This window comes from Desulfitobacterium chlororespirans DSM 11544 (assembly GCF_900143285.1).
Classification (GTDB): domain Bacteria; phylum Bacillota; class Desulfitobacteriia; order Desulfitobacteriales; family Desulfitobacteriaceae; genus Desulfitobacterium; species Desulfitobacterium chlororespirans.
The window spans coordinates 33,362-91,032 of the sequence record NZ_FRDN01000005.1 but is presented as its reverse complement, the minus strand read 5'-3'; the positions used below and the strand labels follow the sequence as shown (position 1 = coordinate 91,032).

Annotated in this window: 50 protein-coding genes, 1 pseudogene, 1 riboswitch and 1 other annotated feature (1 of these 53 cut by a window edge); of the genes and pseudogenes, 8 read left to right on the top strand and 43 right to left on the bottom strand. The window is 48.0% G+C overall.

Annotated elements, in window-relative coordinates; genetic code table 11:
• From BUA14_RS06290 to BUA14_RS06230, 13 genes and pseudogenes are all read right to left on the bottom strand, one after another.
• Positions 1–675: the 5' portion of a homocitrate synthase/isopropylmalate synthase family protein gene (locus BUA14_RS06290; protein ID WP_072771823.1), read on the bottom strand. Its footprint begins 459 nt before the window's first position; 675 of the gene's 1,134 nt are visible here — the first part of the coding sequence; the start codon lies at positions 673–675; the stop codon falls past the left edge of the window.
• Positions 672–1,064 carry a NifB/NifX family molybdenum-iron cluster-binding protein gene (locus BUA14_RS06285; RefSeq protein ID WP_084078474.1) on the bottom strand — a complete coding sequence of 131 codons (393 nt, stop codon included), beginning with the start codon at positions 1,062–1,064 and terminating at the stop codon, positions 672–674. Before BUA14_RS06285 ends, BUA14_RS06290 begins: the two co-directional genes overlap by 4 nt.
• A 31-nt stretch (positions 1,065–1,095) precedes the next feature.
• Positions 1,096–1,542, bottom strand: a complete 447-nt coding sequence (locus tag BUA14_RS06280) for a GNAT family N-acetyltransferase (RefSeq protein WP_072771822.1) — start codon at positions 1,540–1,542, stop codon at positions 1,096–1,098.
• Positions 1,542–2,384, bottom strand: coding sequence for a radical SAM protein (locus BUA14_RS06275; RefSeq protein WP_072772150.1), 843 nt, complete (start codon positions 2,382–2,384; stop codon positions 1,542–1,544). The genes BUA14_RS06280 and BUA14_RS06275 overlap by 1 nt, the downstream gene beginning before the upstream one ends.
• Before the next feature lie 55 nt (positions 2,385–2,439).
• Positions 2,440–2,700, bottom strand: a complete 261-nt coding sequence (locus BUA14_RS28445; RefSeq protein ID WP_072771821.1) for a 4Fe-4S dicluster domain-containing protein — start codon at positions 2,698–2,700, stop codon at positions 2,440–2,442.
• A 53-nt stretch (positions 2,701–2,753) separates the two neighbouring features.
• Entirely contained in the window at positions 2,754–3,125 is a 372-nt protein-coding gene (locus tag BUA14_RS06265; RefSeq protein ID WP_072771820.1) for a NifB/NifX family molybdenum-iron cluster-binding protein, read from the bottom strand.
• 11 nt (positions 3,126–3,136) lie between these two features.
• Positions 3,137–4,498 (bottom strand): nitrogenase iron-molybdenum cofactor biosynthesis protein NifN, encoded by a 1,362-nt coding sequence (nifN, locus tag BUA14_RS06260; RefSeq protein ID WP_072771819.1) that lies wholly within the window; start codon positions 4,496–4,498, stop codon positions 3,137–3,139.
• A 1-nt stretch (position 4,499) separates the two neighbouring features.
• Entirely contained in the window at positions 4,500–5,858 is a 1,359-nt protein-coding gene (gene nifE / locus BUA14_RS06255) for a nitrogenase iron-molybdenum cofactor biosynthesis protein NifE (RefSeq protein ID WP_072771818.1), read from the bottom strand.
• 29 nt (positions 5,859–5,887) lie between these two features.
• Positions 5,888–7,336 (bottom strand): annotated as a pseudogene (gene nifK, locus BUA14_RS06250) (nitrogenase molybdenum-iron protein subunit beta); the annotation flags it as partial.
• A complete protein-coding gene (gene nifD / locus BUA14_RS06245) occupies positions 7,332–8,765 on the bottom strand; it encodes a nitrogenase molybdenum-iron protein alpha chain (protein ID WP_072771816.1) in 1,434 nt (477 codons plus the stop codon). The gene nifD and the pseudogene nifK, both read right to left, overlap by 5 nt.
• Positions 8,766–8,812: 47 nt before the next feature.
• The gene (gene nifH / locus BUA14_RS06240) at positions 8,813–9,640 is read right to left on the bottom strand and encodes a nitrogenase iron protein (RefSeq protein ID WP_005813529.1); all 828 of its coding nucleotides are present in this window, start codon (positions 9,638–9,640) and stop codon (positions 8,813–8,815) included.
• 39 nt (positions 9,641–9,679) lie between these two features.
• Complete coding sequence (locus BUA14_RS06235; protein ID WP_072771815.1) at positions 9,680–10,063, bottom strand: P-II family nitrogen regulator; 384 nt, start codon at positions 10,061–10,063, stop codon at positions 9,680–9,682.
• Positions 10,064–10,102: 39 nt separating this feature from the next.
• Complete coding sequence (locus BUA14_RS06230) at positions 10,103–10,420, bottom strand: P-II family nitrogen regulator (RefSeq protein ID WP_072771814.1); 318 nt, start codon at positions 10,418–10,420, stop codon at positions 10,103–10,105.
• Positions 10,421–11,128: 708 nt separating this feature from the next.
• Between BUA14_RS06230 and BUA14_RS06225 the strand changes: the two genes are divergently transcribed.
• The gene (locus BUA14_RS06225) at positions 11,129–13,723 is read left to right on the top strand and encodes a PEP/pyruvate-binding domain-containing protein (protein ID WP_072771813.1); all 2,595 of its coding nucleotides are present in this window, start codon (positions 11,129–11,131) and stop codon (positions 13,721–13,723) included.
• A gap of 72 nt (positions 13,724–13,795) precedes the next feature.
• Here the strand turns inward: BUA14_RS06225 and BUA14_RS06220 are convergent, their stop codons facing one another.
• From BUA14_RS06220 to BUA14_RS06185, 8 genes are all read right to left on the bottom strand, one after another.
• Positions 13,796–14,443, bottom strand: a complete 648-nt coding sequence (locus BUA14_RS06220) for an amino acid ABC transporter permease (protein WP_072771812.1) — start codon at positions 14,441–14,443, stop codon at positions 13,796–13,798.
• Complete coding sequence (locus BUA14_RS06215; protein WP_072771811.1) at positions 14,443–15,114, bottom strand: amino acid ABC transporter permease; 672 nt, start codon at positions 15,112–15,114, stop codon at positions 14,443–14,445. The genes BUA14_RS06220 and BUA14_RS06215 overlap by 1 nt, the downstream gene beginning before the upstream one ends.
• A gap of 2 nt (positions 15,115–15,116) precedes the next feature.
• Entirely contained in the window at positions 15,117–15,941 is an 825-nt protein-coding gene (locus BUA14_RS06210) for a transporter substrate-binding domain-containing protein (protein ID WP_072771810.1), read from the bottom strand.
• A 38-nt stretch (positions 15,942–15,979) separates the two neighbouring features.
• Positions 15,980–16,705: an amino acid ABC transporter ATP-binding protein gene (locus BUA14_RS06205; protein WP_072771809.1), complete on the bottom strand. Its 726-nt coding sequence runs from the start codon at positions 16,703–16,705 to the stop codon at positions 15,980–15,982.
• 351 nt (positions 16,706–17,056) lie between these two features.
• Positions 17,057–17,269, bottom strand: a complete 213-nt coding sequence (locus BUA14_RS06200) for a hypothetical protein (protein ID WP_015943165.1) — start codon at positions 17,267–17,269, stop codon at positions 17,057–17,059.
• The gene (locus BUA14_RS06195; protein WP_005813510.1) at positions 17,245–17,520 is read right to left on the bottom strand and encodes a phage holin family protein; all 276 of its coding nucleotides are present in this window, start codon (positions 17,518–17,520) and stop codon (positions 17,245–17,247) included. Before BUA14_RS06195 ends, BUA14_RS06200 begins: the two co-directional genes overlap by 25 nt.
• Positions 17,521–17,523: 3 nt before the next feature.
• The gene (locus BUA14_RS06190; protein WP_072771808.1) at positions 17,524–17,802 is read right to left on the bottom strand and encodes a hypothetical protein; all 279 of its coding nucleotides are present in this window, start codon (positions 17,800–17,802) and stop codon (positions 17,524–17,526) included.
• A gap of 282 nt (positions 17,803–18,084) precedes the next feature.
• Positions 18,085–19,233: an aminotransferase class V-fold PLP-dependent enzyme gene (locus BUA14_RS06185; RefSeq protein ID WP_072771807.1), complete on the bottom strand. Its 1,149-nt coding sequence runs from the start codon at positions 19,231–19,233 to the stop codon at positions 18,085–18,087.
• A 294-nt stretch (positions 19,234–19,527) separates the two neighbouring features.
• Between BUA14_RS06185 and BUA14_RS06180 the strand changes: the two genes are divergently transcribed.
• Positions 19,528–20,697 (top strand): DegT/DnrJ/EryC1/StrS family aminotransferase, encoded by a 1,170-nt coding sequence (locus tag BUA14_RS06180; protein WP_072771806.1) that lies wholly within the window; start codon positions 19,528–19,530, stop codon positions 20,695–20,697.
• Positions 20,698–20,788: 91 nt separating this feature from the next.
• Here BUA14_RS06180 and sfsA read toward each other — a convergent pair whose 3' ends face one another.
• The gene (gene sfsA / locus BUA14_RS06175; protein ID WP_072771805.1) at positions 20,789–21,475 is read right to left on the bottom strand and encodes a DNA/RNA nuclease SfsA; all 687 of its coding nucleotides are present in this window, start codon (positions 21,473–21,475) and stop codon (positions 20,789–20,791) included.
• Positions 21,476–21,624: 149 nt separating this feature from the next.
• Between sfsA and BUA14_RS06170 the strand changes: the two genes are divergently transcribed.
• Entirely contained in the window at positions 21,625–22,164 is a 540-nt protein-coding gene (locus tag BUA14_RS06170; RefSeq protein ID WP_072771804.1) for a helix-turn-helix domain-containing protein, read from the top strand.
• A 14-nt stretch (positions 22,165–22,178) separates the two neighbouring features.
• Positions 22,179–22,724, top strand: coding sequence for a helix-turn-helix domain-containing protein (locus tag BUA14_RS06165; protein WP_072771803.1), 546 nt, complete (start codon positions 22,179–22,181; stop codon positions 22,722–22,724).
• A 78-nt stretch (positions 22,725–22,802) separates the two neighbouring features.
• Here BUA14_RS06165 and fdhD read toward each other — a convergent pair whose 3' ends face one another.
• Positions 22,803–23,606, bottom strand: a complete 804-nt coding sequence (fdhD, locus tag BUA14_RS06160) for a formate dehydrogenase accessory sulfurtransferase FdhD (RefSeq protein ID WP_072771802.1) — start codon at positions 23,604–23,606, stop codon at positions 22,803–22,805.
• Positions 23,607–23,868: 262 nt separating this feature from the next.
• Here fdhD and BUA14_RS06155 point away from each other — a divergent pair, with 262 nt between their 5' ends.
• Entirely contained in the window at positions 23,869–24,318 is a 450-nt protein-coding gene (locus tag BUA14_RS06155) for a CBS domain-containing protein (protein WP_072771801.1), read from the top strand.
• 92 nt (positions 24,319–24,410) lie between these two features.
• On the opposite strand, the gene BUA14_RS06150 is transcribed toward BUA14_RS06155, so the two are convergent.
• Positions 24,411–25,382 carry an MBL fold metallo-hydrolase gene (locus BUA14_RS06150; protein ID WP_072771800.1) on the bottom strand — a complete coding sequence of 324 codons (972 nt, stop codon included), beginning with the start codon at positions 25,380–25,382 and terminating at the stop codon, positions 24,411–24,413.
• Between the two features lie 214 nt (positions 25,383–25,596).
• A riboswitch (cyclic di-GMP riboswitch) is annotated at positions 25,597–25,684 on the top strand.
• A gap of 105 nt (positions 25,685–25,789) precedes the next feature.
• Between BUA14_RS06150 and BUA14_RS06145 the strand changes: the two genes are divergently transcribed.
• The gene (locus BUA14_RS06145) at positions 25,790–26,851 is read left to right on the top strand and encodes an HD-GYP domain-containing protein (protein WP_072771799.1); all 1,062 of its coding nucleotides are present in this window, start codon (positions 25,790–25,792) and stop codon (positions 26,849–26,851) included.
• 162 nt (positions 26,852–27,013) lie between these two features.
• On the opposite strand, the gene BUA14_RS06140 is transcribed toward BUA14_RS06145, so the two are convergent.
• The 14 genes from BUA14_RS06140 to BUA14_RS06075 all read right to left on the bottom strand — a co-directional run bounded on the left by BUA14_RS06140 (position 27,014) and on the right by BUA14_RS06075 (position 45,359).
• The gene (locus tag BUA14_RS06140; RefSeq protein WP_072771798.1) at positions 27,014–29,062 is read right to left on the bottom strand and encodes a catalase; all 2,049 of its coding nucleotides are present in this window, start codon (positions 29,060–29,062) and stop codon (positions 27,014–27,016) included.
• A gap of 356 nt (positions 29,063–29,418) precedes the next feature.
• Complete coding sequence (locus tag BUA14_RS06135; RefSeq protein ID WP_005813477.1) at positions 29,419–29,706, bottom strand: ferredoxin family protein; 288 nt, start codon at positions 29,704–29,706, stop codon at positions 29,419–29,421.
• Complete coding sequence (locus BUA14_RS06130; protein WP_072771797.1) at positions 29,703–30,995, bottom strand: FAD-dependent oxidoreductase; 1,293 nt, start codon at positions 30,993–30,995, stop codon at positions 29,703–29,705. Before BUA14_RS06130 ends, BUA14_RS06135 begins: the two co-directional genes overlap by 4 nt.
• A gap of 110 nt (positions 30,996–31,105) precedes the next feature.
• Positions 31,106–32,344, bottom strand: a complete 1,239-nt coding sequence (gene caiB, locus BUA14_RS06125) for an L-carnitine CoA-transferase (RefSeq protein ID WP_178371641.1) — start codon at positions 32,342–32,344, stop codon at positions 31,106–31,108.
• A 74-nt stretch (positions 32,345–32,418) separates the two neighbouring features.
• Positions 32,419–34,005, bottom strand: a complete 1,587-nt coding sequence (locus BUA14_RS06120) for a class I adenylate-forming enzyme family protein (protein ID WP_072771795.1) — start codon at positions 34,003–34,005, stop codon at positions 32,419–32,421.
• A 58-nt stretch (positions 34,006–34,063) separates the two neighbouring features.
• Positions 34,064–34,843, bottom strand: a complete 780-nt coding sequence (locus tag BUA14_RS06115) for a TIGR03084 family metal-binding protein (RefSeq protein ID WP_072771794.1) — start codon at positions 34,841–34,843, stop codon at positions 34,064–34,066.
• 31 nt (positions 34,844–34,874) lie between these two features.
• Entirely contained in the window at positions 34,875–36,932 is a 2,058-nt protein-coding gene (locus tag BUA14_RS06110) for an oxidoreductase (RefSeq protein WP_072771793.1), read from the bottom strand.
• A 163-nt stretch (positions 36,933–37,095) separates the two neighbouring features.
• Positions 37,096–38,334: an MFS transporter gene (locus BUA14_RS06105; RefSeq protein ID WP_072771792.1), complete on the bottom strand. Its 1,239-nt coding sequence runs from the start codon at positions 38,332–38,334 to the stop codon at positions 37,096–37,098.
• Positions 38,335–38,496: 162 nt separating this feature from the next.
• Positions 38,497–39,648, bottom strand: a complete 1,152-nt coding sequence (locus tag BUA14_RS06100; protein WP_072771791.1) for an acyl-CoA dehydrogenase — start codon at positions 39,646–39,648, stop codon at positions 38,497–38,499.
• Between the two features lie 51 nt (positions 39,649–39,699).
• On the bottom strand, positions 39,700–40,647 hold the full coding sequence (locus BUA14_RS06095) for an electron transfer flavoprotein subunit alpha/FixB family protein (RefSeq protein WP_072771790.1): 948 nt from the start codon (positions 40,645–40,647) through the stop codon (positions 39,700–39,702).
• Positions 40,648–40,661: 14 nt separating this feature from the next.
• Positions 40,662–41,432, bottom strand: a complete 771-nt coding sequence (locus tag BUA14_RS06090; RefSeq protein WP_072771789.1) for an electron transfer flavoprotein — start codon at positions 41,430–41,432, stop codon at positions 40,662–40,664.
• 50 nt (positions 41,433–41,482) lie between these two features.
• Positions 41,483–42,697, bottom strand: a complete 1,215-nt coding sequence (locus tag BUA14_RS06085; protein WP_072771788.1) for a CoA transferase — start codon at positions 42,695–42,697, stop codon at positions 41,483–41,485.
• Between the two features lie 285 nt (positions 42,698–42,982).
• Positions 42,983–44,560: an MFS transporter gene (locus BUA14_RS06080; protein ID WP_072771787.1), complete on the bottom strand. Its 1,578-nt coding sequence runs from the start codon at positions 44,558–44,560 to the stop codon at positions 42,983–42,985.
• A 31-nt stretch (positions 44,561–44,591) separates the two neighbouring features.
• Positions 44,592–45,359 (bottom strand): enoyl-CoA hydratase/isomerase family protein, encoded by a 768-nt coding sequence (locus BUA14_RS06075; RefSeq protein WP_072771786.1) that lies wholly within the window; start codon positions 45,357–45,359, stop codon positions 44,592–44,594.
• Between the two features lie 462 nt (positions 45,360–45,821).
• Between BUA14_RS06075 and BUA14_RS06070 the strand changes: the two genes are divergently transcribed.
• Complete coding sequence (locus BUA14_RS06070; protein WP_072771785.1) at positions 45,822–47,759, top strand: sigma-54 interaction domain-containing protein; 1,938 nt, start codon at positions 45,822–45,824, stop codon at positions 47,757–47,759.
• Positions 47,760–47,823: 64 nt separating this feature from the next.
• Here BUA14_RS06070 and BUA14_RS06065 read toward each other — a convergent pair whose 3' ends face one another.
• Positions 47,824–48,792, bottom strand: a complete 969-nt coding sequence (locus BUA14_RS06065; protein WP_072771784.1) for an MBL fold metallo-hydrolase — start codon at positions 48,790–48,792, stop codon at positions 47,824–47,826.
• A 119-nt stretch (positions 48,793–48,911) separates the two neighbouring features.
• Positions 48,912–50,585, bottom strand: coding sequence for a 2-isopropylmalate synthase (locus BUA14_RS06060; RefSeq protein WP_072771783.1), 1,674 nt, complete (start codon positions 50,583–50,585; stop codon positions 48,912–48,914).
• 48 nt (positions 50,586–50,633) lie between these two features.
• Positions 50,634–50,904, bottom strand: a binding site (T-box leader).
• Between the two features lie 212 nt (positions 50,905–51,116).
• Here BUA14_RS06060 and polC point away from each other — a divergent pair.
• Entirely contained in the window at positions 51,117–55,460 is a 4,344-nt protein-coding gene (gene polC / locus BUA14_RS06055; protein ID WP_072771782.1) for a DNA polymerase III subunit alpha, read from the top strand.
• An 83-nt stretch (positions 55,461–55,543) separates the two neighbouring features.
• Here the strand turns inward: polC and BUA14_RS06050 are convergent, their stop codons facing one another.
• From BUA14_RS06050 to BUA14_RS28720, 3 genes are all read right to left on the bottom strand, one after another.
• Positions 55,544–55,795 (bottom strand): hypothetical protein, encoded by a 252-nt coding sequence (locus BUA14_RS06050; protein WP_072771781.1) that lies wholly within the window; start codon positions 55,793–55,795, stop codon positions 55,544–55,546.
• 124 nt (positions 55,796–55,919) lie between these two features.
• Positions 55,920–56,324, bottom strand: coding sequence for a hemerythrin domain-containing protein (locus BUA14_RS06045; protein WP_072771780.1), 405 nt, complete (start codon positions 56,322–56,324; stop codon positions 55,920–55,922).
• Positions 56,325–56,453: 129 nt separating this feature from the next.
• The coding region (locus BUA14_RS28720) for a DUF4573 domain-containing protein (protein ID WP_143153440.1) at positions 56,454–57,671 on the bottom strand (1,218 nt) is incomplete at its 5' end.

The following is a 57,671-nucleotide window of genomic DNA, read 5'->3' as shown; positions in this document are numbered from 1 at the left end:
CCCCAATCCTCCCACGGTGACACTGACAGCTTTGAAGCCAATGCGTATGGCTGTCAAAGCATTGGCCGTAGCCATCCCTAAATCATTGTGCGCATGAAACTCTAAAGGCAGCGCTGTTTTTTGAGGCAGAGGGGCAAAACGCCGCGCCAGCTCAAGGGGATCCAGGATACCCAAAGTATCGGCTAAACGTATCCGGTCCACCCTAAGCCCTTCCGCTACTTTAGCCATCTTAATCATGAAATCCACATCGGCACGGCTGGCATCTTCAAAACCTACACAAACATATTTCCCTTCCTTCTTAGCCAATTCAATGGCTTCTCCCATGCTATCCATGGCCCAGGTCCGGCTTTTCCTGAGCTTGCGCTCTATATGCTGATCGGAAACCGGAATGCAAATAGAAACCGCGCCGACACCCGTTCGGAAGCTGGCTTCCAAATCCTCCTTACTGGTACGATTCCAGGTGGCCAGACGCACCGGCAGCCTTAAATCCACCAAACCCTTGATGATTTCCATCTCATCGGCTCCCACACTGGGAACACCGATCTCAATCTCATCAATTCCGGCTTCGGCCAGGCAAGCGGCAATTCGGGCTTTTTCCTTGAATCGGAAAGCAACGCCCGGCGTTTGTTCCCCATCCCGCAGAGTCGTATCGCAAAGCCATACGGAATCTTTCATGACTGGGCTCCCCCTTTCTTGAATTTATTTTCCAGCCAATGAGGCGGATTCTTATGAAACATCTGCTGCAGTCGGCAGGCCGCCTCCTCGATCAGTAGGTTCTCCTTGGTCTGCATAGGGAAAATATTGTGGTTGATGAGCCTTGCCGCCGCTGGGCTCCCGATCTGACGGCAATACAAAATATCGCAATCCTGAATCGCTTCGATCCGTTCTGCAAGGCGTCTTTCATTCATCGTTTCGGATTCTTGACCGGTTTGGGATTCAAAGCTTTTCGTTTTAACCCAGTGGAATGAAGCAGGCAGGAATCCATAAATGACAATATTGGAACTTAGAGCAAAATGAGCATCGACGTGTTGCATATCCTCACTGCAAAAAGCCACTTTAATCACCCTATCTACCTCCCAACCATAAAATTCAGATTTAAACATAGGTCCGTAAACAGATCAGTTCCGTAAACTGCCAGGACATCTTTTCATAGAACTCCAAGGCTCTTGTATTGCTGCGGTCCGCTAAAAGTTGCAAGCGCTTAACTCCTCGTGCTGATGCCCAGGCTTGGAGGGATAACAGCAATGCCCTTCCTGTTCCTTGCCCCTGATAAGGTTCCTCAACGACAAGATCCTCGACCCAAGCGGATAGTCCCCCTTCCGCCGTAGATACCAGCAGCTGCGCTGTGACCATACCGATCACCCGCCCATTTTGCTCCGCAACCATAATGCACCGGGCACCATCCTCCAGAATCATCCCCAGCCCCCGGCGCTGTTTTATTTCATCATAGGAGAAGTCCGCCTCCAGAGAAAATAAGATCTTCAGCAACCTAACCATGTCAGCGATGTCTGCCGGCACTGCCTCTCTGATTACAGGCTCCATCAGAACACTCCGATGGCATCGGCACGGCATTGTTGACAATGGGTCATCTGGGGCAGGAGGGAGCTTAAACTGCTGCGACTGAGGGTAAGCTCCTCCCGGGAGGGCGGTATGATGTGGGCTAATTTCCCTTGGGGAATGACCGGCATAATATTGTGAAGATGAGCTCCCCTTTTCTTGATTTCCACAGCTAAGTCATTTAAGCCATGATCATTGATGCCGGGCATCAGCACCGTATTTATTTTCACCGTCATCCCCGCCTTCACGGCCATTTCCAACCCCGTCAGCTGATTATGGAGCAAGATTCTGGCTGCTTCGGCACCGATCAGGGTTTTCCCCTTCCAGCGTACATAACTGTAGATTTGGGCACCAACCTGCTCCTCCAGAGTATTGATAGTAATGGTAACGTGAGACACCCCGATATCCGTCAATTCCGCCATTTTTTCCGGCAAGAGCAAACCATTGCTGCTCAGGCACAGAATCATATTCGGGAAGTCCCGTTTTACTCCTCTCAGAGTTGTAAAGGTCGCCTCATTGGCTAAGGGCTCCCCGGGACCGGCAATGCCGACCACCACAAATTGATCGCCCTTGCCGGAGGTTTTGACTTTCCGCACCGTTGCCAGGGCTTCTTCAGGGGTTTGCACCTTACTGGCCACACCTGGACGGGATTCATTTGCACAATCGAATTTGCGTACACAATAATTGCACGAGATATTGCAGCCGGGAGCTACGGCTAAATGGATGCGTCCGGTATTGCCATGTCCCTTGGTGGAAAAACAGGGATGTCCGAGATTCAGGCGGGGAGTATTCATATTTCCTTGTGTACATGTACATGCTTTATGCATATCAATCCCTCCAATCATTCTAATTTCTTTTTGAGCCGGAACCACGGATTGCATCTTAACTTTTGCTCTTAAAGGTGTAACAGCGCCGCACGCAGATGCTTCCACAGGATTGGCAGCCAATACAATGATCCTTATTGTCGATCTTGGCAATTTGGCGCTCAGTTCCTTCATCATCCTCATAGGTTTCGACTCCCAGAACTTTCTGCACACAGAGCTTAATACAGCGGCCACAGCCAAGACATTTGTTCTTATCAAAGGTATCCACATACATGGGCGTCCAAGGGAAACCGCCAAAGGTTTCAAAAACTACGCTCATTTCCATCCTCCCTCAGTTTTTTTATAGGTTGCTTAGTTCATTATTTCCGGCCTTTAATTCCCCTCTTGATTCAGCTTCTTTTTCAGCCACGGCGGCAGCTTTTGGGAAAACAGCAGCTGATCCAAGCGTCTCACTTCATCGGCGATCGGGGTTCCTTCCGGTACTTTGATTGGGTGAATACCGCTCTGAACGAGGCGGGCCGCCGCCGGGCCGCCAATCTGAGTGCAATAGACAATGGCGCACTCTTTGAGAATCTGAATTCGGGCATCCACCTTATCTTCGGATTCTGCCGGACCTTTAGCCTCCTGGGAATCCTGGTAAACTCCTTGGCTGTCCATGGTAAATACATACATCTCGAAGCCCGGGGCTGAGGCAAAATGGGAATCGATAGTCAATCCATCACTGCTGGCAAAGCCTACAAGCATACTGTTCACTCCTAACTTACTGCATTGAGCGTGGCAAAGAGGAATCGTTGTGTCCCTTCATAGCCGATCCAGCAGGTCTGGGGATAGCCTGCCCGGTCAAAAACCGGTAGCCCTGCCCTCAAGTGGGGCAGCTTAAGCTGTCCCGCTGCCTGGCGGCCATTGGAGTTGGCGATGATGAGCTTGCTTTGGCCAGCCCGCTCCTCAAGGGTTTCCAAGTCCCCCACCTCCATGGGGACAGGCAGGGACAAGCGGTCCGTACCTGCCTGGGATGCTGCCAAAGCCACTGTCAGCTCCGCTCCCACCTCCACCAGACTGGACCCTAGGCTATAAAGTAGATCCGTTTCCAAGGCAATGGCTACCCTAAGCTTGCCCAGCTGATCATGATAATCGGCCAGGGTATCCAGCAAGCGGTTCCTTTGCCGGATTTGCTTTTCCGGTATGGTTTTACCGGACAGCTTAGCCAGGGTCAATATCAAGCCATCGGTAGCCGTAAGTCCGCTTAAAGAAGGAAAATTATAGTGAGGAATGTGATAGGCCTGCCTAAGGGTTTCCCCTGCTCTCTCCATGCTCAAGCCAAAAGATAAGCAAGCCCTGGACCTGGGCAGAAGCTGAAAATCCTCCAGAAAGGTGCCTCCCTGGACCACGGGGGCGGCCTCCAGCTCCGCATGGCCATCCAGAGAAACTGAGAGATCCGGCAGGGTAATGGGCCTGAAGCCGAAATCGCTGACAATCTCTTTCAGTTCATCCACATCAGCAGGAGTCAGATGACAGCCAGGCAATAAAGCCAGATAAGGGGCTTCCTGAACATCTGTCTTTAAAGCTGAAGCTGGATTTGCATGATGATTTAGACTTAGTTCTGCATCAGCAGAGGAGACGGGATTCAGTGATTCTCCTTTTATGCAATTATGAACGACAAGGGCATCCACCAAGGCCTCTACAGTCCGTTGATACCCGTCCTGCATGGACCCTATATAGTCCGGGGTACTGGCCAACACCACCGGCAGATCCTCCAGGTCCGGCCTTTCCAAGTGCAGGCTGGCCAAAGCGCTGGCCATATTATCCCCATAGGTTTCCGTAAGACCTGAGCTCATGACGCCGATAATTTGAGGGTTATATTTATCCGCTGCTACGGCAATTCCTTTCTTCAAATGTTCCCATCCGCCAAAAATGACTGAGTCCTCCAGCAAAGCTGTAGAATTAAGAGGGATGGACTCTTTAAAATGCCGGTTCAGCTGCAGGCGGATAAAAGAGGAGCAGCCCTGGGAGCCGTGCAGCAGGGCCAGCAGTCCGTTGATTCCCAGATAAGCCAGGGTGGCGCCCAGGGCCGGGCTGTTTTTTTGCGGGTTTCCTTCATAATGCCGATGTTTCATCATCTCAGCCCTCCTCTTGCGGGGGAAATTCCTGTTTTAAAAGTCCCCAAACCGGACTGTTCACCGTACGCGCCAGGCTCCCGGCAAAGGTGACCATCCCCTCATAACCTGCATAAGGCAGCTTCCGGCCGTGATTAATATCTAAAAAAGGGGTTCTTGTTTTGTGAGCCAGGTACTTTGTTTTCCCCCCGGCGACGATAAGATCGGGCTTTTTCTCAGCAATAATTTTAAGAAATCCCGCCGGACTGGTATCTTCAATGATCTGAGCCGTAGGATCCATCAGGGCTTTCATCCGTTGAAAATCATCGGGAGTGGAGTTTTGCGTCCCTCCCGCCAGAATGTTGATCCCTAGTTCAGCCAGTGTGGAGACCATGGACCAGGTTTTTACTCCCCCTGTAAACAAGATGGCCTGTTTATTCTCCAGGCATTTTTTATAGCCGGCAATAATCTCCCGTGTTTCCTCTTCCTTCTTTTGTACATAAGTTTTTGTTCTCTTGAGTAAATCGAGGTCCCCCAAGGCTTTGGCAATGTTGATTAAGGTCTCTGAAGTGTCGTGGATTCCATAAAAGGAACCCTCCATAAAGGGGATGCCGTATTTTCCTTCCATCTTGCGGGCCAGATTGGTCAGGCTTTTGGAACAAATCAGCACATTGAGACAGGCCCGGTGAGCAGAAGCGATGTCCCCGAATTTGGCATCCCCCGTAATAGCCGCCTGCACCGTGATTCCCAAGTTCTTAAAATCCGGCAGGATACCCCAGAGATCACCGGCAATGTTATACTCTCCGATAAGATTTACGGAAAGGGGCACCTTTTCATCCGGTCCTTCCCCGGTGCCGATGACCCGGTCGAAGAGAACTTCCCCGGCAATCCGGTTGCCGATGTTTTTATCGCCCAAAAAACCTGGACAATTGACGGCAATGACGGGAATGGTCAATTCCTGCTCCGCTTGTTCACAAATTGCGTTTACATCATCCCCAATCAAGGCGGATACACAGGTGGCATAGACAAAAATGGCTTGGGGGCGATGATGGGCGGCGATTTCCAGAATCGCCTCCTTGAGTTTCCGTTCACCGCCATAAACTACATCATTCTCCATCAGATCCGTGGTCAGCCCCCGACGGAAAAGCTGGGAACCGGAGGAGCGGGCTCCCCGGTTATCCCAAGAGTTCCCTGCACAGGCAATCGGTCCGTGCACGAGGTGGGCCACATCGGTAATCGGCATCAGCACAACCCGCGCTCCGTCATAGGCGCAGCTGCGTTCTGCCCCTTCACCGGGCAGGGCCTTCATGCACAATTGGGGAGAACCGGCTTCCGCTGGGCACTCTTGATCTTTGAGATCCAGCTTGGTGAGATTGGTAAACATGGAGTTCCCTCCCTTCTTTAGCAAAGTAATTAACGCAGTAACTCGAAATAGGCATCGGTGGAAGCCCTGTCTTTCTCCTCCAAAAAGGTATTGACGATCATAGTAATCAGGTTGATTACTCCTGAATAACCGACAATCGGGTAGCGGTGGAGATTCACACGATCATAAAAGGGGAACCCTACTCTGACCAGGGGAATACCGGCGTCACGGGCTGCCCACTTGCCATGGGAGTCACCAATGAGCATATCCACCGGTTCGGTGACTAAAAGCGACCGCAGATGCCAAAGGTCTTTGTTGGGGTATAAGGTAGCGCCCTGGCCATAAGGGCTGGAGGCAAGAAGCTTTTCCATGGCCTTTTTAAACAAAGGGGTGGAATTGGAGCAGACGATATGCACAGGTTCCCCTCCCATTTCCAGCAGGAAGGAGACTAAACCCAGCAGGAGATCCGGATCCCCGAAGAGGGCGAATTTCCGGCCATGCATATATTGATGGGCATCGGTCATGGCATCCACCGCCAGTCCCCGTTCATAGGTGATTTCTTCGGAGACCTCTTTCCCTGTTAATTTCGCCGCGGCTTCGATGAACCGGTCCGTGCCCGTCATGCCGATGGGCATAGGGATCCCTTCCACCGGAATCGATTCACCTGTCAAATACTTTTTGGTATTTGAAGTTGAATAGGTCTGACATAACAAGTAGCCCAACCCATTTAAAGCTTCCTTCATTTCCACAAGGGGGGTTCCACCGGGATATAATTCGTACTTGCCCAAATTCGGAGCATCCACCACATTGCTGTAATCCGGCAGGAGGGTATAGGGTACATCCATCATGTTCAGAAGCCGCTTATACTCGCGAAGATTGGCCGGGTAGGTGTCAAAACCGGGGACAACATAAAGCCGATCGTTGATCTGATCCTCCTGTCTCGGGGCGGCCAAGCATTCAATAAGCCCCTTGAGCATGATGTCATACCCGGCAATATGGGACATTTTAAAGCTGGGCGTATTGGCCAGGGCAACGGGAAAATCCATGGGGACCGCCCCCTGGTCCTTGGCATTGCCTAAAAAGGAGCTGATATCATCGCCGATGACTTCCGCCATACAGCTTGTGTAAACGGCAATCACCTTGGGGTTATATACGGTATAGGCATTTTTCAGCCCTTCGATAAAATTTGCCTGACCGCCAAATACGGCCGAATCCTCTGTCATGGAATCGGAGACCGAGGCTACCGGCTCCCGGAAATGCCGGGATAAGGTGCTGCGGAAATAAGCGGTGCACCCCTGGGAACCATGGGTAAAGGGCAGACATCCTTCAATTCCTAAGGCACAAAGCAAGGCACCCAGAGGTTGGCATGCTTTAGCGGGATTGATGACCAGCTTTTCACGGGCAAAATTCTTTTCACGGTATTCAACACTATTCAGCCATTCTTTGGTGGCTTTCGTACAACTCTCCATGTGCGTCATCCTTTCTGCCTGATTTTTATTTCACCCAAGGAGCTTTAATGGACTTCCAGGTGGGACTGTTCACCGCCATATCCATATCCCGGGCAAAAATGGGGAATCCATCATAACCGTGATAGGGTCCGGAATAATCCCAGGAGTGCATCTGGCGGAAAGGAAGGCCCATCTTTTCAAAGACATACTTTTCTTTAATTCCCGAGCCCACCAGATCCGGCTTAAGATCCTTAACAAACTCTTCCAGCTCCAAAGCGGATACATCATCGTAAATAAGGGTTCCTTCCTTCAATTGAGGGTAAGTTCGTTCGTAATCTTCCTTATGGGCAAACTCATAGCCCGTACCGATAATCTCCATGCCCAAATCTTCATAAGCGCCCACCACATGCCGGGGGCGAAGGCCGCCTACATAGAGCATGACCTTTTTTCCTGCCAAACGGGGCCGGTAGATATCGATGACTTTTTGCATCTGGGCTTCATATTTGGCAATGACTCTTTGGGTATTCTCCCTAATGGAGTCGTCAAAGTGGGCGGCAATGTTAAGCAGGGATTCCTTAATCTTGGTCGGTCCAAAGAAATTGAATTCCAGCCAGGGGGTTCCGTAGGTTTCCTCCATATAGTTGGCCATATAGTTCATACTCCGGTAGCAATGGATCAAGTTCAGCTTGACCAGATGCCCGTTCTGAAGCATTTCCAGAGTAGAATCACCGGTCCAGATATTCACAACATTCAAGCCGATTTCTTCCAGGATTTTTTTGCTGGCCCAGGCATCGCCGCCGATATTGTAATCGCCGATAATTCCAATATCGTAGGGTCCGATTTCCCGCTCCGGCCCCTTGCCGATGATATGATCGCGAATCGCATCATTGGCAATATGATGACCGAGAGACTGACTGATTCCCCTGAACCCTTCGCAGCGCACCGGCACCACGGGGCGCTGGGTTTTCTCCGTCATCCGGCGGGCGACGCTTTCGATATCGTCTCCGATCAGCCCCACGGGGCATTCGGAAAGTACGGAAACTCCTTTAGCATTAGGGAAGAGTTCGACAACCTCTTCGATAATTTTCTCCAGCTTTTTGTCCCCGCCGTAGATGATATCGCTCTCCTGGAAGTCCGAGGTGAATTGAAAGGGTACGAAATTGTCTATGCCGACTTCACCTTCCGCCAGATTCCGGCGATTCGCCCAGGAATAAAACCCGCACCCCACCGGCCCGTGGGAAATATGCACGATATCCTTAACCGGACCCCACACAACCCCTTTGGCTCCGGCGTATGCGCAGCCCCGGGCGGTCATGATGCCCGGTACGGTTTTCCCATTGGACTTAACAGCGCAACTTGAGCAATCTTCTTCTTTAACGGCAAGGTGCTGCCTGCGGTTTTTCTTAGCCTTTTCCGGATAGACTTCCAACACTTGATTGACCAGCTCTTTTCTGGCCTGGATCATCTCACTGATGCTCATGACGCTGTCCTCCTTCTTTCCTGCCTTAACGAAATTTGCTGCATTGGTTACATCTCCATAATCCCATATTCCATCAGCAGCTCTTCCAGCTGTTCCATTTCCATTGGTGTGGGGATGGTCATCATGGTGTTGGCTTCAATCTTACGGGCCAGCGCCCTGTACTCATCCGCTTGAGAATGAGTGGGGTTATATTGAATCACGGTTTGTTTGCGCAGTTCCGCCCGCTGTACTTCATTATCCCGGGGCATAAAGTGAATCATTTGCGTGTTGAGGGCTTTGGCCAGAGCCGATATCAATTCGTATTCTTTATCCGTTTGACGGCTGTTGCAGATGAGCCCGCCCAGACGGACCGTCCCCGTGTTGGCATACTTTAAAATCCCTTTGGAGATGTTGTTGGCCGCATACATAGCCATCATTTCACCGGAAGTGACAATATAGATTTCCTTGGCCTTGTTCTCACGGATCGGCATGGCAAATCCCCCGCAAACTACGTCACCCAGGACATCATAGAAGACATAATCCGTATCCTCGGTGTAAGCACCGTTTTCCTCGAGAAAGTTAATTGCGGTGATAACCCCCCGGCCGGCACAGCCCACACCTGGTTCCGGACCGCCGGACTCCGCACATCGCACCCCCAGATGCCCTTCCACCAACACATCTTCCAGTTCCAGATCCTCTACCGTTCCCCGTTCACGAGCCAGATCCATAACCGTGGTTTGGGCTTTACTATTCAGAATCAGGCGGGTAGAGTCTGCCTTGGGATCGCAGCCCACAATGGTCACTTTTCTTCCCATCTCAGCCAGAGCAACCACTGTATTCTGAGTTGTCGTGGATTTGCCGATTCCGCCTTTACCATATATCGCGATTTGTCTCATTTCTTACATCCCCCTATCCAGTCTCGATCTTTTCTGCCGCTATAGGACAGCTTCTTTTCCCACTTCACCTGTCCGTACCCGGACTACTTCATGCAAAGGACATACAAAGATTTTTCCATCTCCGCAATGTCCCGTTTTATTGATTTCCGTGATGGTCTTGACCGCTGATTCAACCTCCTGGTCCTGCACGATCAAGGTCAGCATCCGTTTGGGAATCCAGTTGATCCGTGACTCTGTGACCTGCTGAGGTCTGAGTACCTTATTCAGTTCCGGGTCAACCTCTGCTTCCCAGCCTCCAATGCCATATTGTTTCCCCCGCCCTTCGATGCTCTGAATCGTCAGGGCCGGGAAACCCGCTTCTTCAAGGGCTTTTTTGGTGGCGGGAACCTGATGCCTGCGGATACAGGCGATAATTTCTTTCATGCCGACAACCCCTTTCTTATGAGCCTTTGTCCGACCCTCTTATAAGCCTTTGGTTCCTGCACTTATGGTATAAGCCTCTTCCACTTCGGTAATAAAGATTTTCCCATCTCCCATGGTCCCTGTCTTGGACTTTTCCAGGATGATCTGGATGGCTTTTTCTAAGTTCTCATCTGCCACAACCATCAGAAGCAAGGTTTTCGGAAATTCATCATAAACCACATCACCGATGCGAATGCCTTTGGTACGGCCCCGCCCAAAAACATGCATTTTGGTTAAAGATGTCAGGCCTGCGTCTGCCAAAGCTTCGGCGACAACTTCAGCCTTTTCCGGTCGGATAATCGAGCGTATCATTTTCATTTCACAATTCCTCCTTAAATTTTCTGAAAGTGCTGTTCCTCAATGACCCATCCAGGCTTAGCGAAAGACTTCGCTGCTGACCTGCTTCGGTGCCTTATTTATGGGGATGCATCACCACCTTTCCCAAAAGAAATGTAAAATAAAAAGAGAGCCCACAGCCTGACCGTTCATTCGATCAATGGGGGCTCTCTTATCCTCTTAAACACTCCAGGTTGAGATCAACCCGGTGCCCATTTTATTTAATTGGTGGATTATGACGGAATCTAAGTTTTAAATAGTCTTGCACACTAATTGCCATGAAGGATGGACTTAGATTCATTCCTAGAATATAGGTTAAATCTTAAAATAAAAGAGAGAGCTCTGTTTTTTCTTAGGCTCTCTCTATCACTCCACCGCTTAAGTCCATCGGACCTGTGCCTTTTATATGTCACGAAAATCGTGAGTTTGTCTATGAATATCTGTTTAAATCAACTACCCTCTGATCCACTACCACTAACTAAATCACTGTTGTTTAAATGAACTTTATTTGCTCATATTATAGGGTACTTCGCTCCAATCGTCCAGTGATTTAGGTCAAGAACACTGTATACATAGAAACCTTGATCGACAAAGCAATGATTACCCTGGGATAGAAAACCCGGTACGAATTTAATTCTCTTCTTTTTGCTGTATAATAGCACTATACAGCGATGGCTTGGAGGGAGAATAATGGAACAACCTCAAACAATCAGTACCGGCTTTCCTTCTTTAGATGATGTGGTCCAGTTTCTGTGGATGGGCGATAACGTAGTTTTCCAAGTTAAAGATATTGAAGTCTATCAGCGTTTCGTCCAGGGGTTTATCCATAAAAACGCCGGACCCCACCGTAAAATGATTTATATTCGTTTTGCACAGCATCCTCCTCTGATCACCCATCACGAGCATATAGAACTATTTCCTGTGAATGCCGAGAGGGGCTTTGAAGAGTTCTGCACCCAGATTCATGAGAAGATCACTCTGGAGGGCCGGGATGTCTTCTATATCTTTGACTGCCTATCGGAACTTTTGGACCGCTGGGCAACCGATACCATGATCGGGAATTTCTTCAAGGTGACCTGCCCTTATCTTTTTGAATTGAACACCATTGCCTATTTTGCCACCTACAAAAACCGCAACTCCTTCCACACCACTGCTGTCATCCGAGATACAACTCAAGTTCTGATCGACATTTTTGAAGCGGAGGGCCATACTTATATCCACCCTATAAAAATGTGGAAACGTTATACGCCCACCCTCTTCTTTCCCCATATTCAAGAGGGGGATGAGTTCCTCCCCGTCACCAGCAGCGCCGAAGTGGCTTTTCTCAATGCCCAATTGGGGGAATATGATGATAATCCGGAACGGGATTTGGATTATTGGGATCGTCTTTTTTTGAAGGCCGGGCAGCTCCTGGCCGCTAAGACCTTAACTCATAGCGAAGAAAAGAACCATATCCGGCATTTGGCGCGGATTTTCTTAAGCCGGGATGAAGGGATCCTCCAGCTTATCGATGAACATTTTTCCCTGCAGGATATCCTCTCCATAAAATCCCGCTTAATCGGTTCCGGCTTTATCGGCGGGAAATCCGTGGGGATGCTGCTGGCACGCAAAATTTTGGTTCAGGATTCCGATGACTGGTCCAAGCTCCTTGAACCTCACGACTCTTTCTACATCGGTTCCGACGTCTTTTACTCCTATCTGATCGATAATAACCTTTGGAAGCTGAAAATGGAGCAAAGGAGAGCCACGGAAGATGCCTTGGCCAAAGCGGCTCGGTTGCAGGAAAAAATCCTCAAAGGACAATTCAATGACTTCATCCGCAATAAATTTTTAAGAATGCTGGAATATTTCGGACAATCCCCCATCATCGTCCGCTCCAGCAGCTTGCTTGAAGATGGTTTCGGCAATGCTTTTCCCGGGAAATATGAAAGCGTTTTCTGCATCAATCAAGGAACTTTGGAAGAGCGCTACCATATGTTTACTCAGGCCATTCGCGAAATCTATGCCAGCACTCTCAGTGAAGAAGCTCTCGCTTATCGGGAAAAGCATAATCTCAGCGATACGGAGGAGCAGATGGCCCTCCTGGTCCAGAGAGTGTCCGGGTCCAATAAAGGAGAATATTTTTTCCCGGATCTGGCCGGTGTAGGCTTCTCCTATAACACCTATGTCTGGGATAACCGGATCGACCCTCAGGCAGGGATGATCCGTCTGGTTCTGGGATTGGGAACCCGTGCCGTGAATCGGCTGGAAGGAGACTATGCCCGCATCGCTGCCCTGGACCGTCCCCTTTCGGTTCCCTATGACGGTTTGGAGAGTTTTAAGGCCTTTACCCAGTCCAAAATCGATGTGCTCAATATTCAGGCCAATATTCAAGAGACAGTTTCTATTCAGGATTTGATTCAAAAGTCCCTTGAGCTTTATCAGACGCAATTTGCCGAGCGGGATTGGACAACTGAGCAAAGGCTGCGGGACCTGGGCAGAGCTTCCCAGGAGCTTTGGGTCTTTACCTTTAATCCCTTATTCGCCAATACCCACATCGCCCAGACCTTTTCCCAACTTATGAAAACCCTGGAGAAAGCCTATCGCCATCCGGTGGATATCGAGTTCACCCTCAACCTCCGGCGCAATGGCGATTATTTCATCAATCTCCTCCAATGCCGGCCCCTGCAGATTCGGGGTTCAAAGAATCAAGTCCATGTTCCGGAAGAAATCCCCCTGTCTCATACAATTTTCAAGGGGGTGGGGAATTTTATGGGGGGCAGCTTCTCCGCAAGAGTTCATAAGATCATTTTCGTGGAGCCTTTAGCCTACAGCAATCTCACCCAGAATCAAAAATATGAAATCGCCCGAACTATCGGCAAGCTCAACCGGCAGATTGATAAGGAATCCACCACCACCCTTTTGTTAGGTCCGGGACGCTGGGGGTCCCGGCTGCCCGCCCTGGGGGTCCCCGTATCTTTTGCTGAAATCAACCGCATCTCGATCCTCGGCGAGATCGGTTATCAGCAAACAGATTTTCTTCCTGATGTTTCTTTTGGAACTCATTTCTTTCAAGACCTGGTCGAAAGTGGGATCTTCTACCTGGCCCTCTTCCCGGAAAAGAAAGAAACTGTTTACCAACTGGAATCTTTAGAAAGCTATGCTGAACCGCTGCCTGAAGAATGTCTCGATAAACCTTATCTTCAAAAAGCTCTCCAGGTCTATGCCTTCCCGACTGAGATTAATATGCAATTCGTTTCAGATGTAGCCAGTCAGAGGTTCCTCCTCTTTTTACCGGTCCACTAAGCTTTTCTCAGCAGGAGGGCATACAATAAAAGGCTCCAGAAAAAGCTCTTTGCTTCTCTGGAGCCAAACCATTTAATAGCTCTGCATTGCCGACTTAGCCTGCTGATTGCGGGCTATTACAGATAGTGCATAGTTCAGGACAAAATAGGTCAGGGCAATCATTCCGAAAAGAGTAAAGACTTGGGGCGTCGAGCCAAACTGACCCATGATGATCAAACCTTTTCCAGTCAGTTCCTCAATTCCCACTGCCCAGACATAAGAGGTGTCTTTGACGACCGTGATGAACTGAGAAACCAGCGGCGGAATCATCTTCCGCAAAGCTTGGGGAAGAATAATATAGCGGAGAATCTGCACATAGGAAAGCCCCTGAGATTTTGCGGCCTCCCACTGACCTTTATCAATGGAGTTCAGACCGCCCCGCACCACCTCGGCAATAATCGCTGAGGTGAACACTGTCATAGCCAGAATACCCGCGTTGACAGGTTCCAACTTCGTCATAAACCGGAACATCAGAATGAACAGGAGCAAAGGAATATTACGGACAACTTCAATGTAGGTTGCGGCTGCAGGTGCCAAGATGGGATTCTTCGAATAACGGGCGATTCCCAGAATCGTTCCGATGGCGAAGCTAAGCACAATCGTCATGCCTGCAATATACAGCGTTGTCATTAACCCCTCAGCCAGGAAACGAAAGACATAAGGTTGAAAAATTTCTGCCATTATGCCGACACCTCCATCTTACGCTCCAGGTACTGAGCCAGCTGGGCTAAGGGGAAGCACAACAGCAGGTAAAGCAATCCGGCGGTGACATAGGCGGGACCATAATAAATATTTCCTGCCGACCAGGAATCGGCACGATACATCAGATCACCACCGGCAATCATAGCCAATACGGAGGTGTTTTTGATTAGGCTCACCGCTTGATTGGTGAGAGGGGGCAATACGACCCGAGCGGCTTGGGGTAAAATGACATGCCGCATAGCGCCCCAATATGAGAACCCTTGGGATAGTGCCGCCTCCATCTGCCCTCGATGAATCGCCTGAATACCGGCCCGCACAACCTCAGCGATATAAGCCCCATGATATACCCCAACACCCAATACTCCTACACTAAAGACAGGAAGCATGAGCCCAATATGAGGTAGCCCATTATAGACAAAGAAGACCTGGATTACCAAAGGAGTATTTTGAATGAACTCAACGTATACACGATTTATAGCTCGAAAAAGCTTCAGATGGGTACTCCCCAGAACCCCAAAAACTACTCCCAGGGCTAAAGCCAGGCATAATCCCAGCACAGAAACCAAGACTGTAGTCAGGAATCCCTCGGCAAATATTGTCCAGTCGCTGAATAGTGCTTGCCACTTAAACCAGGCAAATGGTCCCGTCACTGTTACAGACCCCACTTCTCAATTAGTTTCTGAAGTTCCCCATTACCCTGCATTTCATCGATCTTATCATTAACCAGTTTGGCTAAGCCGTCGTTTCCTAACTTGCTGGCCACTCCATACTCTTGAGGGCTGAATTTATCATCCAAGAGCATCGTTGAGTCATCGATATAACCCAGAAGAATCGAACGGTCGACGGAGAAAGCATCTACCCGGCCGGAATCGAGAGCTGCCTTAATTTCCGGATAGGTAGCGAACTCCTGGAACTTCACTTTGATGCCCAACTTGTCTGCTTCAGCTTGAAGGGCTGTTTTGCTGGTTGCACTTTGAGCAACACCAATGTTCTTGCCATCCAGGTCTTTTAAGCCCTTATATCCGGGAGCTTTCTTGACTAACAGACCCACGCTGTCTATATAATAGGGGTCGGAGAAATTATAGCTTTTTTTCCGATCTTCAGTGATGGTAAAGGTCGCAACAACCATATCCACATCCCCGCTATCCAAAAGAGGTCCGCGGGTTTTAGCCGTCACGGCTTGCAGCTTAATTTTGTTGGGATCACCAAAAATTTCTTCAGCCAAGGCCTTGACCAGATCAATCTCGAACCCATCAATAACATTGGTCTTGGGATCTTTGTACCCGAATCCGGGCACATCTATCTTGACCCCTGCACTTAAGACGCCACGATCTTTAATGGCCTGAATATCGGCCGGCACATTGGATTCACTTCCTCCGCCGGACTGAGCCGGAGGTTGTGCCGGGCTGGAGCCGCAGCCCGCGAGTAAGCTTCCGATCAGGAATAAACTCGCTAAAAAAATACCTAATTTTTTCACAAAATTCCCTCCTACTTTTTATTTATTTTTGGGGACAATTAACGCAGAATACGACTGAGGAAAAGCTTCGTCCTTTCGTGAGTCGGGTCTGTGAAGAAGTGTTCAGGGGTACCGGTCTCCAACACCTCCCCTTCATCCATGAATAAGACCCGATCCGCCACCTGACGGGCAAAGCCCATCTCGTGGGTTACGACGACCATGGTAATCCCTTCATGTGCTAAGTCCACCATCACATCAAGAACTTCTTGAATCATTTCCGGGTCCAAAGCCGACGTGGGTTCATCAAACAACATGATCTTCGGTTTCATATTCAGGGCCCTGGCGATAGCGACCCGTTGTTGCTGCCCTCCTGACAATTGAGAGGGATAAGAGTTAGCCTTGACTTTTAGCCCTACACGTTCAAGAATAACCATCCCCGACGCTTCCGCCTCTTCTTTAGAGACTCCTTTAATCAAGATTGGAGCAAGGGTTAAATTCTCCAGAACCGTCTTATGGGGATATAAATTAAACTGTTGGAAAACCATGGCCACAGATTGCCGAACCTTGGCAACAGGCGCTTTATGGGCGGTAATCTCAACCCCATCCACAACGACTTTACCGGCGGAAGGCTTCTCAAGAAGATTCATACAGCGAATCAAGGTACTCTTACCTGATCCGCTGGGACCAATAACAACCAGCTTCTCTCCGGTTTTAACCTGCAGATCAATCCCCTTTAGAACATGCAAATGCCCAAAGTGCTTATGTAGTCCTTCCAGTAGAATCACTTTATGTCCCCCTATATTTTTAATGACTTCAAAAGAAGCAACACTATTTATCTTGAAGATGTCTATACCATTAGTTATAATATTTATAATAGTATCATCCGGTTGAGAATAATGGCAATAGTCGGAATATAATGTATTCTGTATACATATATTTCGAAAAACGGATGAAATCCCTTTTCTGCCACTATTTATTACTTAGATCTTAACTATCTGCTCATCCCCGCTCTCCCCCAATTGGCATTCTTCTATTCAAGAATAGGAAAAGAGGACCACCAGGAGCCTTTAGGCTGCTGTGGTCCTCTTATGTTACTCACTATCTTCAGCATATCTTTAAATATGATTAAGAGACTATTACAAAGCTTTTTTTACTACCGCGACAGCAAGGCTAACCAAACTCTCTCGCGATTTCCTGGAGTCGGCAGAAACCATTCCTGCCACGAAGCTGATCAGTGTACATTGCCAAAGATTATCGGTTATGATCCGTTTAGGTTGAAACTTTGCCACGGACTGTTTAAATTGTTGCTTTGCTTCAGCAACAGTTAAGCCATTGTTTTCTTTGCGCAAAGAACCAACCCCCCTCCCAGGATAATCGCCACCAGGGCCACTGCAAAGGCAGCGAGGTAAGACGGCATAAGCACACTTAAACCGAGGAAAACACCGTACACAAACATGATGAAAGCGGTGATCGCCAATACTAAAGCGACGACGATTAGCCCAACCGCAATCAGTATCTTAAACAATTTTCCCCGGAAATCTGCAAACTGTGCTTCAAGCAAGTCCAGGAATTTTACGACAATATCTGCTAGTGCTTCCATAGACTATTTCCTCTTCAGCAATTTTACGACGAGGAACCCCAATCCAAAGGCAATCAGAAGGGTTGCTAACGGATGTTCCTTTGCTGCTCCTATCCCTTTTTCGACAACTTTTTTACCTTCTTCACAGGCTTTTTTAGCAACATCCTCACCGGTTTCGATGGGCTTTTGGGCTACTTCCTTAATGACTTCGTATCCGAGGTCAACCGCCATCAGAAGCGCTGCTTTAACATCGGATAAATCAATGGGGTTTGCTTGAGTAGTCGTCGTTTCATTGGATTGCATCTTTTTCTACCTCCTCTATTTTGCTTACCTGGAGCACTTTTTTGAGTCAATCAGGATGGCTGTCCAAGTTTTGAGAAGGACTTAATACCTCTCAAGCCAACTAACTGTCAGACCGCTTGTCCATCTGATTCATTCAAAAACTTTCCCCCTTAGCGAATTCGGATTTCAAAAATCTATGATCTTCCGCCTCTCCGATAGCTTCGCATGACATTATTTTAGCAAAAATTCATATTATTTTCTACACTATCTATAAATTCTATTTAGAATATATTGACAAAACTTTTATTTCTTGTTCAAGGACCTGAGTCCGGCAACCGCGTCCAGACACTCCTCCACCTCCTGGCTGGTATTAAAGTACCCTAAGCTTAAACGAACTGTTCCTTGTTTGAAGGTATCAAGGGTTTTGTGGGCATCGGGGGCACAATGCAAGCCCGGTCTTGACGCGATTCCATAAAGCTTATCCAAGAGATAGGAAACTTCCGACGGCTCTCTTCCCTTGATGTTAATAGACACGACAGGCGCCCTTTCTATAGAAGGATTAGGACCATAGAGAATGACACCGGGTATTGCGCTTAAACCCAGCATCAATTGGCGGGTGAGGTTTCGTTCCTTTTCCCGTATCTTCTCTATTCCTTCCTGTTTGATGAATTCTATACCTGCCCCCAGACCGGCAATTCCCGGTGTATTGAGGGTTCCGCTCTCATAGCGCTCCGGGCTCTCTTCCGGCTGGAAGGGTTCCTCTGAATTCGCTCCTGTTCCCCCTTCTTTCAGGGTATCGAGACGCAAATCTTCGCGAAGATATAAGCCGCCTGTTCCTTGAGGCCCCAATAACCCTTTATGCCCGGCAAATACCAAAAGGTCGATGCCCATAGCCTGAACATCGATGGGCATGGAACCTGCAGTCTGGGCAGAATCCACCATAAAAAGGACACCCTTTTCCCCGGCAATTCTGCCGATCTCACCAATAGGCTGAATTAACCCCATCACATTGGAAGCATGGCTGAGGACGATGAGCTTGGTATTGTTCTGAATAGCTGCTGCCACCTGCTCAGGATACAATCCCTCCTGCACAGAGGTCGGCAGCTTGGTTACCTCTACACCCTGGCTGCGCAGCTTTTCCAGGGGGCGGGTTACAGCATTATGTTCAAGAGAGCTGGTAAGCACATGGTCTCCCGGTTTTAATAGCCCTTTCAGGCCTATATTAAGAGCTTCGGTGGCATTGGGAGTAAACACCACTTGCAAGGGGTCAGAGATATTAAAAAACTCGGCGATTTGCACTCGGGCATTGAGGACAATCTGCCCGGCAAGCAAGGCCATAAAATGACCGGAGCGGCTGGGATTCGCTCCTTTGTTGCGCAAGCATTGATCCACTGCCTCATAAACGCATTCCGGTTTGGGCCAAGTTGTTGCCGCATTATCAAAGTAAATCATACGCTCTTCTACCACCTTTTCGGGTTCATTGCTTAGTACTCTGTAACACCTAATTCTTCACATTTCCGGCGGTTAAATTTCCGTATGACTGCGTTGTCGTCAATCGCCATACGACCCGCCGGGCAATGCGAGTTTTAAGCGTTACAGAGTACTAGCCTTTAAAAGTATAAACTTTATCTATATAATAATACTTTTTCTCTTAGAATAGCACTGTTGCTCTCTAAATAAAAAATATCAAGGGTGCTTGCCGCAGGAAAATTGTGTGGTATAGTAAGTCTTGGAGGTTGATACACAATGAATAATCGAGTGATTCCTTTTTCACCACCTGATATAACCGACCTGGAAATCAACGCTGTCGTGGAGGTCCTCAAATCCGGCTGGATCACCAGCGGCCCGAAGGTTCATTTACTGGAAGAGAAGCTCCAGGAGTATTGCCAGGCAGATCATGCTGTTGCCCTTGCCAGCAATTCTCAGGGGCTGGATCTTATACTTAAAGTACTCAATATTTCGGGCGAGGCCGAAATTTTAACAACTCCCTATACTTATGTCGCTACGGCCAATGCCGCCCTCCATCGCGGCATTAAACCTACCTTTATCGATCTGAAAAAAGACAGCTTCTTTATGGATGAGGAAAAGCTGTACGATGCCATCTCCGACAAGACCAAGGTCATCCTCACCGTGGATATCGGCGGTGTTCCCATGGATTATGACGTGGTCAAAAATATCCTAAGGGAAAAGAATCGGGAGGATATCCTGCTGATATCCGATTCCGCCCACTCCATTGGCGCTGCCTACAAGGGAGCTCCCGTAGGAACGCAATTTGATTTCCATGTCTTCTCCTTCCATGCTGTTAAAAACTTGACCACCGCCGAAGGGGGAGCCATTACCTTTAACGGTGATCGGGAAAATTTAGCCCAGGTCTTCAAGTACAGTTCTCTGAATGGACAAACCAAGGATGCCCTATCCAAGATGAAAGCGGGAGCATGGCGTTACGATATCTTAACTGACGGATTGAAGTGCAATATGACCGATATCGGGGCTGCCATTGGCCTGGTTCAACTGGAACGCTATGATAAAATTCTCGGCCAGCGGAAGAAGCTCTCCCATATCTATCATTCCATACTCTCGGCAAAAGAGTGGGCACTCTTGCCCTTATTGGCCAATGATCTCATGGAAAGCTCTTATCATCTCTATCCTATGCGAATCCAAGGGTTCACCGAGGAGCAACGGGACCGGGTGATTCAAGATCTGGCCGAAATGGGCATAGCCACTAATGTTCACTATATTCCCATCCCTATGTTTACTTATTACAAAGAGTTGGGCTATGATATTCAGGATTACCCCAATACCTATGCCCAATATGCCAATGAAATCACCCTTCCTCTTTATTCCATCCTGACCTCCGGCGATTGTGAATACGTGGCGGAGAACGTAATTAAAGCTGTTGAAAAGCATATGAAATAAAAGAACACAGCCAGCAAATCTTTAACCGATCTGCTGGCTGTACTATTTTTGACTATCTATTAAGCCCCCGCATTAAGTATTGACTTTTCGCTTAACCTTCAACTAATTTGACTTTCACAAAATTCCCAGCCACTATAGAATCCTCTGTGACCTCGCAGTCCAGAGCGAGAATTTTTACTCCCTGCTTTTCAGCCTGAATCAATGCATCCCCAAAGGCCTGGTGGGTTTTGATGTTGGGAGTGAAATAGTGAATATCTTTCATTTGAATGATGAACACCACATAGGCCTCATACCCTGCAGCCACAGCCTGACTCAATTCGCGCAGGTGCTTAACCCCCCGTTCTGTGGGGGCATCGGGAAAGAGCGCTACTCCCTTTTCCTCTAAGGTTACCCCTTTCACTTCAACAAAGATTTTTCTCTGTCCTGCTTCCAAGTAAAAATCAAAGCGCGACTTCTGAAAGGTCTGCTCCTGCTTAATATACTGAAGCTCCTGAAAATACCCTTTCTCTAACCATTCACGAAACACTTTGTTCGGCACCTGACTGTCCATGTTAATCAGCCTATTCCCTTTGCGAACTCCGATCAGGTCATATTTTGTTTTCCGATGTTCAAAATCCGCTTCTTGAAGAAAAACCGTCACTCCTGGTATTAACAACTCCCTGCAACGGCCTGTATTTTTAACATGACAGATTTCCTCTTTACCGTTGATTTCTACCCTAGCAATGAACCGATTGGGACGGGAAAGAAATTGACCTTCTCTAATAGCTGTATACTTCATACTCCTCCTCAACCAATACCCTTGGTATTTTTGAACTTTTTGTGAATATTCTTTATCTTCCTTCAATTATATTACTTGTCTACTACAATATTTTCTCGAAATCAGTTATAATGTCCCTAACAAATTTATATATTGGGGGAGGAATCTTTTTGGCTGATTTAGGTTCGGCAATCCGTTTTATGCGCAAAAACCAAAAACTAAGTCTAAAAGATGTTGCTGAGAAGACAGAGCTAACGATAAGTCATTTAAGTCAAATTGAAAGGAACCTGGCTAGCCCTTCCCTGATCACCTTAGAAAAAATAGCCTCTGCTTTAGGATACCCCATCTCTTCCTTTTTCGTAAACCCCCAATTCACTTCAACTCATATTCCTGCTGAAGCTCAGAGAACCATTCAAATCAATCCGGGAACGACTCTTCGTTTTTTGATCAATAATGTCGGTCAAAGAAATCAGCTCGGTGCCTATATCGCTGAAGTAACGGATCTCTCAGAAGAGATTATTATTCACCACGGAGCTAAATTAATCTATGTTTTAGAAGGGGAAATGCACTTCAACGTAGCTCAAAAGGAATTTTATCTTACTGAAGGAGATTCTCTTTTCTTTAATGGCAATGTTCCTCACTGGATAAGCCGCAAATCCAAGTCAAAACTTAAACTTTTCGTGGCCACAACTCCACCTGAAATTTTCTAAGGAGGCGGTAATTCTTGATTGAGGTCGGTGAATTCATTCGTGCCATACGCAAAAGGCGCAACCTTACAACCACCCAATTGGCGGATCAATTGGATTTGAGCAATGGCTACATCAGTTTGATTGAAAGGAACATCGTCAGCCCTTCCCTGGCTACTCTCAAAAGAATCGCCCAAGCGCTCAGTGTCCCTCTCGAGTCCTTCTTTTTGGATCCGGATACTGAAATTATTTATAGTTATCTTAAGAGAGATGAGCAGCAATACATTCCTGCTGAAGACAGGAATTGGCGCTTACTGATTGATCATTCTAAAACCAATCTTATGGGTGCCTTTGTTGTGGATTCAACGGATGTGGATAAAAACGTTTATTCCCACCAAGGTGTGGAATTAACCTATGTTCTGGAAGGCGAAACTTCGCTCAACATAAGTAAAGAGGACTATCAGCTAAAGGCTGGAGATTCTTTATATTTTGATGCCTCAATTATGCACTGGGATAATAAAAAACCCGATATGCCACTGAAGCTTATCGTCATAGCCATCCCGCCGGAAGAATTTCATTTTTAGTTCTCAGTATTTTATAGAAATATTAAGGCTCTAAAAGCATTACGACGCTTTTAGAGCCTTCTAAACATCTACCAAAAGTTATGAACAGCCTATAATCCGCTCAGAGTGAGTGTAAACATTCATGCGGTTTTCCCGGACAAATCCGAGCACAGTGACTCCCAGTTCCTCCGCAAGCTTAAGAGCCAGATCGGTAGGGGCTGATACCCCTATGAGGATAGGGCAGCCCATCTTGGCTGCCTTGATCAAGATCTCCGAAGAAATCCGGCCACTAAAGACAATTACTTTTTGGGAAATATCCGTTCCATTGAGAAAAGCATGTCCATACAATTTATCCAAGACATTGTGTCTGCCGATATCCACAGCACAATAATCCAACGAACCTTGGGAAGCTAAAGCCCCTCCATGAACTCCTCCGGTAAGATGAAACAGTTCTGAATTGTCTTCCAACAAATTGATATAGTGGCTGACTTCCTGGGCGGTAATGGTGTGCCGGCTCTCTACTTTCTGAGCCAATCGGGCGTCATTAGCAAAATAAAAGGCACTTTTCCCTTTACCGCAGCAAGAAGTGAGATAACGTTTCAGAAAAAGGTCTTCACTAAGGGTTTGCTCCACTGTCGTTTCCACCCACACGAGCCCTTCCCTTTTATCCAAGGTAATCTTCTTTATCTGATCAGGATCTTCGATGATCCCTTCCGAACAGAGAAAGCCTATGACCAATTCTCTCTCCTGAGTAGGCGTACAAACCATGGTCGCAAATTCTTTGCCATTAATAAAGACTGTGAGGGCCTTTTCGATGGCAACCAGCTCGTTGACCACTTCTTTATCGGTTCCTATAATTTTGATGACCTGAGTTTCTGTAGTGCTAGCTAAATGGCTACTCATGTCATTCTCCCTCCTGCAAAAATCTTTCCATCCTCGTTTAGGTCATCTTCTATTCTATTATACGACCTAACAGACAACTTTACCTTTTTGCACTTTTATTCTTTTGCGGTAATCTTTCAACTTCTCTGAAAAATACTGAACATCAAGGAAGGTCATTTCCTTTTTTTCCAAATTGCCTCATTTCTTCTTGTCAAAATCATGGTATACTAGGATTAAATTCAGACAAAATATGTTCCAAGGTAATCACAAGGGGGTATTGGCAATGAAGGTCCAGGATATTATGCAAACCAATGTTATTACAATTTCGCCGAATACGGAAATTAAGGAAATCGCTAAGCTGCTATGTGACCATCATATTTCCGGAGTCCCGGTCATCGACCTTTTCGGCAATTTAATCGGTATTGTCAGCGAAGGCGATCTGCTGCATAAGGAGACCCATCCTCGGGTTCCTGACGCGGTAGGATTCCTGGGTGCTCTGATCTATTACCGAGGTGTCAAACAATATGAATCTGATCTAAAGAAATTGGTTGCCCTCAAAGCCTCGGAAATAATGACTCATGAGGTTATAACTCTCGAAAAAGACGCTGCTATTGAGGAAGCTGCCTCTCTCATGATTAATCACAATGTGAAACGGTTACCCATCATGGAAAACGGCAAAATGGTCGGAATCATCACCAGAAAAGATGTCATTAAGGTTCTGATTGAAGAGTAGCCGTTCTTTGCCCAATTACATAGCCCAGGCACAACAAGCAGCCCGCCGCTTCCTTTGGGGACCCGGCGGGCTGACTTTATCACTGCCAGAAGTCATGGATTAACCAATTCATAATAATGCTTTCCCTCGGAATTCACTCGCTGGGCCTCTCCTTTGTACACCAGATGCTCCAGATGAGCCATGGCCTCACCTGAGGCAAACCACTTCTGAGTAAGGGGAAAATCATTCCAGCTCTTATAGCTCAAATCCCAATGCATTCTTGCTGCTGTCTCTATGACTGATTTTTGGCCATCACGCAGAATTCCGGTGATTTCCTCAAGTCGTTCCTGGTGATGAACGATCAATTCATCAATCCGTTGCCGATGGTCTTGAATAAGGCTGCGATGAGACGGAAACACCCAGTCAATGTCAAACCGGCGAATTTTGTTCAGGCTCTCCATGAAATTCCCCAGGCTATCGATTTTGTAATGCCAGAAAGTAATATTCGGGGTAATTTCATTAAGGATATGATCCCCGCCCAAAAACAGCTTATGCTTTCTTTCGTATAAACCGATATGTCCGGGGCTATGGCCTGGAATATCGATCACTTCAAACTGATAGGGACCCACTTCTAAACAGTCTCCTTCTTGCAATGGGGTGTATGCAAAGGGTTCCTTGGGGGCTATGTCGAAGGCCTCAATCTCTTTCATGCCGATTCCCTGGTTCAAATTAAGACCCTCACTCAGATGCCCCAGCACCTGTTCAGGAGAGGTTCTGAAATTATTCAGCAGGATACCGTCTTTCTTTCCGATATAGACCTTACACCCTTGTTTCCACAGATAGTCAGCCAACCCGGAATGGTCCACATGCATATGGGTCAGCACCAAATCTGTCCGTTTCAGGTTAATGTCTGACGCTGTAATTCCTTCCATCAGGGCATTCCTGCACTCTTCCCTGTTAAACCCTGTATCCACAATCAAGGAACGGCCTTCAGAGGGGATGATATAGCTATTTAATGCCTTCAGTGGGTTTTTCGGCAAGGGTATTTCATTCAAGTAAATCTGGGGATAGACTTCCCGAATCATTCTTTTCACCTCAATATCTAAAAAATAAACTATTCTGATTATTCTAACACAAATATCCTGTGATTCATAGGCAACGCTCTACTCTACCCTCTCAAAAATTCTCCAACTGTTGGGGGAGAAGATGTTGTGAAGCTAAAACTTAGCCCTTATAATAGAATGGATGATAAATCCTTATGCCTTGGATACCTAAAATTGCATAGCCTATAATTTAGTGATTCGACAATAGCAAACCTGGCGAAAGCCAGGGACGCAAAGCTATGGGTCTTCCTGGATATACTCCTGATGATCGCCAAGCTACCGAAGCCTTAAGCTTTAAACACCTTTGTCGCCAGTTCACATGGCGACTTTAATTTTATACTGCTTTTATATATTTTTTTATAAGATAAGTTTGAAAGGAAGAGCGTTCAATGCGTCAGTTAAGCATAAACAGGCTTAAGGAAGGGGATATTCTGGGGCGAACGATCTATGCCAATGATGGCCGTGTACTCCTGGGGAAAGGGATGGCTCTGACCAAATCCTATATAGACCGTTTAAAAACCCTTGGCATCAACATTCTCTATATTGACGATGAGGTAAGCAAGGATATCATCGTAGAGGATATTATCTCTGAGGAGCACCGGCGGGAGGCCATGGCCTCCCTGGATAATGCTGTGCAGGCTGTGAAAGTAGGAAAAGATTTTGACGGTTTTAATGTAAAGAAGAACATTGACAATATTATTCAGGATATCCTTTTCCAAAAGGATATCTTCATCGGCTTAACGGATATGAGAACTTACGATAATCAGATTTTTGCCCATTCCGTCAATGTTTGCGTTCTCTCCATCGTACTGGGTAAGGCCCTGGGCCTGGATCGGGAAAATCTTGAAGGGCTGGCCATCGGTGCCTTGTTCCATGATATTGGCACTGTGAAATTGCCCAAGAAGCTCTTAAGCAAGCGAGAACCCTTTACTCCCAAGGAAGCAGCTCTTTACCAAACTCACACCAATCACGGTTTCGATATCCTCCGAACAAAACGGGAGCTGAATTTGTTGAGTGCCCATATTGCTTTCCAGCACCATGAGCGTCTCAATGGCAACGGCTATCCTCGTAAGCTCGAGGGAGACGCCATTCACCAGTGGGCTCAGATTGTCGGCATTGCTAATTTCTATGATAATTTAGTGAATGACGGTCCAGGACATACCCACATCCCGCCTTATGAGGCCTGCGAAATTCTTATGGGCAGTGCTGAAAAGTTTTTCCCTAAGAATCTCGTGATTACTTTTCTTAAGCATATTGCCGCGTATCCTACAGGCTGTACCGTTAAACTGAGTACCGGAGAAACAGGTATTGTCGTTGATCAAAATAAGAGTCTGCCGATGCGTCCCATCATCAGGGTTTTGGTAGCCGATCAAACCCTCTCCCGTGTTCAAGCAAAAGAATACAATCTCGTCGAGGAACGGACCCTTTTTATCGAATCCATTCTGGAGTAATACTTCTCCGGCGTTTTAGCCTTACCATTATCATATTGCCCTGTACTCTATAGGATAAGAAACCGAGGCGGCGGCCTCGGTCCTTTTATTGTCCTTTATCGGCATCTGTCCGAAAGAAACGACCGTTCCCCGGTGGAATACCGAGAAACGGTCTCATCTGAATTAAACCATAGCAGGATAAAGAAAGCTTGGACGGTTCCAGAATCTCTGCTTGGCCATTGCCTTGATAAATCTGCTGGCAAACTCCGAATCTGAATCCGTGACGATCCCCTCATCAGCCGATAAACCCAGCGGTTCCAGTACAGCATCACCCTTTTGAATGATGCCGATAGGTTTGAAATGGTTGTATATATCCGTTGTGAATTTCTGTGCTGTATATGTAAAATATGGGGTGATATTGCCGCTTCCCACGATAAGTATCCCGTCATAGACAAGTGGGGAACCCGTTAAAAAGCTGTCATGGACTTCATAGGCTATCCCCTCGGTTCCACTGACGGTCCCCAAGGTATCGTGGACAATGACCACTCTTAATTTGGCAGCAGCCAAAGTTTCCAACACTTTGCTTACGCCGGGACCATCGAAGCCTTGAGCGAGGAACACCGCGACGCGCAATGTATCCGGCACAAAAATCGTATTCTGCAGGCTAAGCGCCGGAGAGGACTTCGTCACAGGAGATTCCTCGACATCCGCCGGCACAGTTGTGCCTAATTCCTTGGAGACACTCTTGGCCAGTTCCGTGCTGATATGAGCGAGCACATCAACCCATTCCTGCCGGACAAAGGGTCCGCATTTGCCAAGCTCAAAGCAGTAAGCGCCGATAATCTGACGTTTTTCAACCTCAGTCATACTATTCCAGAACATTCTTGCCTGGGAGTAATGATCCTTAAAGGAAGAAGCTGTTGATCTTACCTTATGCCCTTCTACAGTCGATGGATAGGTAACAAACCCGCCTTGGGTGCCTGGTACCGTATACGGTGTATTATTGGCCAGCCCATTGCGATGATAAGCCACTTTTCCCCGATCAATAACCAGCCGCGAAGCGCCGTCACGCTGATTATTGGCAAATGGACAGACGGGACGATTGATCGGCAGTTGTTGATGATTTGGGCCAAGCCTTGCCTGCTGGGCATCGGTATAGGAGAATAATCGCCCTTGCAGGAGGGGATCATTGGAAAAGTCAATCCCTCTCACAATATTCCCAGGGTGAAAGGCACTTTGTTCGGTTTCAGCAAAAACATTTTCCACATTGCGGTTAAGGATTATCTTGCCGATTCTGCGTAAAGGAATATCTTCTTCCGGCCACAATTTCGTCGGATCTAACAGATCAAAATCATAGGCAAATTCATCTTCCTCTTTAATGACCTGAATAGCCAGCTCATACTCCGGATAGTTGCCAATATCTATATTTTCCCATAAGTCTCTGCGGTGAAAGTCAGCATCCGAACCAAGACGCTGCGCTTCATCCCAGATTAATGAATGGACGCCCAGCAATGGTTTGATATGGAATTTAATAAAGTAGGATTTTCCCTCCTTATTCACTAAACGGAAGGTATGGACCCCATATCCCTCCATGGTTCTGAAGCTTTTGGGAAAGGCACGATTAGAGGCAATCCATAAAGACATATGGGCAGTTTCTTTGTTGTTGGCCATAAAGTCCCAGAACGTGTTGTGGTCTGTTTGACCTTGTGGATATTCAGTGTCCGGCTCGGGTTTCACTGCATGGATTAAGTCAGGGAACTTAATCGCATCTTGAATAAAAAACACCGGCATGTTAATGGCAATCAAATCGAAATTTCCCTCATCGGTATAAAACTTAATGGAAAAACCCCGAACATCCCGATTGGTCTCATTACAGCCTTTGGAGCCAACGACTTGGGAGAAGCGGACGAACAAGGGCGTTTTTTTATTGGGGTCCTGCAAAAAATCAGCCATCGTTAAATCTGCTAAGGATTCATAGGGCTGGAACTCTCCATGTGCCCCATATCCTCTGGCATGGACGACACGTTCAGGAATACGTTCACGATCAAAGTGAGCTAGTTTTTCCCGCGAAAGAAAATCTTCAATAAGTGTTGGCCCGCGCTCGCCGGCCGTTAATGTGTTTTCATCATCAGAAATCGTGATTCCTTCATTGGATGTCATTTTCTTTCCTTCTGATTCGTGAATAAACGGCTCTAATTGCTCACGCTTTTTATTTGACCTGCTATCCTTCAATCTGACTCACCTCATTTTAATTATGTAGGCTCTCGGAATTAAAATTCCGGCTTTCCTCGGTCTATGCAATTCTCAACGTTCAGTTCTGGAACAGGTCCCTGTTTCAGTAGTCATTATGCTCGCCGAGACAAGTTTATATGCAAGATCGAAGCAGCAGATAGACACTGCCTTTACTAAATGTAAGCAATGGCGCAGTGGGCGTATTAAGGTGCTGGAAGCCTTACGAATAGCCGATCTGATTACGCCGGCTTTCTACCAGCGTGTTTAGACGTAAGAAGCTGAAGCAAAAAAGAGGCTTGAAAACACATTGTGCGTTTAAGCCTCTTTAATTTATTGCTTTCTTCATCCAATAGAATTCACCCGTATCTAAACTCCACACCTAAGGTCCCCAGAGGAAATTCCCATTTATCCAAAAGAGTTTTGCCGCAAAGCACCCGGCAGGTGCCGCATTCCAGACACCCGGCATAGTCAAACTGAATCTCGCCGCTGTCATTAATTTTATATAATCCTGCCGGACAGGCCAGGACTAATTTTTGATATTCCGCCCGATCCATATTCCCTTCTTTCATGACAATATGGGCGTTTTCTTCATCCACATGGAACTTATTGACCCCAAGCTTTTGATCGACATTGACCTGACTCATAGTGAACGCACCCCCTTCCAGCCGTCTTTGGCAATGTTCAGCACCCCTATCTTGCTTACATGCTGCATGAGGGTTTTTCTTAGGGGCCGGGCCGGTTCTCCCTTGACCACAAACATGTCTGCCAGCAGATCAGCAGCCATTTTAGGATATTCATTGAAAATTCTCGGGGTTTCCTCCAGGAAGCGGGGGAAATCTTTATATCGTTTTAAATCCTGCATAACGAAGCTCTGATCCAATAACTCCTGGTAGCACTGAAGGTATCCCTCGCTGAAATCCCCCGCTTCTTTGGCCTTGAGTACAGCTTTAGCCGCGCACTCGGCCGATGCCACTGCAAAGTCCATCCCCCGTACCATATAGCCTAAATTGATGCAGAATCCGGCGGCATCGCCGACGACCAAGACTCCATTGCCCACAATCCTGGGGACCATGGCTAATCCGGCTTCAGGCACGAGATGACCGGAGTACTCAATCGTCTTGCCATCCTTAATAAGTGGCTGGACAGCCGGGTGTTGTTTAAAATCTTCCAACATCTGCGGTACGGTTTTGTTCCCTTTGATCACATCACTCAAGGTCGTGACTACTCCCAGGGAAATGCTCGATTTATTGGTATACAGGAATCCGCCCCCCACACGCCCGTCAGAGGGATACCCGGCAAATAGCCAAGCCGTTCCTTCATCGCCATTGCAGTTAAAACGGTCTTCAATAACCTGGGGTGGCAATTCGATGATTTCTTTCGCTCCCACGGCCACATGGTGGGCTGCCAATTCTCCCCGAAATCCCAATTTCTGAGCCAGGAGCGAATTGACACCATCGGCGAGAATTGTGATATCGGCTTCCAGCTCGTCCTCTCCTGCCACCACACCGCAGACTTTTCCTTCCCGAATCATTAAATCATCGACCCGGATCCCTGGTATAATCTGCACACCGGCTTCTTCAGCCTTTTCAGCCAGCCACTGATCGAAGACCCCTCTCAAAACAGCATAAGAGTCACTGCCCTGCACACCCAGCTTAGAAGAATAAAAATCCAAAGTGACATTGCTTTCATCGGTCATTAAACTGATCTTTTCTCTGGTAATTCGGCGTTCGACAGGAGCTTCCCGGGCAAAATCCGGCATGATCTTCTCCAGGCTATGGCTATAGATCCGCCCTCCTGTCATATTCTTGCTCCCTGCATAATTGCCCCGTTCCACAAGGATGACTTCCAAACCTTCCTTAGCCAGCAAATAAGCGGCTACTGTTCCGGCGATCCCGCCACCGACGACTATTGCATCGAATTTATCCTCCGACATTGCTTACACCCCTTTGCATCTGACTTTCGTCACCGGTATCTCTCCGCAGATACTTTTCAATCCATCAGTGATGCCGCCAAGCGACATGAAAGTCTGGCATCTATAATCTCCTAGATATTATTTAAATAATCCCTTTGGGCTAAGATCTTTTTCCTGTATAACTCCTTAATCTGTTCTTCAGTTAATCCCAGTTCTCCCAGAATGTCTTCGTTATCCATGCCGATATTGGGGGCTCCCCTCCAGATCTGTGCCGGGTGGTTTTTAAATTTAGGAAAAATATTGACTCCTTTTACAGACTCCCCATTGACTTTCTTCCATTCGGTAAACACTTCCCGGGCCACATACTGGGGGTCCTTAAGACAATCATTGTAATCCATAATTCTGGAACAAGGCACGCCATGGGCTAAAAAGGCTTTCTCGACCTCTTCTGCTGTATGGGACTGACAGAAAGCTTTAATCTTTTCCTCTAAAAGTTGTCCCTCAGGGGAAGAAAGGTAGAGCAGATTGGTGCTGGACGGAATTTTTTCCGTACCAAACTCAACGCCCATAAAAGGCAGACCTCTTTTCAGCACTCCCGCACCCAAATAAAGCATATAGACTTCTTTTTCATCCTGACAACTATAGGCTCCATAGCCGGCAAAATAAGCACTATGGCTGCCCTCTTTGACAAAAGGAATCCCCTGTTCCAGAAAATCCATGGGATAGCGGGACTGAGTGCGCATCAGGACTTCATATTGAGCTAAATCAATGCTTTCCCCCCGTCCTGTTTCCCTGCTTTTCATGACTGCCGCTACGGAAGTTCCGAAGGCGAACAAAGCGCTCATATAATCGGCAGTCAAAGGATTAGTGGGCATGGAAGGCATCCCTGGAAATCCATTCATAGCCATATAGCCGCCAAAGGCCTGAGCGATGGGATCATAACTGGGCCGGTTCATATAGTCCGGCCGCCCGGTTTGCCCGAAACCGGAAATCTTTACAATCACCAGGCGGGGATTTCGCTCCCAGAGCACTTCGTCTCCCAGGCCCATTTTTTCGTACTGTCCGCCCCTGGCTGCTGAAATAAAAACATCCGTCTCTTCCATCAGCTTCAGAAATATCTCTTTTCCCTCGGGGAGGGATATATCAATAGAAAGATTCCGCTGATTGCGGCGATCCTGCTGCCAGGCGTTGCCGGTGGCTACACGGCTCATACAGGGAACCTTGGCATTTTCGATCCAAATGACATCCGCCCCATATTCGGCATAGAGCTCCGCCGCAAAAGGGCCGGCAATCGAAACGGTATTGTGCACGACTTTCACTCCGGATAACAGACCAAACTGAGGAATTTCTGCTCTTCTTACCATGATCATAACCTCACTTTATTATTGCTCTCTGATCAGCAATCCCTCCCGGCTGGGGATTGGTTCCGGAAACCGGCGGCAGATCAGGATAACTGTTTTCCATGGGTTTCAATAAGATGGCTGTAGATTTCCCGATATTTTTTTCTAAGCCTGAATTTCTGAATCTTGCCGGCACTATCCACGGGAAACTCATCGAGAAACTCCACATAGCGCGGCTTTTTATAGCTGGATAAATCCCTTTTACAGTGTTCCTGAATGTCTGCCGCCGTTGCGGTGTATCCCGACCTGAGTTTGACGACAGCCATGACGGCCTCCCCAAAGGTTTGGTCAGGCACCCCAATCACCGAGCAATCCAAAACCGCAGGGTGTTTGCGGATGACCGCTTCCACTTCCTGGGCGAAAACATTCTCCCCCCCGGTTTTTATCATGTCCTTTTTCCGATCCACCATATAGTAGAGACCCTCCTCGTCCTGCCTCATCATATCCCCGGTACGTGTCCAGCCATCAGTGACGGTCCCGTCCGTTAATTCCGGTTGCTTATAGTAGCCTGAGAAAATAGCCGGTCCTTTGGCAATCCCTTCCCCCACCTCACCCAGAGGAACATCCTTTCCTGCCTCATCCACAATTCTCAGTTGGAAAAAGGGCATCGGCCTGCCTATGCTTTGGGTTTTCTCCGGGTGATGCAAGGCCATTTCCCTGGTGATCCGGTGAACGGTCCCCGCTCCTGTCTCGGTTTGCCCCCAGCCGTAATACACTTCACAGTTGGGAAAAGCCTCAGCCATCTTCTGGATAATGGCCGGAGAGGTGCCTCCTGCGGAAGTGTGAACGACCTTGACTGAGCTTACATCATAATCTCTAAAAACCGGCGCATCGATTAAGCGTAGATAGGTGCTCGGCGGCAGCAACAGCATATAGGTTACCCGTTCCTGCTCAATCTGCCTCAGAATTTCTACCGGATCAAATCCGTCGCAAATAACAAATTGCGCGCCGGTAACCATAACGCAAAGCATCCAGGTTATCCCGCCCTGATGATGCAGAGGGGACTGGGTCAGCACCACCTCATCCGGGCTGGCTCCCATTTTATTGGAAGTCATAACCCCAATTGTCTGGAAGAGGTCAGCCTCGTGGGTGCGCATCACTCCTTTGGAACGCCCCGTGGTCCCCCCCGTGAACTGAATTCTGAATAAATCCCCACTGTCAACGGCAATATCCGGTTCACTGGTATCTTTATGCTCCAGCAGTTTTTCGAAAGAATATTCACCAGGAGCGGGTTCTCCCAGGCGGATAATATGCTTTACCGTCCTGAAGCTGCCCTTTACCTCACTTACCGGCCCATCATACAACCGGCTGTAGACGAAAACATCACATTCCACTAAATCCAGCAGACATTTAATTTCTCTGGCCACCAGCCGATGATTGAGGGGCACGGCAATGGCACCGATCTTAGCAATGGCAAAGAATAACTCGACAATTTCCATGGAGTTGGGAAAAAGATAGCCGATCTTATCCCCCTTGCCAATGCCGAGATCCAGGAATGCATGAGCCAAGGCGTTTACCCTGCCATTGAGTTCCTGATACGTTAAGCGCTTATCCTTGCAGACAAGGGCAATTTTGTCAGGGTATCTGGCTGAATTCAGGGTCAGAAAGTCCCCTACGGTCATCGGATTCATACATTGATTCTCCCTTCCGACAAGGTAGTGTTTACTACTTCATCTCCAATGCAGGATCTTACCTTTGCCGTTTAGCCGCCGGGGCCGGGTCCGCCCATCCCGCATAGGTCTGAACAAGGGAAGCATAGCGCCGGGCTTCTTCCCCCGCCACTTCCAGATCCGTGTCCATCCAGTTCCGGCGGCGAATAGCCACGAGCGCCCAGTCCTTGGCACTGCCCTTAATCCTGTTTCCTGCGCCTGGCTCTCCTTTAGCCCAGATCTCCCCTGAGGGAAGAGTAAGCTCCAGATAAAGAGGAGTTTCGGGCATTTCCAGGCCATTGATCCGATAGGCATTGGGTCTGGCCTGCCAGGATAAGAACAGGGTACTGGTAATCCGCTCCCGGACCACCGGCTCCAGCCCCAAAGCGTCATAGATATCCACAGAGTGAGCCCACAGCTCCATTAAGCGGGCCGATGCCAGGGATTTCGCCGACATCGGCAGCCCAGGGGCCCAAGGAATTCTGTCTTTGGGATTTTTATCATAAAAAGAGGCCGCCATCCGTGTGCGTTCTTCCCGCCACCAGCTTAATACTTCAGCTCCGCTCAGATGATGGAAGTTTGTCGCTCTGACATATTGATCCTGACCGGACTCAGCATCGGCCAGCTTCACCAGGTCTTCTGCTTCCCCCCTCATCAGCTTGTTGGCCGCATAATCAAAGAAAGCAATATGAATAATAGCATCTTTAATATTCCACATTTCTACGGGCAGGGGCTTCAGCCACTGTTCCTCACTTAAGTCAGACACTAAGGTATCCACCAGGGATTGTTCCGCTAATAAATCACTAAGAATTGACTTCATATACCTCTCCTCCTTGCTTCACCGAATTCTCTTAAATTTGACAGGCCGCTTTATAGCCAGCTTTGGTGGCATCAGCCATACGGGCGGGATTGCTGCAGTCCCCTACGGCATAGACTTCGGAGACCCTTCCCTTAAGAGCTTCCGCCAGCTCCATATTCTTCTCGAAGCCCAACGTTACCGCCACTGTCTTGGCTTGATGGAATGCCTCTGAGCCATCTTCATGAACGACTTCGACTCCTGCTCTGGTGATGGCCTTTACTTTAGTCAGGGTCTCCATGGTTACCCGGGGAGATTTCTTAAAGGCTGATACAATATGGAAACGGTCGCTGCCGCCCACATCATGGCCGATTTTCTTTTTTTCTTCGATGATTACAAGCTCCCGGCCATAGTGCATCATTTCTTTGGCCAGCTCACAGCCCGGCAGACCGCCGCCGATGATGGCAATTTTCTTGCCCAGGGGCCAGGGGAATTTGCCCATAAAGGTACGGGCCAAATCCGGGGTATAGAAAAATTTCAAAAAAACAGAACCACAGTTATACATAACCTTGTTGATGATTCCCGGTTTTTGAGGGGGGTTGCCATTGAGCAATTCCAGAAAGTCATGAGATTTGACCACATTGCCGCCTTCTGCTCCCGGTACTTTCAGGTCAATTGGATGCCCCCCGATGGCCACCACCACCGCATCAGGTTTTTCACGGGTTACCAGGGCAGGGGTAACGGCGGTATTAAGATTGACTTTAACTTCCGGGTGTTTCCTGAGCAGGGTTTTATAATAAGTGTTTAAGCGGTCATAGATAGGGCTGAAGATGGCACTCATGACCAAACAGCCTCCCAAACGAGGTCCCCGTTCATAGATCGTCACCTTATGCCCTCTCCGGGCTGCAGTAACAGCTGCCGCCAATCCTCCCGGCCCACTGCCAATGACCATGACCTTCTTGCTCTGCTTCGCTTGGGCCAGAGGTGTTTCCAGTTCTTCTCCCAGGCGGGGATTCACTCCGCAATAATTCAGAGGCTTGCCCTGACTGATGACGTCATCCAGACAGCGGCAGCAGCAGATGCATTTGTTAATGTCTTCCGGTCTGCCTTCCATAACTTTTTTAGCAAATTCAGGGTCGGCAATATTGTATCTCAGGCCTGCGATCACATCGGCCTTATCTTTCGCCAGAATTTCTTCCATACTAAAAGGATCCGTATTTCTATAGGCGGTGGCCACCGGTACCTTGGCTACCTTTTTGATCTCCTCAGAGATCCAGGACCAATATCCTTCCGGCACATCTTTAATGGTTAACGGTACGGAGGTTTCATGCCAGCCCGGCGCCAGGTTGTGCAGAACGGCACCCGCTTCTTCCAGAATCTTTACAATCTGTAAAGACTCTTCCATGGTTAAGCTGCCTTTGATAAAATCCACCGGGGACCAGCGGACGATCATGGGATAATCCTCCCCGCAGGCTTTTTTGATCTCTGCCATCACTTCAACCGTCAATCTGCAGCGGTTTTCCAGGCTGCCGCCGTATTCATCGGTCCGATCATTGGTCGCCGGGGACATGAAGCGGTTCAAAATGCCTCCTACCCCTGCCATAACCTCTACCCCGTCCCAGCCGGCTTTTTGCAGCGTAATACAGCACTGGACGATATTTTCCTTGAAAATCCGGATATGCTCCTTTGTCATAGGCTGGGGACTATGCTTGGAGACAGATAAAGTAGATGGACCCCAGTATTCTTCCTTGTCTTCCGGGGCAGGCTTCCAGTCATGCACGGCATAAGGCTGGCCAACGAGCAGCCCCCCATGCTTATGCACCACCTCAGCCATCTTGCTCAGATGGGGAAGATGCTCGTCAGCATAGCCCAGGGGCAAGGGATGGAGGTGATCCAGCTGACTCTTAAGTCTGGGATAAAAGCAAATGGTTTGGCAAATCAAGGCCGTCCCGCCGGCAGCTCGTTCCTCCAGGTAATTATAAAATCTTAGGGTCGGCTGCCCTTCTTCATTTGTATAGTCATGGCCCGGAGACATAGATGTGGTCATCATGCGGTTTTTCAGAAGCATACTGCCTAATTTGACAGGAGAACTCAACAATGGAAATTGTGACATAAGCGTTCCCTCCGTATCCTATGGGATTATTCTCTAGTGCCTTAATGGCTTCAAGGGGCTATTTAGAAAGTAAACCTCAATCGAGACTGACCATGATTGAGGTTTACATCATGCTTAGGGTCTTTATTTCAATTTAGGTGCATAGAAATGGGCATCAGCCTGCTTAGGTGTGAATCAGCTTTTTGCCCACCTTAACGGCTCCGAAGAGCATCAGGATAGCAATAGCCAGAGTCACAATATTCATCTGCCAGGCAAAGACAAAGCTTTGGGTGATATCGAAAATTCTGCCATAGATAATTGCAGCTGAGGCGGCCATTAACTGCTGGACCAAGGTTACATTGGCATAGATTTTCCCATAATCTTTTTCGCCAAAGATTCCTTTGACAATCAAGGGCAGCATAACGGTCAGCGAGGAGAAACAAATGCCGAAGAAAACCAAACCGGCATAGAATATGCTGACATTGGAGCCGCCGGCCAAAATAATGAAGACCCCTGCAATCCCGCAGGACAGAGCAGCAACCATAGAGGGCAGGAAGCCTTTGCGGTCCGTTAACCAGCCCCAGAAGATTTTGCCGCCCATATTAGCCAGGTTCAGAATGGTCATGGCATAAGCCCCAAAAGCAGTTGCCAGCCCGATTGAACTAGCATATCCGGGAATCTGGGTGTTCATGGAGGAATACAGCACCACCGCACAAGCTATGAACATAACCATATACAAAGCAGGGGATTTCAGGGAATCGGCGGCAGATACCCCTTTCAGAGATACGGCAGCTTTCGCCTGCCCTGTGGCGCCTTCTTCATAACCGTAAGGTTTCAGACCGATATCGGCAGGTTTGAAATTAACAAATAAGAGAATACCGGGGACAGCAATGACCCAGGCCGCGATGGACATGGCGAGGCGGGCGGTTCTCCAGCCATACTCCGTAATCAGCATGCCGGCGACGGGGTTGGCTATGGCTGAACCCAGGGTTCCGATGGCCAGGGCGATACCCAGCACCATACCGGTTTTTTTGCTGAACCAGTTGCTGATGATGACGGGAAGAGTCAGGTACATAATAACGGAATAACCCAAACCCATGAGAACACCGGAGATGTTCCAGGCCATGACGGTTTGGAACTGAGAGGCGGCACCGGTAGCGGCGCACACAAGAGTCATACTGATAAAGAGCAATACCTTTGAATTGACTTTATAAAGAAGTCGGCTGGCTATGGGCTGAGTAAGAGCCATGGTTAACATATAAATGGTCAGATACCAGGAGGCATCAGTCCTGCTCCAGCCCATTTCTTTGGATACCGGTGTCAGATAAAGACCGTTGGTATTCCCCAGCATTCCTAATGCGGCAAAAAACAACAGGGCCAAAGATAGAAATACAAGCCATGGACGAGTCGATTGTTTACTCATGTCTTATCCCTTCCTTTTAAAAAATAGGCTATATAAGTTCTGCAGAGAAATATATTTCTTTCCCCATCCGCCTAATTCTTTGGCACCTCTTTTCCTTTAATTCGGGGAAATAAATACTTACCTAAAGGATTAAGAAAATAGTGATAAGCTGCCCCCGGCGGTTTATTTATAGTGTTTTAAAATGGCTCTTCCCGCGGCGTGAATCATGATCTCATCCGTACCGCCGCCGATCCTGAAGACCCGGGCATCCAGCCATAACCTGGAGATACGGGCATCTTTGGTGTAGCCGATTCCGCCCATGATCTGCAGGGCATCGTCAATGACTTCATTGGCTGCTTGTGCACAATATAATTTGGCAATCGCCGAAGAGATTTGCACGGGCAGCCCGTTGTCCACTTCCCAGGCGCATTTGTAGACCATATTTTTCATATTCTCGATTTTAGCCTTCATAAAGGTGATTTTTTCCTGAATCAGCTGGAAGGAGCCAATCGTCTTGCCAAACTGCACCCGTTGGTTGGCGTAACGGACGGCATCTTCAAAAGCGCACTCCGCCATGCCCAGCACCGAGGCAGCCATCAACAAGCGTTCCATCTCAAAGTTGTACAAGACTTGCATAAAGCCATTGCCTTCCACACCGACGAGATCCTTTTCTTCGACTTCCACATCCTCCAGGTAAACTTCACAAGTGTCCTGCATATGCCAGCCGATCTTTTCCAGCTTTTCGATCTTAATGCCGGGAGCATTCATAGGCACCCACCACATACTAAAGGCATTGCGTTTGTCGGCATGGCCGGCCTCTTCCGAATTGCGGGCCAGGCAAAGCATATAGGGTGCCCGCAGCGCTCCGCTCATGAAGGTTTTGTGGCCGTTGATATAGACCTTGCCATTTCTGCGGGTATAGGTGGTGGTGGCGGCACTGCTGTCGGAACCGGCTTGAGGCTCTGTAAAACCCAGGACGAAGGCAACTCCGCCGCTTTGCACCACAGCCATGGTATCGGCGATTTGCTCCTCGGAACCAAAGTGGAGCATATCGGCGATGGATAATGCCTGTCCGAACACAAAGTGAGGACCGCCGTTCCTGGTGATTTCTTCTGCAACCAGCATCATGGTCAGGTTATCCACCGGGGTGCCGCCGTGTTCTTCCGGAACCCCTAACATGCCAAAGCCATTATCCATAAGGGCCTGGACAAACTTTGTGGGATGCTCGCCTTTTTCGTAGCATTCTTTCATATAGTCTTCCGTACAATCCCTGGCCATGACTTCTCTGAGGCTTTCTAGCAACAATTCTTGTTCTTCTGTCAGTCTAAAATCCATTAACTTTCCCTCCGATAAGTTCTTTATATTTGCCTTTGTCTAGTGCTCTGTCTAATGCTCCGCCTTAAACTTCTCAATTAAGGAAGGAAGAACCTTATAAAAATCCCCCACGATTCCGTAATCGGCCTGGCTGAAAATCGGTGCTGCCTTATCTTTATTGATGGCGACGATGACCTTGGCCTGGTTGACTCCCACCATGTGCTGCACCTGACCGGAAATACCCAAAGCCAGATAAAGATCGGGTTTGAGCATGGCACCGGATACACCGATATACCTCTCTTTGGGCAGCCAGTTCATTCCCTCGGCAAGAGGACGGGAACAGCCCACTTCAGCTTCCAGCAGGCCGGCCAGTTCTTCAACCATCCCGAGGTCTTCCTGCTGAACAAGACCACGGCCTACACCCACCACCCGTTTAGCCGCATTCAGATTGACCTCTGCACTTGCTTTGCTCTTTTTCTCCAGGAGCTTGATTCTAATGGCAGGCTCCGCGAATTCCACCTCGATGACTGTACCTTGGCGGCCGGAATCTTCTGCAAGAGGGGTAAACACGCCGGCGCCGATTGTAATGATCGCTGTCTGGGGCTGAATTCTTTCGGTGCGGAAGGCCGCTCCGCCATAGACCATGTGCTGGGTTTGAACCTTATTACCGTCCGTCAGGATTTCCACGGCATCCACCAGGACAGAGGTTCCCAGCCCCGCTGCCAAACGGCCGGCAATCAGTTTTCCCCTTCTAGTCGGCTGAACAAACAGGGCATCCGGCTTTTCTTCCTGGAGCAGCTTCAGAATGGTCTCCACATAATCTTCCCTAAGGCTCTCCGGTCTGAGGGCCCCCAGCCAATATACTTTATCCGCACCCATCCGAATGGCTTGGTCAGCCTCTTCTTTTTCTCCCCAGAGAATTACGGATACTTCTTCTCCCAGCTGGCGTCCGCCCGCGCATAACTGACCTAAACCCGCTTGTTTTTCTGCCAGTACCCAAACTTTTTTCAAAATGCTCATCTCTTTCACCATCCTTAAAGAAGTTCTTTGCGAATTTGCGCAAACAATTGTTGTATAACTTCTTCCGATTCGCCTTCCCAAAGGACTTTCTTGCGATCCGCTTGTTCCGGTGCCAGGGTGCTTACCACCTCAGTGGGAATATCAACTCCAGTCATACCGATGGCCGTGAGATCCCAAGCTGTGGTCGGCTTCTTGCCGGCGGCCAGAATATTCTTCATGCTGGGAATCCGGGGCAGGTTAATATCCGTGGTTACCGAGATCACTGCAGGCAAGGGAATCTCCAGCACTTCAACCTCGTTTTCCAGGGTGCGCTCGGCTATCAATCGCTCTCCAGCCACTGTCAGCTTGCTGATCCCATTGATGGTCGCTGCCTTGAGCATCTGACCCAGTTGGGCTCCCACCTGTTGGGCATATAAATCCGAAGACCCTTCACCACAGATAATCAAGTCAACTTCACCCATTTTGCGGATGGCGGCTGCTAAGGTTTGGGCCGTTGTGTAACTATCTGCATTCCCTAATTTCTCGTCAACGACCAAATAAAGCTCCTCAGGGCCTCTGGCAAGAACCCCTTTCTTGAGCTTGGAGTTGTCCAACTCCTTGCCGCCAATACTTAGGGCCATAACCTTGCCGCCTGCAGCCTCGGCAATTGCCACCCCGGCTTCCACGGCATTCAGATCATATTGCCCGATTTTCCATTCCGCCCGGGCGAAGGACAGGCTGCGGTCCTTTTCCACTACAATATCCTGCTCTTCCGGAACAATTTTGTAACAGGTAATAATGTTCATGACTTCCCACCTCATTCTCTTTGTGTTAAAGCGTTTTAGCACATAAAGGGCTATTTTTTCTTAATAACACCTTTGTCATAGAAAGCTTTGATCTCATTTTCGCTATAGCCAAACTCACTCAGCACATCCTCATTGTCCATACCGTAGGTATGCCCGCTGCGGAAAACTTGGCTTGGGTTGTTCCTGAACCTGGGAATGGGTGCCACCCCTTTGATCCTGCGTCCGCTGATCTCGTCATACCATTCCGTGATGGTCTCCCTGGCTTTGTACTGAGGATTATCCAGCATTTTGTCATAAGTCATGACGATACTGCAGGGGATTTGATTTTCGTTCATGATCCGATCCACTTCTTCGGCAGTATGGGTCCGGCAAAACTCAACAGCAGCTTCCACAAATTTCTCAGCGCGGGGGCCATCCTCTTTGAAGATCACGGTATGAGGCTCCTGAAAATCCGGGTCACCGTCGAGGCCCCAAAGTTTTTCAACTCTCCTTAAGACTGCGCCTCCCCCTAAGGCCAGCATGACGTAATTGCCATCCTTGCATTTTTGGACGTTTTCCAGGGCGGATTTCAGATCTTTATTGCCCATACGGGGCGGTTGTTTGCCGGAATTAACTCCTTCCAGGAGAAAATTCCCTTGAATACGGACCAGGCACTCATACTGAGCCACATCAACACTTTCTCCTACCCCGGTTTGCTGGGTCCGGTAGAGTGCCGCCAGGGTGGCCCAGGTGGTGTTCAAGGCCGTCACATAATCCCCGGTAAAGGGCTTTGGTGCATAAGGCGGGGCCGGTTCCGGTTCTCCATTAATGGCCATGTAACCGCTGAAGGCCTGACCGATCGGATCAAAAGATCCTCGTTTGATGTAGTCCGGATCACCTGTCAGTCCAAAACCTGAAACATGAGTGATCACCAGTTTGGGATTGATCCCCCAGAGAAATTCGTCCGTCAGCCCCCACTTGGTCCAAGTACCTCCTTTGGAGGATTCAATCAGGATATCGCACCATTGGACAAGTTTAACCAGTATTTCCCGGCCTTCGGGAGACTGAATATCCAGGGCCATGGTTCTCTCGTTTCTATGCTCACTCGACCAAACGTCTCCAAACATACGAAACATATCGGGAACAGCCGTATTCTCCAGGTAAATAACTTCAGCACCCTGCTCCGCAAAAAGCGCCCCGGCAAAAGGGCCTGCAATTGCCGACCCGGATGTAATCACCTTTAACCCCTGCAGGTTCCCAAACTTTGGAATTTCAGACTTTTTCATGCTGCTCTTTCTCCTTTCAATCTGTCATGCATGGTAGCGTCGAATCTATATAAAGCAAGAATGATGCCAACTCGAAGACGGAAGCAAAATAGCCTCTTTGTCCTGATATTACTGGAAAATCTCATAAGGAAACTTCTTCCACTCCCTAAAAACGAAACAAAGTGTTCAGTCAAAGTGTTCCATGCCAACACTTTCACAATGAAGAAAACCCGGCTTCACCGAGCCTTAAACGCATACTCGCAAATGAGGTGAAGCCGCTGATTGCCCTTATGCTTAGAAAGTATTTTATTTGTTTCTTTGGTCAAGGTCACCGGGGCTGCTATTGGTATTCGGCAAGACAAATACTGCTGCTATAAAAGCTGCTACCGCTATGGCAATAATGATCGTACTCATCTGGTTGATCGCAATGACCATGCCATCGAAATTGGCCTTAGCATAGAGATCCTGAAAGCTAACCCCAATCTTGGCCAGATGATCCGTTAAGGCCGGGTCAATAACTTTACCGGCTGTTTTCCCCGCTTCCACCACGGTCGGTATCATGTCCTGACTTACTCCCGAGTTCTGAGCTTCAGCAGCTATCTCCGTAGCCAGAGATGAGGCTGAAATCGCTCCAAAGGCAGCCAGCATGGTCGTTTGCCCGCTGGGACTTCCTAAATCGCGAATCATGATATAAGTTCCTGAGCCGCTGCCGAGCTTTTCCGGAGGGACGGCGGACATGGACATTTTCATGCAGGCAGGGGCAATAAACAACAAAGAACCGGACATAAAAACCAAAGTCAGGACAATATACCAAAAGGGCGTGTCCACTGTGTACTGGGAATAAAGCAGCGTACCGACGATAAAGGTTCCCATTCCTATCAGCAAAACGGTTTTAATTTTAAAAGAATCGATCAATTTGCCGCTGAGCAGGGACGTTACCGCTCCGGCCAGGTAAATCGATCCTGTCATAATGCCTACATAAGCCGTGCCTAATCCCGGTTTGGCTGTAACAAAGTAGGAGTTTGTAAATACGGAGCCTTGGGAGCAGAGAGCAATAAAGAAATAGAGCAGGATCGGTGCAGCAAAGTAGCGGTTTTTAAGGATGGATAAGTCCATAAAGGGGTGACTGGTTCTTTTCTCCACATTCCAGAAACTTATGGCAAAAACAAGGGCTAACCCCAGCATACCCAGAGTATAGGGTGATACCCAGCCAAAATTGGCAACCAGTACGGAAAGAGATAACCAAGTTCCGATGGTAAGCAAAAGCAAGATCGAGCCGGTATAATCAAAGGGCTTTCTCTCCACAGTGGGAGTCTCGGGAACCGTTATCTGTACCAGTGCGATGCCTAGGACTGCTAAAACGCCGCTGATAATATAAAGGGATTGCCAACCAAATTTTGCGATCAAAATCCCGCCTAAAAAACCACCCATCGCCGAAGCAAAGGTCCCGACGGCAGTATACACACCCACCGCTATTCCCCGCTTGTTGGGCGGAAATAAATAGCTGGCATAGGAAAGGCCGGCCGGGAGAACGGCCGCCACGCCAATTCCCTGGCACAATCTGGCCAATAAGAAAAAGGGATAGTTGGTGGCAAAAGCAGCCATAAATTCACTGACGGCAAAAATTATCATACCGATCATGGCAATGCGTTTGCGGCCTATCTGATCGGCAATATTGCCAAAGACGGGGCCGCACACGGTGGCCGTCAGGTAATAGCACAGGCTGATCAAGGCTGCCGTGGCTACCGGGACTCCAAATTCCTTCGTCAGCACCGGCAAAGCGGGAATTTGAAAGGCCATTGCCTCGATCATGGTGAAAGTTCCCAATAATAACCCCAGATATGAAAACCACGGAGATTTCCGGCTCAGCTGTTCATTGGTCATATTGCTTCCTCCCAGCATGTATTACTTGCTCTTATTTTTTCCGGTTTTTAAACTCTTCAATTAAAGATTTATGCTCTTCCGTCTGAGTGCAAAAAGGAGTGGATTGAAGCTCCGCTTCCATCACTGAGTTCAATAAATTAAACAGGGTTGAATTAGTAATTCGCTTGGTGATTCTAACCGGAAGAGCAGGCATTTGGGCTAAATCTGCGGCAAAATTCCGGGTAGCGTTCTCAATTTCTTCCGCAGTATAGACTCTGTTAACAAATCCCAGTTCTTTTGCTTCCGCTGCATCAATAACTCTTCCTGTAAACCACAATTCCTTTGCTCTTTGAGCACCCATCATCATGGGCATTAGCAGCATAGCACCCATTTCCGGTGTAATTCCTACTTTGAGGAAATTGGAGCTGAATTTGGCATCCTCCGACGCAAAAACAATATCGCAAACCATGGCTAAGCTCATGCCTCCGCCCACAGCATAGCCTTTTACCATAGCAATGACAGGTTTCTCCATCTCTTGGATCTTTCTTACGGCAAAAATAAACTTTTGTAAGGCTGCTCTGGAATTCTCAACAGTGGGCTCACCGCCGACCCCCGCTTTCAAATCGCCCCCCGAGCTGAAGTGATCTCCTTGCCCTTTGAGGATGATAACCCTGACATCCGTATCCTGATCCAGTTGCTCCAAAACTTGTACCATCTTCACCATCAGATCGGCATCCATAGCATTTCTGCGTTCCGGTTTATTAATAATTACATACGCGATACCGTCATTTTGTTTTTCCCATAATAAAGTCTCGGACATTTTGTTACCTCCTGTTGAGCCGTGTGTTTAATTCCGGCAAAATCGTGAAATGATGTACTAAAAATTGCTCGCGTTTTGATCCCTCCCCCTTGCTGTTCATAAACTGTATTTTTAGACAATGTATAATCAATGCAAAACTCATGCCAATTCATTAATACCTCATTTTCCTTTAAAGCAGAGAAGAAACCCCTAAAACCAGTTGTTCTATTGTTCACAATACGGCACACTTTGTTTGAACAAATTGTTCCACTTTACGCAGCCGGGTTTTTTTAGGAAAAGGTTCGGAGTTGAAAATATTATTAATGTGGTGTAAGATGGCTATAAGATTGGGAAAGTTATTACTAATACCTCGAATTACCGCTTTTCAGCCCTTTTGCTCATGACTGCTTCTCGAAGTGAGAGGAAAAAGATAAAGGTTTAAAGGATACTTTCACCATGATTTCTTCTGAGGAGGCTGTGACTATGCATTATACCCAGGAAGAAATTCTTGAGGCTTGGAAGAACTTTATAGTCCGCGGAGTGAGCCAGGAAGACAAAGTTCATCCTTCTGTGGCCCGCTCATGGGAACGATGCCGGAAGCTTGGCCTTGATCCCTGGTCAACGGAATTTCCTAAATGCAACCCCTCCTTGTTGCAGAAAAAAAGAACCCAATATGCAGAATTACTGTCTTTAGCAGCTCCAGTCATGAACTATCTTTATACTTTGCTGGATTGCAACATCAGCATCTGCGATTCTGATGGGTTTGTTTTTGAGTTGATTACCCCGTTAAAAAACTACCCCCGGACTTTAGGGGCCTATACCGATGAAGCGACTTGTGGTAACGGCGCTGTCACCATCGCCTTAAGGGAAAAAATCCCCATGAGAACCGACGGCTATGAGCATTACCGCATTATCAGTCAGAACCATTCCGGCGTGAGCTCTCCGATTATGATCGACAATGCATTGGTTGCCGTCCTCAATGGGGTCAATCCCTTTGGCAGCCTTCACGATAAAGCCCTTGCCATGACTATCACTGCAGCTAAAATCATCGAGTATTGTCTGATGGCAGGGCCTAAACCTGCTAAACCTCTTGAACTCAGACCTCGGATCAAAACAATGATCGATGATTGTTCAAGCCCGGTTCTTGTTCTGGAGCAGGATGGGACAATCTATACAGCAAACCATGTTTTCGCAAGCTCTTTGGCCGGTTCCGACACAATCGGCAAGTCTTTAGGGAACTATCTTGCTGACAAACATGATTTGAATCGTCTCCTCGCCAACAATTACGAACAACCCAGTGAAGAAATTGAGTTTAAAACAAATTTCACACCCCATAAAAGAGAACCCTTCCGCTGCCGGCTGCTCAGAAAACGGCAGATTCGGCTTCTTAGCGGTGAAGTCCATACCCTGCTTATTTTCAAAAATCAAGGCCCCGTTTCTGCTCCCCATAAGCTCTCCAAACCTCATGGGATTGACTATATCGGTGAAAGCACCGCTTGGTCCAAGGTAGACAGCATCGTTCAAAAAACCGCCAAATTCCCATCCAATGTGTTGCTGTTGGGGGAAACCGGGACAGGCAAAGAAGTGGTGGCTAAAGCCATCCATCAACGCAGCGGCCGGAAAGGCAATTTTGTAGCTATCAATTGCGGAGCACTGCCCAAGGATTTGCTTCATAGTGAACTTTTTGGCTATGAAGAAGGGGCTTTTACCGGTGCCCGTGCCCATGGTTCCATCGGAAAATTCGAACATGCTCATGAAGGAACTCTGCTTCTGGACGAAATAGGAGAAATGCCCCTGGACATGCAGGTAACTCTCCTGAGATTCCTCCAGGAGCGGACCATCACGCGGATAAACTCCAATAAGCCTAAAAAAGTGGATGTGCGCATTATCGCCGCAACCAATAAAGATATGGCAGAGCTGGTCAGACTAGGGCAATTCCGTCAGGATCTCTATTATCGGCTCAACGTCATTGAGATCAACCTACCGCCGCTCCATGAACGAAAATGCGATATTCCTTTATTGGCGGAATATTTTATATCCGAACTATCCAGGCAATACAATGTTCCATCCAAACAAATCCATCCGGCCGCTCTGCAAATCCTTTGCAGCTACAGTTGGCCGGGAAATGTCAGGGAGTTAAAAAACGTCATTGAAAAAGCGTTGATTTTGTCCGAAGGCCTAGAAATTACTCCCGAATTTTTACCTGAATATATTTTGCCCTCTCAAAATCCGACCTCTCAATCCACACCACTTACTCCCCGAATCGGGGAATCAGAACGGGAACACATCATCAACCTGCTGGAAAGCTATAACGGCAATATCTTTCAAACGGCAAAAGCCTTGAAGATGTCCCGCAACACCTTGTACCGCAAGATTGAAAAATACAATATTCAACTAAAAACTTCAGCAGTGAAAAAGTAAAAAAGCCAAGGCGCATTTCCCCCGCTTACAATAGAGGGCGAAATGTTACCTTGGCTTTTATCTTTTAGTTTACTAATTCATAATAGGCTTCCCCATCGTGGTTCACCCGCCGAACTTCTCCTTTATGCACTAAATGCTCCAGATGAGCCATAGCCTCCCCGGAAGCAAACCACTTTTGAGCTAAAGGGAAGTCATCCCAGCTGTTGTATCTCAGCTCCCAGTGCATTCTTGCCGCCGTCTGACCCACTGTCTTTTTGCCATCACCCAGGATCTCAGCAATCTCCACCAGGCGCTCTTGATGGTGGGCGGTCAGCTCATCGATCCGCTGCCGGTGGTTGGCAATAAGGCTGCGGTGGGCAGGAAATACCTGTTCAATATCATACCGGCGGATCTTTTCCAGGCTCCTGATAAAGTTGCCAAGACTATCAATTTTGTAATGGAAAAAAGTGATATTGGGAGTGATCTCATTGAGGATATGATCGCCGCCAAAAAACAGTTTATGCTTTCGTTCATAGAGACCAATGTGCCCCGGACTATGTCCGGGGATATTGATAACCTCCCATTGATAGAGCCCTGTCTCCAAGCAGTCCCCCTCATTCAGTGGAGTATAGACCAACGGCTTTTTAGGAGTAGTATCAAAGATCGCTTTTTCCGTTGAGTTCATTTCCCCGCCTAAATTCAACACCTTATTCAATTCACTCATAATGAGGCCCGGAGAAGTTCTATAGTTATTGAGCAGAATGCCGTCCTTTTTCCCAATATAAACCTGGCACCCCTGCTCGGCTAAAAAGTCAGCCAGCCCGGTGTGGTCTACATGCATATGGCTCAATACCAAATCCGTCTTTTTCAGATCGATTTGGAGCTCCTCTACCCCTTCCATGAAAGCAGACTTACAAGCTTCCAGGTCAAATCCCGTATCCAAAATAAGGGGACGGTCCCCGGCCAGAACAATATAGCTGTTCAAGGTTTTTAAAGGGTTATGGGGCAAAGGTATCTCATTTAAATAGATATGGGGATAGATTTCACGAATCATCATTTCACCTCAGCATAGCGTCATACTGATCATTCTAGCACAAAAAAACAGCGATTCATAGGAAGTACACACCCTCCTTGAGAACTCAGTTTTTTAATGCTCCTGAACCATAGCTGACTTTAAACCATACTTGAATCCTTGAGCATGGTGTTAATAGCACTGAGCAAAGCCTTAACCGAAGAAGTAAAGATATCGGTGTGAATTCCGCATCCCCAGTGAATCACCCCGTCCGGGCCGGTGACTCCCACATAGGAAACTGCTTGTGACTTGGAGCCTAATTCCAAAGCATGCTCTTTATAAATCAGGTTGGTGTAAGATAACCCCAAACGAGCCTGGAGAGCATTGCTGATGGCATCCAAACGACCATCCCCTTCTCCTGACAGTTCTTGAATCTCACCCTTGAACTCAAGGGTGACCGTTGTCTGAAAATCATCATGGTTGAGGAAACGGAAGTTGAGGAATTTAATGGGACTCTCAATATTGACATATTCCTTGAAGAAGATATCCTTGATTTCTTCAGGCATGAGTTCCTTATGCAGGTTATCGGATACGTTTTTCACCTTATAGCCGAAGTCTTCCCGCATCTTAGCCGGCAAATCAAGAGCATAATGCTGTTCCAGCATATAGGCGATGCCCCCTTTACCCGACTGGCTATTAATACGGATCACATCTCCTTCATACTCCCGGCCAATGTCCTGGGGATCAATAAGCAGATAGGGAACATTCCAATAGTTGCAGTCATGTTCTTCCCGCCACTTGATGCCCTTGGTGATGGCATCCTGATGGGAACCGGAGAAGGCCGCAAAGACCAGTTTGCCCCCATAAGGCTGACGGTCATGGACTTTCATCCGGGTCAACTCTTCATACTTGGCCGTGATTTCCAACATGCTTGCGAAGTTGAGGCCGGGGTCCACCCCATGGGAAAACAGATTAAGGGCTAAGGTGACGATATCCACATTGCCGGTGCGTTCCCCATTGCCAAACAGGGTCCCCTCGATGCGCTGACCGCCGGCCAGCAAGCCCAGCTCCGCATCAGCTACGGCAGTCCCCCGGTCATTATGGGGATGAAGGGATAAGATCACATGGTCCCGATACTTAAGGTGCTCGCTCATATATTCAATCTGACTGGCATAGACGTGGGGCATGGACATAGAAACCGTGGCCGGCAGGTTAATAATCACTTTATTTTCCGGGGTAGGTTCAAGCACATCGAGGACCTGATTGCAGATTTCCAGGGCGAACTCCATTTCCGTACCGGTAAAGCTCTCCGGCGAATATTCAAATTGGAAATTCCCATCTGTCTCTGCGGCATATTTTTTCAGCAACCGGGCACCACTGGCGGCGATCTCAATAATCTCTTCCCGGCTCATTTTAAAGACCTGCTCCCGTTGGGCTACAGAGGTGGAATTATAAAGATGGACGACTGCCTTTTTGACTCCCGCCAAAGCTTTGAAGGTCTTCTCGATGATATGGTCACGGGATTGAGTCAAGACCTGAATGGTCACATCGTCAGGAATCAGATTCTGCTCAATAAGGGTGCGCAGGAAAGCATACTCTGTTTCCGAGGCTGCCGGGAAACCCACCTCAATCTCCTTAAAGCCAATCTTTAAGAGCATGTGATAATACTCCAGCTTTTCTTCCAGGCTCATCGGTACCACCAGAGCCTGGTTGCCGTCCCGAAGATCAACGCTGCACCACGTGGGTGGCGTAGTAATATACTCTTTCTCCGCCCACTTTAAGCTTTTGACAGGGGGCATGAAATACCCTCGGCGATAATTTTCCACATTCTTCATTGTTCATCATCCTCCCTCACAATAAAAAAACCTTCCATCTCTATAACCTATAGAGACGAAAGATTTTAACATCTTACGCGGTACCACTCTCATTCATGCCCAAAGCATGCTCTCACAGATACGGGTCCACTATCTGCAAAAAGATTGCCGACCTTATATCCCCCTACTGTAACGGTTAGGCTCCGGCTCCACCTACTCTTGGTCATTTCAGCGAGCTACTCCGAGGCGAGTTCGGTTCCATCTTTGCCGCTGTTTTACACCAGCCAACAGCTCTCTAGGCGCTTAGATAAAACGTACTATTCCTCTTCGGCGTATTTAAAAACTATTTAATGTATTCTATAACAGTTTCTTAACTTTTGTCAAGAAAAATTACTTCTTCTTTCCATCTTCTTTCCTATTCACTCTCATGGTAAAATAAACATAATACGAGCCAAGCCTATTTGTAGTTAAACATCCACAACAGATAGGCTTCTCTGTTTATTTTAGAGAACAAACAATTCAGAACAAGTAGATGGAGAGTTTAGAGATAGTATGAAAAGAGTTCAGGAGATTTTCAGGAATTTTGAGGCTGGAGTCAGCTTAAACACAGCCTTCGTCAAAGCCGTGGTGCTGAAGGAGAAGAGCAAGACCCTGGAAATGAAGATCAGCTCGGATAACTATATAGAGGTCGGCGACCTTGAATCTCTGAATCAATTTATAAGAGAACAATTGACCTTAGAGGATTCTGAGATTATCGTCGAGTACTCTGAGGGTACTCCCAAAAAGCCCATCGAAGAGGAGCTCAAGAAAATCATCAGTTTGCTGGCCCGCAAACATCCTCTTTTGAAATCTGCCCTCAATAATTGCGACTTCGACATCACGGATCAATCCATACAGCTTACCTTTAAGATTGCTGTTTCTTACTTACTCAAAGGCAAGGGCTATGACAAGATCATTCAAGAGGCGATTAAGAACCTCTATGGTGCCCATTATACCGTTCATTTCGCCGATAAAGTCAACCCTGAAGATTTAGTCCGGCTGCAAGAGGCTACCCAGGAAAAAGAACTTCAGCTGATTCAAAAAGAGAGGGTGGCGGCCCCCCCTAGTCCAACCCCTGCCGAACGCCCTAAAGAAGCTGCACCTGTGCCGGCAGAGAGCAAAGCTGATGATGGCAAAAAAAGCGATCCCCAGCTTATTTTGGGCCGTAATGCCGCCATTAAAGATAAAGTCATCAAAATTACCGACATTACCCCCGATGAAGGCAAGATCGCTCTTCAAGGGGAACTGTCCAATATCGAAGCCAAAGAACTAAAAAGCGGCAAAACTTTAGTGTCCTTTGATCTCTATGACGGCTCAAGCTCCATCACCTGTAAGTCCTTCCTCAAACCCGGTGAAGACAGTGAGGTCGTATCCAGACTGCAGAAGGCTAAAGGAGTTAAGCTTTCCGGAAATGCTGGCTTCAGCAAGTTTTCCGGGGAAATAGAGATCATTGCCCACACCATCGTGGAAACAGAAGGTGTAAAAAAGTATATACGGCAGGACCTGGCTAAAGCAAAACGGGTGGAACTGCACCTGCACACCCAAATGAGTCAGATGGACGCCATGAGCGGTGCCACGGATCTCATCAAACGGGCCATGAACTGGGGGATGAAAGCCATTGCCATTACCGATCATGGTGTGGTTCAGTCCTTCCCCGAAGCTTATAAACTCCTGGGCAGAGATAATCCCAATATGAAGGTCATCTATGGTGTGGAAGCCTATTTGGCACCAGATAAGAAACCTTCCGTAACCCATCCTCAAGGCCAGAGTATTGATACTGCCTATTGTGTACTGGACCTGGAAACCACCGGCTTCTCAGCCGTCACGGAAAAGATCACGGAAATCGGAATCATGAAGATCCAAGGCGGCAAGATCATCGATCAATTCGGCTGTTTTGTCAATCCGGAGAAACCCATCCCCGCCCGAGTCGTGGAGGTAACCAACATCACCGATGACATGGTCAAGAATGCTGAGACCATCGACCAGGTTTTTCCTAAGCTCTTGCAGTTTATCGAAGGAAGCGTCTTAGTCGCTCATAATGCTGATTTTGATATAGGCTTCCTGAAGCACAACGCGAAAGTCTTAGGCTATGATTTTGACTATACTTATGTGGATACCTTGTCCTTAGCCAAGGAACTTTTTCCGGATTACAAAACCTATAAATTAGGGAGAATTGCCAAGAATCTGGGCATTAAAGTGGAGGTCGCTCACCGGGCTCTCGATGATGTGGGCACCACCGTTAAGGTGTTCAATATTATGATCGATATGCTTAAAGAGCGGGGGGTAGAAACCCTTGAGGATATTGATCTGAAGGCGGCGGATGAAGGGGCTAAGAAGGATGAATATAAAAAGCTTAAGACCTATCATGCCATCATCTTAGCCAAGGATTATACCGGACTTAAAAACTTATACAAGCTGGTCTCCTATTCTCATTTGGACTATTTTTATAAAAAACCCCGTATCTTGAAGAGTCTCTATAAAAAGTACTCAGAAGGCTTGATTCTCGGCAGTGCCTGCAGTGAAGGGGAGCTTTACCAAGCCATCCTGCTGGGCCGCTCGGAGGAGGAAATCGAGGCCATCGCCGAAGAATACGATTATCTGGAGATCCAGCCCCTCGGGAATAATGATTACCTGATCAGAACCGAGCAGGTGCCGGGTAAAGACTATCTCATGGAGATCAATCGCAAGATCGTCGCCCTGGGTGAGAAACTCAACAAACCGGTTGTCGCCACAGGGGATGTGCATTTCCTGGATCCCGAAGATGAAGTCTACCGGCGCATCCTGGAAGCAGGCCAGGGCTTCAAGGATGCGGATCAGCAGCCTCCCCTCTATCTGAAAACCACTGAAGAGATGCTGGAGGAATTCGCTTATTTGGGAGAAGACAAAGCCTATGAAGTGGTGGTCACCAACACTAATCTGATCGCCGATCTCTGCGAGCCCATCAGCCCTATTTCCTCGGAAAAAGCTTCCCCTCATATTGAGGGCTGTGAGGAGACCATTAAAGAGATCGCTTTTGGCAAGGCTCACGAACTTTATGGAAACCCTTTGCCGGACATCGTTCAGCAAAGGCTGGACAGGGAGCTGGATTCCATCATCAAAAACGGCTTCTCCGTAATGTATATCATCGCCCAAAAACTGGTCTGGAAATCCAACGAAGACGGCTATCTGGTTGGGTCCCGGGGTTCGGTAGGTTCTTCCGTAGCCGCCTATATGACAGGCATCACTGAGGTCAATGCCCTGCCCCCTCACTACCGTTGCCCCAGCTGCAAATACTCGGATTTCTCCGATCATGGCCCTAAGATCGGCTTTGACCTGCCGGATCGAGAATGCCCCGTCTGTGGAACCCAGCTGGATAAGGATGGCATCGACATTCCCTTTGAAACCTTCCTGGGCTTCAACGGAGACAAAGAGCCGGATATTGACTTAAACTTCTCCGGTGAATACCAGGCTAAAGCCCACAAATACACCGAGGTTATCTTTGGTAAAGGCACCACCTTCAAAGCGGGAACTATCGGCACCATTGCCGATAAGACAGCCTTTGGCTATGTGCGGAAGTATTTCGAGGAAAAGAATCGGACTGCCAATAAGGCGGAAATCATCCGCATCGCCAAAGGCTGCACAGGCATTAAGCGGACCTCGGGACAGCATCCGGGCGGCATCATCGTGGTGCCCAAAGGCCGGGAAATCTTTGAGTTCTGCCCTGTACAGCATCCTGCCGATGACCCCAATTCAGATATTATCACCACCCATTTTGACTACCACTCCATTGACCAGAACCTTTTGAAGCTGGATATTCTGGGCCACGATGATCCCACGGTGATCCGCATGCTTCAGGATATTACCGGAGTCGATCCGAAAACCATTCCCATGGACGATAAGAAGACCATGTCTCTCTTCTCCTCCACAGAAGCCTTGAGTGTAACTCCTGAACAGATCAACTCCAAGGTAGGGACCTTCGGCATCCCTGAATTCGGTACCCGCTTCGTCCGGGGCATGCTCCTGGATACTCTGCCTAAAGCCTTCGAAGACTTAATCTGCATTTCCGGCCTCTCTCATGGAACCGATGTGTGGCTGGGGAATGCCAAGGACTTGATCGATGCGGGAACGGTGACCCTAAGCGAGGCGGTCTGTACCCGTGACGAGATTATGACCTATCTCATTCGCAAGGGCCTCCCTCCCAATACAGCTTTTAAAATCATGGAAATAGTGCGTAAAGGAAAAGCACTCAAAGATCCAAAATGGCCGGAGTACGAAACCTTAATGAGGGAGCACGATGTTCCGGAATGGTATATCGATTCCTGCCGCAAGATTAAATACATGTTCCCTAAAGCTCATGCCGCGGCCTATGTGATGATGGCCTTCCGTATCGCCTGGTTTAAGGTGCATATTCCCTTGGCCTATTACGCAGCCTATTTCACCATTCGCGCCAAGGCCTTTGACGCCGAATTTATGATCTTCGGCAAAGAAAAAGTCAAGGCGAAAATGAAAGAAATCGAGGCCTTGGGTAATCAAGCGGCACCCAAGGATAAGGATATGTACGATGATCTGGAAATCGTTTTGGAGATGTATGAGAGGGGCTTCTCCTTCCTGCCCATGGATATCTACGCATCCCATGCTACAAAATTCCAGGTAGAGGGCAATGCTTTAAGACCCCCTCTTAACAGCATCTCAGGCATGGGAACCGTCGCTGCTGAAGGATTATATAATGCCGCCCAGGAAAAACCTTTCAACTCCTTGGAGGATGTCAAGAAACGGGGCAAAATCGGGAATTCTACTATGGAATTACTGAGTAAATTTGATTGCTTAAAGGGCATCCCGGAAAGCGATCAGATCAGCTTCTTTGATCTAATCAGTTAAAAAAATCAATCAATTAAAAAAACTGCCTGAAATCTTTGTTCGGCAAAGATTTCAGGCAGTTTTAGATCAGTCTTTCAGACTTCTTATTTTTTTAGAAAATCCCGTATTTTTAATTGAAGAATTACAGTACATGGAATAACAAGAATAATAACACCAAAGAGAGCAAGGATATCGATTATGGTGTCTTGAGGAGAAATTAAGTTAAACACCCACCAATAGGCCTTCCAAACCAAGAAGAAGGCAATCAGAGCACTGAAAACATCCAGCTTTTTCTGATTGACGCTGACAAATAGTTGCTCATGATCTGCGGTTCTAGCTCTACTGTTATTTATCATATCAACATCTCTTTTCCGGTCTATTCTAACCCTACTTCATGATAATAAGTACATTTTACAAAAGTATATCACAAAAAAGGAATGACAACAGCACCCTGCCGGGTACCAAGACTTGACCTATCTCTTAGATATGCTGATAAAGTCTTTTGTCTTCGGTGTTCAGACGATTTTTCAATGCGGAAAAGATCTTGTTTGACTCTCTAATGAATTGTGGAATATCGGCTTTAATCTTGGCGGCAGACATATAGGTACTCTTATATTTCAGAAATTCAGTGGATAAGGAGCCCATTTCCCGATAGAGCTGCTCTGCTGTTTTGCTCAGTGCCTCATCCTTTGAATTTTTTAGAGCAGGATAAAGGTATTCATCTTCTGATTTTAAATGCAGAACAAGAATACCGGACAGTTTGCTGATTTTCAGAGAAAGGTCAAAAGCTTTTTGATCAAGATTCCCTGAACGAACTTCTTCCTCGAGCTCCTGAATAAGCTGACGAATCGTATTATGCTGGTTCTTGAGTAAATCGTTATTCATTTCTATTCCCCCTTAGCTGGTAAGGTTATGGTACCTCATCAATAAAAGCAGTGCCGTGACATGGGTCACGGCACTTTTGTGAGCATTTTAACCCGGTAAGGGGTTGGTTTGCATTTTGGTTAAATCACCCTAGCTCCCCAACCGTACGACATGCAAATTTGCATTCGTCCCCGGGCCAAGCAAAACACTTCCGCCCGTTGCACTGGAGACTGCTAAAGTCAATACATCGCCCGCAGCCAACGTGACAATGGAACTAAAGGTAATAACCTGGAAATCTGCAGTGATTACGGTAGCCGTTACCAATGACGGTTCTGAGAAGGCTGCGTTGATTTGAACGCCAACAGTTAGACCGAAATCCCCTGTTGTTGACTGCAGCAGAACCATAAACTCTACCAGATAGTCCCCTGCAACATCAATTGTGATACTGTTTGTTCCCAGTGTTACATCGTTAATTGGCATCGTTTCCGGTATTGCAACGCCCTCTGTGTCACCTGCACCAATTACAATCGTTTGTGACGTATCATTGTACAAGCCGCCGTATGCTACAAGTACTTCGGGTCCTGTGGCTCCTGTCAGACCAGTCTCCCCTGTAGCTCCCGTCGGACCAGTCTCTCCTGTGGCTCCTGTCGGGCCAGTCTCTCCTGTGGCTCCCGTCGGACCAATATCCCCTGTAGCTCCCGTCGGACCAGTCTCCCCTGTAGCTCCCGTCGGACCAGTCTCTCCTGTGGCTCCTGTCGGGCCAGTCTCTCCTGTGGCTCCCGTCGGACCAATATCCCCTGTGGCTCCCGTCGGACCAGTCTCTCCCGTGGCTCCTGTCGGGCCAGTCTCTCCTGTGGACCCCGTCGGGCCAGTTTCTCCTGTGGCTCCTGTCGGGCCAGTCTCTCCTGTGGCTCCCGTCGGACCAATATCCCCTGTGGCTCCCGTCGGACCAGTCTCTCCCGTGGCTCCTGTCGGGCCAGTCTCTCCTGTGGACCCCGTCGGGCCAGTTTCTCCTGTGGCTCCTGTCGCACCGGTCTCCCCTGTGGCTCCCGTCGCACCGGTCTCCCCTGTGGCTCCCGTCGGGCCGGTCTCCCCTGTGGCTCCTGTCAGACCAGTCTCTCCCGTGGCTCCTGTCGGGCCAGTTTCTCCTGTGGACCCTGTCGGGCCAGTCTCTCCCGTAGCTCCTGTCGGGCCAGTCTCTCCTGTGGCTCCTGTCAGACCAGTCTCTCCCGTAGCTCCTGTCGGGCCAGTCTCTCCTGTGGCTCCTGTCGCACCGGTCTCTCCTGTGGACCCTGTCGGACCAGTTTCTCCTGTGGCTCCTGTCGCACCGGTCTCCCCTGTGGCTCCTGTCAAACCAGTCTCTCCCGT

Excerpts from the sequence above, each read along its gene's own strand:
- BUA14_RS06280 (WP_072771822.1), bottom strand. The coding sequence starts at position 1,542 with ATGGAGCCTGTAATCAGAGAGGCAGTGCCGGCAGACATCGCTGACATG.
- BUA14_RS06275 (WP_072772150.1), bottom strand. The coding sequence starts at position 2,384 with ATGCATAAAGCATGTACATGTACACAAGGAAATATGAATACTCCCCGC.
- BUA14_RS28445 (WP_072771821.1), bottom strand. The coding sequence starts at position 2,700 with ATGAGCGTAGTTTTTGAAACCTTTGGCGGTTTCCCTTGGACGCCCATG.
- BUA14_RS06265 (WP_072771820.1), bottom strand. The coding sequence starts at position 3,125 with ATGCTTGTAGGCTTTGCCAGCAGTGATGGATTGACTATCGATTCCCAT.
- nifN (WP_072771819.1), bottom strand. The coding sequence starts at position 4,498 with ATGATGAAACATCGGCATTATGAAGGAAACCCGCAAAAAAACAGCCCG.
- nifE (WP_072771818.1), bottom strand. The coding sequence starts at position 5,858 with ATGTTTACCAATCTCACCAAGCTGGATCTCAAAGATCAAGAGTGCCCA.
- nifD (WP_072771816.1), bottom strand. The coding sequence starts at position 8,765 with ATGAGCATCAGTGAGATGATCCAGGCCAGAAAAGAGCTGGTCAATCAA.
- nifH (WP_005813529.1), bottom strand. The coding sequence starts at position 9,640 with ATGAGACAAATCGCGATATATGGTAAAGGCGGAATCGGCAAATCCACG.
- BUA14_RS06235 (WP_072771815.1), bottom strand. The coding sequence starts at position 10,063 with ATGAAAGAAATTATCGCCTGTATCCGCAGGCATCAGGTTCCCGCCACC.
- BUA14_RS06230 (WP_072771814.1), bottom strand. The coding sequence starts at position 10,420 with ATGAAAATGATACGCTCGATTATCCGACCGGAAAAGGCTGAAGTTGTC.
- BUA14_RS06225 (WP_072771813.1), top strand. The coding sequence starts at position 11,129 with ATGGAACAACCTCAAACAATCAGTACCGGCTTTCCTTCTTTAGATGAT.
- BUA14_RS06220 (WP_072771812.1), bottom strand. The coding sequence starts at position 14,443 with ATGGCAGAAATTTTTCAACCTTATGTCTTTCGTTTCCTGGCTGAGGGG.
- BUA14_RS06195 (WP_005813510.1), bottom strand. The coding sequence starts at position 17,520 with ATGGAAGCACTAGCAGATATTGTCGTAAAATTCCTGGACTTGCTTGAA.
- BUA14_RS06190 (WP_072771808.1), bottom strand. The coding sequence starts at position 17,802 with ATGCAATCCAATGAAACGACGACTACTCAAGCAAACCCCATTGATTTA.
- BUA14_RS06185 (WP_072771807.1), bottom strand. The coding sequence starts at position 19,233 with ATGATTTACTTTGATAATGCGGCAACAACTTGGCCCAAACCGGAATGC.
- BUA14_RS06180 (WP_072771806.1), top strand. The coding sequence starts at position 19,528 with ATGAATAATCGAGTGATTCCTTTTTCACCACCTGATATAACCGACCTG.
- sfsA (WP_072771805.1), bottom strand. The coding sequence starts at position 21,475 with ATGAAGTATACAGCTATTAGAGAAGGTCAATTTCTTTCCCGTCCCAAT.
- fdhD (WP_072771802.1), bottom strand. The coding sequence starts at position 23,606 with ATGAGTAGCCATTTAGCTAGCACTACAGAAACTCAGGTCATCAAAATT.
- BUA14_RS06155 (WP_072771801.1), top strand. The coding sequence starts at position 23,869 with ATGAAGGTCCAGGATATTATGCAAACCAATGTTATTACAATTTCGCCG.
- BUA14_RS06150 (WP_072771800.1), bottom strand. The coding sequence starts at position 25,382 with ATGATTCGGGAAGTCTATCCCCAGATTTACTTGAATGAAATACCCTTG.
- BUA14_RS06145 (WP_072771799.1), top strand. The coding sequence starts at position 25,790 with ATGCGTCAGTTAAGCATAAACAGGCTTAAGGAAGGGGATATTCTGGGG.
- BUA14_RS06135 (WP_005813477.1), bottom strand. The coding sequence starts at position 29,706 with ATGAGTCAGGTCAATGTCGATCAAAAGCTTGGGGTCAATAAGTTCCAT.
- BUA14_RS06130 (WP_072771797.1), bottom strand. The coding sequence starts at position 30,995 with ATGTCGGAGGATAAATTCGATGCAATAGTCGTCGGTGGCGGGATCGCC.
- caiB (WP_178371641.1), bottom strand. The coding sequence starts at position 32,344 with ATGATCATGGTAAGAAGAGCAGAAATTCCTCAGTTTGGTCTGTTATCC.
- BUA14_RS06120 (WP_072771795.1), bottom strand. The coding sequence starts at position 34,005 with ATGAATCCGATGACCGTAGGGGACTTTCTGACCCTGAATTCAGCCAGA.
- BUA14_RS06115 (WP_072771794.1), bottom strand. The coding sequence starts at position 34,843 with ATGAAGTCAATTCTTAGTGATTTATTAGCGGAACAATCCCTGGTGGAT.
- BUA14_RS06110 (WP_072771793.1), bottom strand. The coding sequence starts at position 36,932 with ATGTCACAATTTCCATTGTTGAGTTCTCCTGTCAAATTAGGCAGTATG.
- BUA14_RS06105 (WP_072771792.1), bottom strand. The coding sequence starts at position 38,334 with ATGAGTAAACAATCGACTCGTCCATGGCTTGTATTTCTATCTTTGGCC.
- BUA14_RS06100 (WP_072771791.1), bottom strand. The coding sequence starts at position 39,648 with ATGGATTTTAGACTGACAGAAGAACAAGAATTGTTGCTAGAAAGCCTC.
- BUA14_RS06095 (WP_072771790.1), bottom strand. The coding sequence starts at position 40,647 with ATGAGCATTTTGAAAAAAGTTTGGGTACTGGCAGAAAAACAAGCGGGT.
- BUA14_RS06090 (WP_072771789.1), bottom strand. The coding sequence starts at position 41,432 with ATGAACATTATTACCTGTTACAAAATTGTTCCGGAAGAGCAGGATATT.
- BUA14_RS06085 (WP_072771788.1), bottom strand. The coding sequence starts at position 42,697 with ATGAAAAAGTCTGAAATTCCAAAGTTTGGGAACCTGCAGGGGTTAAAG.
- BUA14_RS06080 (WP_072771787.1), bottom strand. The coding sequence starts at position 44,560 with ATGACCAATGAACAGCTGAGCCGGAAATCTCCGTGGTTTTCATATCTG.
- BUA14_RS06075 (WP_072771786.1), bottom strand. The coding sequence starts at position 45,359 with ATGTCCGAGACTTTATTATGGGAAAAACAAAATGACGGTATCGCGTAT.
- BUA14_RS06070 (WP_072771785.1), top strand. The coding sequence starts at position 45,822 with ATGCATTATACCCAGGAAGAAATTCTTGAGGCTTGGAAGAACTTTATA.
- BUA14_RS06065 (WP_072771784.1), bottom strand. The coding sequence starts at position 48,792 with ATGATTCGTGAAATCTATCCCCATATCTATTTAAATGAGATACCTTTG.
- BUA14_RS06060 (WP_072771783.1), bottom strand. The coding sequence starts at position 50,585 with ATGAAGAATGTGGAAAATTATCGCCGAGGGTATTTCATGCCCCCTGTC.
- polC (WP_072771782.1), top strand. The coding sequence starts at position 51,117 with ATGAAAAGAGTTCAGGAGATTTTCAGGAATTTTGAGGCTGGAGTCAGC.
- BUA14_RS06050 (WP_072771781.1), bottom strand. The coding sequence starts at position 55,795 with ATGATAAATAACAGTAGAGCTAGAACCGCAGATCATGAGCAACTATTT.
- BUA14_RS06045 (WP_072771780.1), bottom strand. The coding sequence starts at position 56,324 with ATGAATAACGATTTACTCAAGAACCAGCATAATACGATTCGTCAGCTT.